The following is a 57,671-nucleotide window of genomic DNA, read 5'->3' as shown; positions in this document are numbered from 1 at the left end:
GGGTCACCGTTGAGCAGGGCGGAGACACCCTGACGGTAGCGCTGTTCCAGCGTTTCGCGGCTGGTGGCGTCAACTTCGAGGTTGCGCAGACGTCCATCCTGAATGCCGTATACCCAGCCGTGCAGGGTGACTTTCTGGCCCCGTTTCCAGGCCGATTGCATCACGGTGGAATGGCCAAGGTTGTAGACTTGCTCAACCACATTCAGTTCGCACAATTTATCGAGACGTTTTTCTGGCGACAGTTCACCCAAGAGGGAGCTGTGTTTGTACCAGATGTCACGGATGTGCAACAACCAGTTATTAATCAAACCCAATTCAGGGTTTTCAACCGCTGCCTGCACACCGCCACAGCCGTAGTGACCGCAGATAATCACGTGTTCGACTTCCAGCACGTCGATAGCATATTGCACAACGGACAGGCAGTTTAAGTCGGTGTGGATAACCAAGTTGGCGACGTTACGGTGAACAAACAGTTCGCCTGGCTCCAGACCGGTCAGGCGCTCGGCAGGGACACGGCTATCGGAACAGCCAATCCACAGGAAACGGGGTTTTTGAGATTGGGAAAGCCGCTCAAAGAAACCAGGATCTTCATCAATCATGGTTTTGGACCAGGCTGCGTTGTTACTGATGAGTCTTTCTATGTCATTCATGGAGGTTAATAGCCTGTAACGAGCTCACTGCGATGGGGTAATATAGGGCAATGCCCCGACTTTTCAAACTGATTCGGCATCTCCACTTACTCATTCCTACAACAGGGTTTTCACAAGAAGGTACGCTCCCTTTATGAATTATGCATTGGAACTGGAAAAGTTAACCAAAACTTACGCCGGTGGTGTACAGGCTTTGCGTGGAATCGATCTGCGCGTCGAAGCTGGCGATTTTTATGCCCTGCTTGGGCCGAATGGTGCGGGTAAATCCACCACCATTGGTATCATCAGTTCACTGGTCAACAAAACTGCCGGCAAAGTGCAGGTGTTTGGCTACGACATTGATAAAGACATCGTTAACGCTAAGCGCCAGCTAGGTCTGGTGCCACAGGAATTCAACTTCAACCCGTTTGAAACCGTCATGCAGGTGGTGGTGAATCAGGCCGGTTATTACGGCGTGCCACGTCCGCTGGCATTGCAACGTGCGGAAAAATATCTAACGCAGCTGGATTTATGGGGCAAGCGGAATGAGCGTTCGCGCATGCTGTCCGGCGGGATGAAGCGTCGTCTGATGATCGCCCGTGCGCTGATGCACGAGCCAAAACTGCTGATCCTCGATGAGCCAACGGCAGGTGTGGATATCGAACTGCGTCGCTCTATGTGGGGCTTCCTGAAAGAGCTGAACGCGCAAGGGACCACCATCATTCTGACCACGCACTATCTGGAAGAAGCGGAAATGCTGTGCCGTAACATCGGCATTATTCAGGGCGGTCAGCTGGTGGAAAATACCAGCATGAAAGAGCTGCTGTCGAAGCTGAAATCCGAAACTTTTATTCTGGATTTAGGCTCAAAAAGTCCGCTGCCGGTGCTCGAAGGCTACCGCAGTCATCTGACAGATACGTCCACGCTGGAAGTGGAAGTTATGCGTGAGCAGGGGCTGAATTCCTTGTTCAGCCAGCTGAGCAAGCAGGGTGTGCAGGTATTGAGTATGCGTAATAAAGCAAACCGTCTGGAAGAGCTGTTTGTCACGCTGGTGAACGGCAGTGAGGAAAAGAAATAATGTCGCAATTGTACTGGGTGGCACTCAAAAGTATCTGGCTGAAAGAGATCAACCGTTTTGGCCGGATCTGGATCCAAACACTGGTTCCGCCGGTCATCACCATGACCTTGTATTTCATCATCTTCGGTAACCTCATCGGTTCGCAAATCGGCAGCATGCATGGTTTTACTTACATGCAGTTCATCGTGCCGGGTCTGATCATGATGGCGGTGATCACTAACTCCTATGCCAACGTGGCCTCGTCGTTCTTCAGCGCTAAATTCCAGCGCAATATTGAAGAGCTGCTGGTCGCGCCGGTGCCAACGCATGTGGTGATCGCCGGTTATGTCGGCGGCGGTGTGGCGCGTGGGATCTGCGTGGGTATCCTGGTGACGGCGATCTCGTTGTTCTTCGTACCGCTGGTGATCCATTCGTGGCTGATCATTGCGCTGACGCTTTTGCTGACGGCGATCCTGTTCTCGCTGGGCGGTTTGCTGAATGCGGTCTTTGCAACAACCTTCGATGATATCAGCCTGATCCCGACCTTCGTTCTGACTCCGCTGACCTATCTGGGCGGCGTGTTTTACTCGCTGTCGCTGCTGCCGCCAATCTGGCAGGCTGTCTCCAAGCTGAACCCGATCGTCTATATGATCAGCGGTTTCCGCTACGGCTTCCTGGGGATTTCTGACGTACCGCTGGTGTTTACCATGAGCGTGCTGGTGGCGTTTATTGCGGTATTTTACTTGCTGGCGTGGTACTTAATCGAGCGCGGCAGAGGACTACGTAGTTAATTTTGCTTTGTGCCTTCCTCTCTCACGAGGGGAAGGCGTTTTATCAGGCCACCTGAACCGGCACGGCTTTCGCGGTGCGTTTCAGCTGGTTTTCACCTTCGAAATAGGCCACTTTCGGTTTGTGCTGGCGGGCCTGTTCATCTGACATCTGCACGTAAGAACAGATGATCAGCAGATCGCCGACACAGGCACAGCGTGCTGCCGCGCCGTTGACCGAAATAATCCGCGAACCGCGTTCTGCCGCGATGGCATAAGTCGAGAAACGCTGACCGTTATCTACGTTATAAATATCAATCGCTTCGTATTCCAGAATGCCTGAAGCATCGAGAAAATCCTGATCGATGGCGCAGGAACCTTCGTAGTGCAAATCTGCCTGAGTGACGTGAACCCGGTGCAGTTTGCCTTGCAGCATTGTACGTACCATTGCGTGTGACCCTTCGTGCGTAAAAAAGTCTGGGGATCCGCCGGTCGGAATGATTAAAATCCTGGATTTCCGGCGGCCAACATAGTTGCCCATTTGACCTGCGCTGTCTACTGCGTCAGATCAACCTCCTGGTTATCAATCAGTCGCGCTTTACCCAGCCATGCCGCCATCAGGATCACCGCAGAGGTGCTGTCGACGGACAATTCCTGCAAGGTTTTCGCATCACGGATAAACAGTTCGTCCGGTGTGAAGCCCGCTTCACGAAGCTGTTGCGCGGTTTCCTGCAACATTTCATCGGTATGGCGCTCGCCCTGGCTCAGACGTTCAGCCAGCGCATTCATGATTTTGTTCAGCTGCGGTGCGAGCTTACGTTCTTCAGCGGTCAGATAACCGTTACGGGAGCTGAGCGCCAGACCGTCTTTGGCTCGCACAATCGGCACGCCGACAATCTCAATGTCGTAGCCCATATCTTCCACCATCGTGCGCAGCAGCGCCAGTTGCTGGAAGTCTTTCTGCCCGAAACAGGCCACCTGCGGCTGCACCAGATTGAACAGTTTGCTGACGATGGTTGAGACGCCACGAAAATGTCCCGGACGGCTCGCACCTTCCAGAATGGTGGAAATCACCGGTACATCGACCTGCGTCTGCGTCGCCAAACCTTTCGGATAGACTTCTGCCGGTGACGGTGCGAACACCAGATCCACGCCGCGCTTATTCAGCTTCTCGCAGTCTTCCTGCAAAGTGCGCGGATAACGCTCAAGGTCATCCGAACGCTCGAACTGCATCGGGTTGACGAAAATACTCACCACGACTACATCGCCACGCGCTTTGGCTTCTTCCACCAGCGTCATGTGGCCTTCATGCAGGTTGCCCATGGTAGGCACCAGCGCGATACGTTGGTTATTCTTACGAAAATCACGGATTTCGCGACGCAGCAGCGCCACGCTGTCAATTATCAACACCAGCCTTCTCCCGCTTATTTAAAGGAATGTTCTTCGCCCGGATACACGCCTTGCGCGACCTGATCGACATACAAACGCACTGCGCCACGAATATCGCCCGCTTCGCTGAGGAAGTCTTTGACGAATTTTGGCGTATGGCCGCCGGTGATGCCGAAGGCGTCATGCATCACCAGAATCTGACCGTCGGTGACATTACCTGCGCCAATGCCGATAACCGGAATGCTCAGTTCTTCTGTCACGCGGCGGGCGAGATCGACCGGCACACATTCCAGCACCAGCAGCTGCGCTCCGGCTTCTTCGAGCATCATTGCATCTTTGATCAGCTGATTGGCAGCGACTTCATCGCGGCCCTGAACTTTATAACCGCCGAAAATATTCACCGACTGCGGCGTCAGCCCCAGATGGCCGCAAACCGGCACGGCGCGCTCGGTCAGCATTCTGACCGTATCACACAGCCAGCTCCCGCCTTCGAGTTTGACCATGTTGCCGCCCGCGCGCATTAGCACAGCGGCGCTTTCAAACGCCTGCTCCGGTGTGGCGTAACTCATAAACGGCAGGTCAGCGAGCAATAACGCGTGAGGCGCGCCACGGCGCACGCAGCGGGTGTGGTAAGCAATCTCTTCGACCGTCACCGGCAGCGTGGAATCCTGGCCCTGAACGACCATGCCCAGCGAGTCGCCGATCAGCATCACGCTGATGCCCTGCTCAGCAAACAGTTGCGCGAAACTGGCGTCATACGCGGTAATGGTCGCAAATTTATGTTTTTCCTGCTTCCATTGGCGAAGCTGGCTCAGCGTTGTTGGTTTCATGAACACGTTCCTTTGAATAATTCATCGGATGAATATGATGCCAGTATTCTACTGTATGAGTAGAAAGTCAGACAGCACGATCACTCTCAGAGACGTTGATCCCGCTCTTAAGAAGTGATTAAGAAGCGTCGGCTATAATGGCAAAAACGGAGGGAACCATGCGAATTCTATTAGTTGAAGACGACAAGATGATTGGCGACGGCATCAAAGCCGGGCTGACAAAATTAGGTTTTACGCTCGACTGGTTTACCGACGGCGTGACCGGCAAAGCGGCGCTCGACAGCGCGCCTTACGATGCGGTGATCCTCGATTTAAGTCTGCCGGGCATGGACGGAATGGATCTGCTGCGCGAATGGCGCAAGGCCGGACGCGACACGCCGGTGCTGATCCTCACCGCCCGTGATGCGCTTGAGCAGCGTGTCGGCGGGCTTCAGGCCGGTGCTGATGATTATCTGTGTAAGCCTTTTGCGCTGGTGGAAGTCGCAGCGCGTTTGCAGGCGCTGATCCGCCGTCGTCATGGCGTGATTACGCCCAAAGTCATGCATGGCGCAGTGGAATTTGATCCCGCAGCCCGCAGTGTGACGCTTAACGGGGAAGCGGTGACGCTGACGCCACGAGAAGTCGCAGTGATGGAATTGCTCCTCAATAACAAAGGCCGGGTACTGGCGAGAACGCTCATCCAGGAAAAACTCTACAGCTGGGACGACGACGTCAGCAGCAACGCGGTGGAAGTGCATATTCACCATCTGCGCAGCAAACTGGGCAAAGGTTTTATCCGCACGGTGCATGGCGTGGGATACACGCTGGGTGATGCACCGTCAGGAGAACCTGAGTGAAGAAGCTGAAAAACCTCAGTCTGCGCCTGCGTCTGATCCTGCTTTTCTCGGTGCTGGCGCTGCTGACCTGGCTGATTGCCAGCGGCGTGGCGTGGCATCAGACCCGCAAACATATCAATGAAGTTTTCGATACCCAGCAAATGCTGTTCGCCAAACGTCTGGCTGCTACGGGGCTGGGCGATCGCCTGAATCTGTCAAAAGACGCCGAATTGCCGGACACCAAAAAAATGGTACGCAAAGGGTCGCGCGGTCATACCGATGACGATGCGCTGACGTTTGCCATTTTTAATGTTCACGGGCAGATGCTGCTCAATGATGGCGAGAACGGCAAGCGCATCCGCTTTGATGGCGATACACAAGGGTTTAACGACGTGGAGTTGAAAGGGGACAGCGATACCTGGCGGATGGTCTGGCTGACGTCGCCGGACGGGCAATACCGCGTGGCGGTCGGGCAGGAATATGATTACCGCAATGACATGGCCTGGAGTCTGGTCAGCGGGCAACTGACTCCGTGGCTGGCCTCGCTGCCGGTATTATTGCTGGCGCTGATTGTGATGGTCACGCTGGAATTACGCCCGCTGCGCCGTGTGGCTCAGGGGCTGCGTCAGCGTTCGCCGGAAGATGCCACGCCGATTGTGACTGACTCGCTGCCCGGTGAAGTGCTGCCGCTGGCCAATGCGCTCAATTCCTTGTTTACCCGTACCGGTGAGATGCTGATACGTGAACGTCGTTTTACCTCGGATGCAGCCCATGAGCTGCGCAGCCCGCTGGCGGCGCTGCGGGTGCAAACCGAAGTGGTACAGCTTTCCGGCGATGATGCCCAAATGCGCGAGCATGCGCTGGAAAATCTGACCACCAGTATTGATCGCGCCACGCGACTGGTGGATCAGCTACTGACGCTTTCAAGGCTGGAGAGTTTCTCCACGCCGGAAGAGCTGGAACGCATCGACTGGACTTCGCTGGTCGCTCAAAGTCTGGCGGAACAGGATTACCGCGCGCACGGCAAAGGTATCGAATTACGATTTGAGGAGCAAGGTACGCCGCCTGAAATGCGCGGTCAGTCGCTGCTGCTTTCGCTGATGGTGCGCAATTTGCTGGATAATGCCATTCGCTATTCTGCCGCCGGAACCTGTGTCACGGTGAGTCTTGATGGGCGCGGCATCACGGTAGAAGATCAGGGGCCGGGCATCAGTGCAGAACATCTGGCGCGGCTTGGCGAGCGTTTTTACCGTCCACCGGGGCAGGAACAAACCGGCAGCGGTCTGGGGATTTCGATCGTACAAAGGATTGCGCAGTTACATCATTTGAAAGTGGTGTACAGGAACAGAGCAGAAGGTGGGCTTGAAGTGCGGGTAAGTCGCTGAGCGACTCACCATTTGGTCAGGCCATTGAGCGGAACGCGTGCGAGCAGACTTTGCAGTGTTTCGCCATCCGGAAACACCAGATCTGGCGCCAGATCGGCCAGTGGATACAGCATAAACTCACGGTTTTTCATGTCGTAATGTGGAACGGTCAGACGCTCGGTGTTGACCACCTGATCACCATAAATCAGCATGTCGAGATCTAACGTCCGGGGACCCCAGCGTTCAGCTTTGCGAACACGTCCCTGATTCTGCTCGATCCCTTGCGTGCAATCGAGCAGCTCTTCCGGCGGCAGCAGCGTATCTAGCGCTACAACAGCGTTCAGATAATCAGGTTGATTTTGTGGGCCCAGCGGTTTACTGCGGTAAAACGGGGATGCAGCCACAAAGCGGGTGCGCGGCAAATGTGCCAGCGCCTCCAGCGCACAATTTACCTGGTCAAGCGGACGGGCAAGATTACTGCCCAGAGCCAGGTAAACGCGGATCATTGACCGCCGTCCTTACGCGGAACCCGTTTACGTGGACGGCGCGGACGCGCACGGCGTGCCGGTGCAGCATCATCACCCAGCGTGCCGAGCATGGTTTTTTGCGAAGCCGGTGTGGCTTCCTGGAACTCGCCCCACCACTGCGCCAGACTTTGCAGTTCGCGGTGCTGTTCGACTTCAGCACGCAGCACCAGCAAATCATAGGCCGCGCGGAATTTAGGATGTTCCATCAGCTTGTGCGCACGTTTACCCTGACGGCGTGACAGACGCAGTTGCAGCGCCCAGATATCACGAACCAGCGTAGTAATACGTTTCGGAATAGCCAGCGTGCGGCACTGTTCATCCAGCACGTCATTCATCGCCAGCGCGAAGGCGTCGTAATACGTCAGACCGCCTTCCTGCGCCAGTTTCTGAGCATGCTCAATCACCGGATACCACAGCATTGCTGCAAACAGGAATGCCGGATTGACGCGTTGATCGTTATGCAAACGGTGGTCAGTATTTTTCAGCACCTGAACCAGAATGTGTTCCATAGGGCTGTCACCTTGCTCAGTAAACTGGCGGGCAATCAGCGGGAACAACGGCTGGAACAGCTGGTATTCGCAAAGCTTTTTGTAGGTCTCGTAGCCGAAACCGGCCTGCAAGAGCTTCAGAGATTCTTCGAACAGACGCGCTGGCGGAATTTCCTGCAACAGCGTGGCCAGACGTGGAATAGGCTCAGCGGTTTCCGGGCTGATCTTCATGTCCAGTTTGGCAGCGAAACGCACGGCGCGCAGCATACGCACCGGGTCTTCGCGGTAACGGGTTTCCGGATCACCAATCAGACGGATGATGCCGTTTTCCAGGTCGCGCAGACCGCCGGCGTAATCGCGAACGGTGAAATCTGCGACGCCGTAATACAAGCTGTTGATAGTGAAGTCGCGGCGCTGGGCGTCGTCTTCGATGGTGCCGAAAATATTATCGCGCAGCAGCATGCCGTTGACAGCCTGCTGGGAAACGTTTTTATCTTCGGTTTCTTCGTGTTGTTCGTGATGGCCACGGAAGGTGGCAACTTCGATGATTTCCGGACCAAACATGACGTGAGCCAATCGGAAACGGCGACCGACCAGACGGCAGTTGCGGAACAGTTTACGAACCTGCTCAGGTGTGGCGTTAGTGGTAATGTCGAAATCTTTCGGTTTTTTATCCAACAGCAAATCGCGCACACCACCGCCGACTAAGAAGGCTTCGAAGCCAGACTTGTTCAGACGGTAAAGAACTTTCAGGGCGTTTTCGCTGATATCACGACGAGAAATATTGTGCTCGTCGCGGGGAATAATGGTGATCGCACGGGTTTCACCGGCGTAATCAAATGACGGACGCGGTTTCTGTACGTGTTCAACAGAAGGGCGCGGAGCGCGCTGGTCATTGCGGTCGCCGCGCTGATCGTTATTACGCTCACCACGGGAATCGCTGCGTTCGCCACGAGGCTGATAAGAGGAAGAGGAGCGGCGGTTGTTATTATTGCGGCGGTCGCCCCGGTTCGCGTTGTCATCCCGACGGCCGCGATTTTCACGGCGTTGCTCGTTGTCACGACGTTCAGGACTTTTTGCCTTCACATTGCCTTCGGCCACAGGAGGCGGATCACGACGGGAATTTTCCTCGCGATTAGATTCTCCATGAAGCGCGGCTTCGTCATGAACAGCCTTTTCTTCACGAACGACTTTATCTTCACGAACTAGCACCTTACGGCAAAAATTGGCTACTCGGGTAAAAATGGTACACCTCGATAGTGACTGAAAAAATTGGCGTGACGCAAAAACAGCGGCTAATCATAGCTCACAGTAGCCGCTTTGAGAATGCCGATGTCACATCTGCGCAGCATTAGCGCCCTGATGCGGGATATCAGCCGTCGTCCAATGTGTTGTCGCCCAGCGTAATAATAAAGGCAAAGTGTAATCCTGCCAGTTTTCCGGCAGCCTTTGGCCTAAAAATTTCAGTGCGTTAATGATAACCGGACGGGGATCGCCTTCCGGCAGCGCGGGCGCGTGATTTTGCTTGGAAAGCTTATCGCCATTTTCATTGAGCGCCAGCGGTAAATGCAGATATCCGGGCTGCGGATAACCTAATTGCCGGTAAAGTGAAATCTGGCGCACGGTCGGCTCAATCAGATCCGCGCCACGCACGATGTGATTTACCCCCTGAAAATGGTCATCCACCACCACCGCCAGATTATAGGCAAAAAGACCATCACGGCGGCGGATAATAAAATCTTCTTCAGCCAGTTTCGTACTGGCCTGCAAATGCCCCTGAAAATCATCATCAAAACCGTACACCGGCAGCGTCTGGCGCAGGCGGATAGCGGCGTTTTCTGCCCCTAAATTTAAATCACGGCAATGGCCGTCATAGGTTCCGCCGGTTTGCGAAATGCGCTGACGCGTGCAGGTGCAGTAATAGCTTTTTTGCTGCTGATACAGCCAGTCCAGCGCGGCGCGATAGGCGTCGTGGCGTTTTGACTGCCAGACGACTTCGCCATCCCATTCCAGACCGTAACGTTCGAGCGTGGCCAGAATACGGTCGGCGGAACCGGGGATTTCACGCGGCGGATCGATATCGTCGATGCGCACTAACCACCGTCCGTTTTGCGAACGGGCGTGAAGATAGCTGCCAAGCGCGGCAATCAGCGAACCAAAATGAAGGTCACCGGAAGGTGAGGGGGCGAAACGGCCTGTATAGTGTTGTTCTTGCGGCATAAAAATGGGGTACTGCGCTTAAAGGGAACGCGGTGCATGACGCACCGCGTGGGACCCGAAACTTAGCCAGCCATCTGCTTTTCGCGGATTTCTGCCAGAGTCTTACAGTCGATACACAAATCAGCGGTCGGACGGGCTTCAAGACGGCGAATGCCAATCTCAACGCCACAGGAATCGCAATATCCGAAATCCTGGTCTTCCACTTTTTTCAGTGTTTTTTCAATCTTTTTAATCAGCTTACGTTCGCGGTCACGGTTACGCAGTTCAAGGCTGAACTCTTCTTCCTGTGTCGCCCGGTCAGCCGGGTCAGGGAAGTTAGCTGCCTCTTCCTGCATGTGTGAAACGGTACGATCTACTTCATCCCTGAGCTGATTGCGCCATGCTTCAAGAATCTTTTTGAAGTGAGCCAGCTGAGCGTCGTTCATGTACTCTTCGCCCGGCTTCTCTTGATACGGCTGCACCCCAGCGATAGCGAGAATGCTCAAGGACGACGTCTTACGGGTTTGGCCTTCTTGCATGATGCTTCTCCTACATAACACGCACTATGTTCATCCGCTTTTTACGCCACAGCAAAACTGCAACCTGCCGGCTTCGAACATTTCGATCCCCAACGGGGGAAAAAATCAGGCCGCTATAAATAACAGAAGGCAACGAAGTTGGCAATTATTCCTCGCAGGTGCTTGACAAGGCTGTGAGGAAAAGCGTATTCGCGACCTGTTTTTTATGCCGCCGACGGCTAATAACAGGGTTATCCGAACTGGGTTTATCCGTTTAGTGATTTCGTAACCAGCGGTAATCGTTCTGTGAGGCGGATACCCTCAGCAGAAAGTGCGGCACCGTAGCACATCACTTCTACACCGTTTTTCTGAACCTGCGTTAGCAATTGGGTGTAACGGGGATCAATATGGTGTGCAGCGGACACGCTTTCAATACCTGAATGTAAAACAGCGAAGAAAAGTACCGCTCGCTGCCCCTGTTCTGCCATCAACTGTAATTCGCGCAAATGCTTTTGACCGCGCAATGTGACTGCATCGGGGAAGTATCCCAACCCCTCCTGCAACAGCGTGACAGATTTCACTTCAATATAGCAGTCAGGTTGATTTTCTGCCTGTAACATCAAGTCTATACGGCTATTTTCGGTGCCGTATTTTACTTCTGAAGTCAGTTTACTGTAACCGGATAATTCCGGTATGCGCTGTTCCATAATTGCTTCACGCACCAGTTGATTGGCCCGCAGTGTATTGACACAGATCCAGTGATTTTGCTGTGTTTCGGTCAGTTCCCAGCTATGTGCATACTTGCGTTTAACGTTATCTGATGTGGAATACCAGACGGTATCGCCCGGCGTGGCGCATCCTGTCATCGCGCCTGTATTGGCGCAGTGCAGGGTCAGTTCCGTGCCTTCGGGCGTAATCACGTCCGCAAGAAAACGTTTGTAACGTTTGATCAAAGTGGCGGGTTGAAGCGCAGGCTCGAAGTGCATGACAGTTTCCGTGTGATGTAGAGTTTTGTGTGAGCAGTAAAGTTAAGTTGCCGGTGCGTCAGCCAGTGGCCAGGTTTGCAGACAGCGATAACGGGTGCGCCCTTTTTCATACAGGGATTCGTACAAACTGAATTCTGTGGCTTCCAGCATCCATTCCGGGGTGGCGGGCGGGATAGCCACAGGACGCGTGGCATTGCGGTATAAAGTCACATGCGGGTGAAACGGCAGGGTGCTTTGATGGCAGCCGTTGCGGGCAGCGTGCGAACGTAACACCGAAGCCAGCTGCAACAAGGCATTCGGCGCGCGCTTTGTGCCAATCCACACCACGCCGGAGCCCGGCCAGTGGCCGATGTCATCCAGTGTCAGGCTGAATTTTTTGGCCTGAATGCGCCCGGCAACGCGGGTCAACGCCTCGGCTTTCAGCTCGCTTATCTCACCGAGAAACGCCAACGTAATATGCAGATTTGCCGCCGCGACGGGGCGACCCGTTTCAGCCGGAAAATGGTCCGCACGCCACTTAATCACCTGCTTCTGCAATTTTGCAGGCAGGGATAAGGCGAAAAACAGGCGGCGTTCGGCAGACATAGTGATTCCTGAGCAGACAAATCACGGCAACATGCCGGATGTGGGGCTAAATGCTACAATGCCCGCCGTTTAAAGTTAACTCTCATGGTGAATTCATTGCCTTCTTTGCCGGTCAGCGCTGTACTTGAACCGCTATTAGCCGCACTGCAACTGGCTCCGCAGGTGCTTTTGCTCGCCCCGACCGGTGCGGGTAAATCGACCTGGCTGCCGTTGCAGTTGCTCAAACAGGCCAATTTGCCGGGCAAAATTCTGCTGCTGGAACCGCGGCGTCTGGCGGCCAAAAACGTCGCCTTCCGTCTGGCGCAACAACTGGGTGAAACGCCGGGTCAGACCGTGGGTTACCGTATGCGCGCTGAAAGTAAAACCAGCCCGGCGACCCGTCTCGAAGTAGTGACCGAAGGCATTCTGACCCGCATGGTGCAGGCGGATCCTGAACTGACTGGCGTGTCGATGGTCATTCTCGATGAATTCCATGAGCGCAGTTTGCAGGCCGATCTGGCGCTGGCGCTGTTACTCGATGTGCAGACTGCACTGCGCGATGATTTAAAAATCCTGATTATGTCGGCGACGCTCGACAATCTTCGCCTGTCATCTTTATTACCTGATGCGCCGGTCATTGAATCCGCTGGCCGCAGTTTTCCGGTCGACAGACAGTATCTTTCCCTTGCGACCCACGAACGGCTCGACGAAGGCGTGGCGCGGGTGGTCAGCCGCCTGATGGGCGAAAATCACGGCTCGATGCTGCTGTTTTTGCCGGGCGTCTCTGAAATCACCCGCGTACAAAATCAGCTGAGCGGCAGGCTGGCGGACGATGTCGATCTCTGCCCTTTATTCGGCGCGCTGTCGCTGGAACAACAGCAAAAAGCCATTCAGCCTTCGCCTGCCGGACGCCGTAAAGTGGTGCTGGCGACCAATATTGCTGAAACCAGTCTGACCATCGAAGGCATCCGCCTGGTGGTCGACAGCGGTCTGGAACGCAGCGCGCAGTTTGATCCGCGCAGCGGCCTGACGCGGCTGGTGACGCAGCGCATCAGTCAGGCGTCTATGACCCAGCGCGCAGGACGTGCGGGACGTCTGGAGCCGGGAATGTGCTGGCATCTGTTCAGCAAAGAGCAGGCCGAACGCGCCAGTGCGCAGGCAGAAGCGGAAATTCTGCAAAGCGATCTGAGCAGTTTCTGGCTGGAGTTGCTGCAATGGGGTTGCCAGGATCCGGCGCAGCTTCAGTGGCTGGACACGCCGCCCGCCGCCGCATTATCTGCCGCCAAAAATCTGTTACAACAGCTCGGCGCCACCGATGCGCAGGGCAAACTCACCGCCGCCGGGCAGCGTATGGCGCAGCTGGGCTGCGAGCCGCGGCTGGCGGCGATGCTGATTGCAGCCGCAACTCAAAGTCCGAATGCACTGGCAACCGCGGCATTACTGGCGGCAATGCTCGAAGAACCGCCACGCGGGGGATTGCCTGATATTGATTACTGGTTCAGCCGCCCGCAGAGCAACTGGCAGCGGCGGGCAAAACAGCTGGCGCAGCGCAGTGGTGCGAAAAACGGTGAGCCGGATGCTTCCCTTGCACCGTGGCTGCTGGCCCGCGCCTTCAGCGACCGTATTGCGCAGCGTCGTGGCGAAGAGGGCCGCTATCTGCTGGCCAACGGACTGGGCGCGTCTTTGCCACAGGATGACGGACTGACCCGTGCGCCGTGGCTGGTTGCGCCACAGTTATTGCAGGGCAACCACAGCCCGGACGCGCGCATTTTGCTGGCTGTCTCGCTGGACATTACGCAACTGCCTTCGCAGCTGCCTGACGTAGTGAAAGAGCAGACCGCCGTGGAGTGGGATGAAGAAAAAGGCACGCTACGCGCGTGGCGACGCTGGCAGATTGGCCGGCTGGTGCTCAAAGCCAATCCGCTGGCTAAGCCGGATGATGATGAACTACAACAGGCGCTGATCGACTGGATCCGCACGCAGGGTTTGCAGGCGCTGAACTGGTCGGTGGCGGCAGAACAACTGCGCACGCGGCTTCTCTGCGCGGCTAAATGGCTGCCGGAAGCCGACTGGCCTGCGGTGGATGACCAGGCTTTACTTGATGGTCTCGAACGCTGGTTGCAGCCTTCTTTACAGGGCGTCCGCTCGTTAAAATCGCTGCAACAGGTTGATTTGCATGACGCCTTATTAAAGCTGCTGGACTGGCAGCAACGACAGCGTCTTGACAGTGCATTACCGACACATTACACCGTGCCGACTGGCAGTCGTCTGCCAATCCGTTATCATGCAGACCAGCCACCGGCACTTTCGGTGCGGATGCAGGAGATGTTTGGCGAGCAGCGCAGCCCGCAACTGGCGGAAGGCCGCGTTGCCGTGGTGCTGGAATTATTGTCACCGGCACAGCGTCCGTTGCAGATAACTGCCGATCTGGCCGCTTTCTGGCAGGGATCGTACCGCGAAGTGCAGAAGGAAATGAAAGGGCGATACCCGAAACATCCGTGGCCGGACAATCCGGCGGAGGCGCTGCCTACGCGCCGGACGAAAAAACACGCGTCCTGATGTCTGTCTGAACCTTTAAAAATTGTGCATGAAAGGGCCGGTTTTTCAGACATTTCCTGTGGGCGAAAACTTAAGCGGGGCACAGAGTAAGCGCCTTGCGGCCTGGATTTCAGGCCATTGAAACTATCTTTATGAAATCAAAAATGAAAATGACTCAGCTAAGCAGAATCATTATGACGAACACAGCAGCACGTTGGGAGATTGACTGATGTCTGGCGATGATCGCGAGCCGATTGGCCGTAAAGGTAAACCTGCCGGGCGTAAGCCTGCGCGGGCTCGTCCCGTTCGCCGTAGCCGCCGGGACGACGACTACGATGATTACGAAGAAGAAATCGATGACGAGTATGAGGATGACGATGAGTACGAAGAAGAACAGGGATCTCGCATGAGCCGTAAAGCACCGCCGCGTAAAGCCAAAAAAGGTGGGAAAAAGAGCCTGAAGCGCCGTATTTTCTGGCTGTTAGTCAAACTGTTCATCGTTTTTCTTATTCTGCTCGGAATTTATGCGTTTTACCTTAACAGGCAAATCCATGACCGCATTGACGGCGGCAAAGTCTGGCAGTTGCCTGCGGCGGTGTACGGTCGTCAGGTGAATCTTGAGCCGGATATGTCGATCAGCAAAGCAGAAATGGTCGGATTGCTGGAAGGCACGCAATATCGAGAAGTGACGCGTATCACCCGTCCGGGCGAGTTTACGGTGCATGCGAATTATATCGATTTGCTGCGCCGTCCGTTTGATTTCCCGGAAGGTAAAGAAGGGCAGGTAAATGCCCGTCTGATGTTTGACGGCAGCAGCCTGTCAGAAATTAAGAATCTGGATAATCAGCATGACTTCGGGCTTTTCCGCCTCGATCCGCGTCTGATCACGATGTTGCAGGCGTCTAACGCCAACGGTGAACAGCGTCTGTTCGTGCCGCGTGCCGGCTTCCCGGATTTGCTGGTCGATACCTTGCTGGCGACAGAAGACCGCCATTTCTATGAACACGACGGCATCAACTTCTATTCGATTGGTCGTGCGGTGCTGGCTAACCTGACTGCCGGTCATGCGGTGCAGGGCGGTTCAACACTGACTCAGCAGCTGGTGAAAAACCTGTTCCTGACCAACGAACGTTCCCTGAGCCGTAAAGCGCGTGAAGCCGTGATGGCTATCCTGCTGGACGCGGATTACAGCAAAGACCGCATTCTCGAGCTGTATCTGAACGAAGTGTATCTCGGCCAGAGCGGTTCTGATCAGATCCGCGGTTTCCCGCTGGCGAGCCTGTATTACTTTGGTCGCCCGGTGAATGAACTGAGTCTGGATCAGCAGGCATTGCTGGTCGGCATGGTGAAAGGTGCGTCGCTGTATAACCCATGGCGTAACCCGCAAATGGCGTTACAGCGCCGTAATCTGGTGCTGCGTTTACTGGTTGATCAAAAAGTTATCGATCAGGAACTGTATGACATGCTGAGCGCGCGTCCGCTTGGCGTGCAGCCGAAAGGCGGCGTGATTTCGCCTCAGCCTGCTTTTATGCAGATGGTACGTCAGGAACTTCAGGCAAAACTGGGCGATAAAGTTCAGGACATGTCCGGGGTGAAAATCTTCACCACGCTGGATCCTATTTCTCAGGATGCGGCGGAAAAAGCGGTGGAAGAAGGCATTCCGTTACTGCGTAAGAAAAGCGGCCTGAATGACATCGAAACTGCGATGGTCATTGTGGATCGTTATACCGGCGAAGTGCGCGCGATGGTCGGTGGCGCGGAAACGCAGTTCGCAGGCTTTAACCGTGCAATGCAGGCACGCCGTCAGGTCGGTTCTCTGGCTAAACCGGCCACCTATCTGACTGCACTTTCTCAGCCGGATAAATACCGTCTGAACACCATTCTGGCCGATCAGCCGCTGACTCTGAAACTGGCGAACGGTCAGACGTGGTCACCGAAAAACGATGACCACCAGTTCCGTGGTCAGGTTCTGCTGGTAGATGCGCTGGCGCGTTCCATGAACGTCCCGACGGTAAATCTGGGTATGGCGGTAGGGCTGGATAACATCACCCAAACGCTGATTAATTTAGGGATCCCGAAAGAATCTCTGAATCAGACGCCTTCAATGTTGCTTGGTGCGATTGCACTGACGCCGATGGAAGTGGCGCAGGAATACCAGACCATTGCCAGCGGCGGTAACAAAGCGCCACTGTCTGCGGTGCGTTCGGTGATTGCGGAAGACGGCACGGTGCTTTATCAGAGCTTCCCGCAGGCGGTTCGTGTGATCCCGTCACAGGCGGCGTATCTGACGCTGTATGCGATGCAACAGGTTGTGCAGGAAGGCACTTCACGCGCGCTGGCGAACAAGTTCCCGAAACTGCATCTGGCAGCGAAAACCGGGACCTCGAACGAACTGCGCGACAGCTGGTTTGCAGGTATCGACGGCAATCAGGTGGCGATCACCTGGGTTGGCCGCGATAACAACGGCCCGTCCAAACTGTGGGGTTCAACCGGTGCGCTGGTACTGTACGGACGCTATCTGGAGAACGGCACACCGCAGCCGCTGGATCTGCAAATGCCGGAAGGCATCAGCACGATGAACATTGATGGCAGCGGTAACTTTGTCTGTGGCAACAACAGCGGCGGAATGCTGGGCGGCGGTGGCGCAACGCGCTCCATTCCGGTCTGGACCGATTCACCGGATGCGATGTGTCAGGCTTCTGTGACCGCAGTTCAGCAACAGCAGCAACAGATCCAGCAGCAACAGCAACAACAACAGCAGCAATCCGGGCAGCAGCAACAGCCACAATCTCAGGATGAGAAGAAAGACAGCAATGGCGTGGCGGGTTGGATCAAGGATATGTTCGGTTCCGGCCAGTAACAAATTGTTGATTTCAGAAACATTAAAGGGTGCGATGAAAATCGTGCCCTTTTTATTTGTTATTCTTAACTCAAATTAACCCGAGCAGGTTCACATTTTCCGCAAACCCGTCACATTGATCCCCGTTTAATTTATAGGCGTTTTTACCCATATTTAACATAGGGATATTTTTTATTCATTCAGCCAATCTATGTGTTAATTAGTGTTGCAGACGGGCAAGCATTGCGCATAATATGCGACGGTCATAATAATAATTATCGTTTACATTCCCATTACCACTCCAGAGATAATGCAATGGCTTCTCAACGCTCGCTTTCAATTTCTGTCCCAAAAGGCGCATTTAAGCGTCGGACGTTAGCTTTAACCATTACCGCAGCACTGGGGTCTTCCGCGTTTTATGCCGGTGCAGCAACTACCGCGCCTGCGAAAGAAGATACGATTAATGTAACGGCTTCATCTGCAAGTGATGCACCACAGGAATCTGCGTGGGGCCCGGCGGCGACTATCGCGGCAAAACATAGCGCAACCGGTACGAAAACCGACACGCCACTCGTGAAAACACCACAATCTGTTTCTGTGGTTACCCGCGAAGAAATGGACATGAAGCAGCCTGTGACCGTGAAAGAAGCTCTGGGTTATACCCCGGGTGTCTTCGCCAGCCGTGGCAGCTCTAACACTATCGACGCCATGGCAATCCGTGGTTTCACTTCTGTTAACACCAACCAGTATCTGGACGGCATCAAACTTCAGGGCGACAATTATTCTGAAGTGTCGATGGATCCGTACATGCTTGAGCGCGTTGAAGTGCTGCGCGGGCCATCATCCGTTCTGTACGGCAAGAGCAACCCCGGCGGCGTGGTCAGCATGGTCAGCAAGCGCCCGACCAATGAACCGCTCAAAGAAGTGCAGTTCAAAATGGGTACAGACAATCTGTATCAGACCGGTTTTGATTTCAGCGATGCTATCGACGATGCCGGCGTGTATTCCTACCGTCTGACCGGCGTGGCACGCAGTCAGGATGCGCAGCAGGAAATGGCGAAAGAGAAACGCTATTCGATTGCGCCGTCTTTCTCTTGGCGTCCTGATGATAAAACAGACTTTACCTTCCTGAGCAATTTCCAGAACGATCCGGATGCAGGTTACTACGGCTGGTTACCTCGTGAAGGTACCGTGGTGCCTTATTACGACGCCAACGGTAAAGCGCATAAACTGCCGACAGATTTCAACGAAGGTGAAGCGGGCAACCGCATGTCCCGCAACCAGAAAATGGTCGGTTACAGCTTCGCGCACCAATTTGATGATACCTGGACGGTGCGCCAGAACCTGCGTTACACCAAACTGGATACCGAATATAAATCTGTTTACGGCTTCGGTTATCTCGGTAACGGCAATATCACCCGCAGCTATGTTCAGTCCAAAGAGAAGCTGGCGAACTTTGATGTTGATACGCAGGCTCAGGCCAAATTTGGTACCGGCGATGTCGATCACACCGTACTGGCAGGCGTCGATTACATGCGTATGCGTAACGACATTGACGCGGACTACGGCAGCGCAAGTAATCTGAATCTGGCCAATCCGCAATACGGTAACGGCAACGTTTCCCTGTACTTCCCGTATAAGATCCTCAATCGGCAGGAACAAACGGGTCTGTACGTGCAGGATCAGGCGGAATGGAATCAGTGGATCCTGACCCTTGGTGGCCGTTACGACTTTGCGAAAAGCTCAACCTTTACGCGTACCACCAACAGCGCATCGCAGATTAATGACGAGCAGTTCACCTGGCGTGGTGGTCTGAACTACCTGTTTGACAATGGTATTTCCCCGTACTTTAGCTACAGCGAATCCTTTGAACCGACCGCAGGTGCCAGCAAAGAAGGCAAACCGTTCGATCCTTCAATGGGTAAACAGTACGAAGCCGGGATCAAATACATCCCGAACGATCGTCCGATCAGCGTGACGGCAGCGGTATACCAGCTCACGAAAGATAAAAACCTGACGGCCAACCCGTCTGATGCCAACTTCAGCGTTCAGTCTGGTGAAATCCGTTCACGCGGTGTCGAACTCGAAGCTAAAGCCGCAGTTAACGCCAACATCAACATCACGGCGTCTTACACCTACACCGATGCGAAATACACGCATGACACCAATTTCGAAGGCAAGCGTCCTGTTGAAGTGCCGGCAAACATGGCGTCCCTGTGGGCTGATTACACCTTCCACGAAACGGCACTTAGCGGCCTGACCATCGGTTCCGGTGTGCGTTATGTCGGTGCCAGTTCCAGTTTCTACACGGCGAACGGCGTGAATGCAGACAAAGAGAATGACGCTTTCAATGTCTCCTCATACACGCTGGTTGATGCCACAGTTAAATACGATTTGGGCCGCTTCGGCCTGCCGGGTTCTTCCGTGGGTGTGAACATCAACAACTTGTTGGATCGCGAATATGTTGCCAGTTGCTACCGCGATTACGCCTGTTACTGGGGTTCAGATCGTCAGGTTGTTGCAACAGCCACATTCCGTTTCTGATACGCGTCACAAGCACTAAACTCCGGGCACGCTGGTCGTGCCCGTTTCCTATTATCAACCAGATGTCGACGTAGAAAATCTTATGCCTGATAACAACGTACATCCTTCTTCCCCGCTGCCGGACAGCATATTCCGCCTGCAAGATCTCAGCTTTACCGTGCCGGGACGTACGTTGCTGGCGCCATTGTCGCTGACTTTCCCGCAAGGAAAAGTGTGCGGGCTGATTGGTCACAATGGTTCGGGGAAATCGACGTTGTTAAAAATGCTGGGACGCCATCAGGCGGCGACATCCGGAACGATTTACCTCAATGAAACGTCGCTGGCGCAGTGGGACAGCAAAGCCTTTGCGCGGCAGGTAGCGTATCTGCCGCAGCAACTTCCGGCGGCTGAAGGCATGACCGTACAAGAACTGGTGGCGATTGGCCGCTACCCGTGGCACGGCGCGCTCGGGCGTTTCAAACATCACGATAAAGAAAAAGTTGAAGAAGCGATTTCGCTGGTGGGTCTCAATCCTTTCGCTCATCGTCTGGTTGACAGCCTGTCCGGTGGCGAGCGTCAGCGTGCCTGGCTGGCAATGATGGTGGCGCAGGACAGCCGCTGCCTGCTGCTTGATGAACCAACTTCTGCGCTCGATATTGCGCACCAGAAAGACGTACTGGCATTGATCCAGCGTCTGAGCCGCGAAAAAGGCTTAACCGTGATTGCGGTTCTGCACGACCTGAATATGGCAGCTCGTTATTGCGACCAGCTGATGGCGCTGCGCGGCGGCGAGATGATTGCTCAGGGCGAACCTGAAAAAATGATGCGCGGTGACGTGCTCGAACAAATTTATGGCATTCCGATGGGCATTTTGCCGCATCCTGCGGGTGGCGCACCGGTGAGTTTCGTATACTGATATGTCTGATATTTCACTATTTTCCGGGATAACGCGCCGTCGCATTTTGCAGATGATGGCGCTTTCCCCGTTGCTGACATCGTTGCCCGCGCTTTCTGCGTCCCGTCCCGATCTCAGCCGAATTATTGCCCTCGAATGGCTTCCCGCTGAACTTCTGATCGCACTCGGCGTAATGCCGCTGGCGATTGCGGATATCCGTAATTACAACATATGGGTAGGGGAACCGCCGCTGGCGCCCGGAGTGATTGACGTTGGTCAGCGCACCGAGCCCAATATGGAGCTTATCCAGCAACTGAAACCGTCGCTGGTTCTGCTGACACAGGGTTACGGCCCTGCGACCGCTCAGCTGGAAACTATCGCGCCGGTGCTGAGTGTCAAAGCTAATGACGGTTCTGCGAAGCCCTTAGATCTGGCGATCCGCTCGTTGCATAAACTGGCAGATACGCTGGGTTTACAAGACCGCGCAGAGCTGCATTTACAGCGCTATCAGGACACCTTAGCCAGAACCCGCGAACAGCTGAAACCGGTGGCACAGCAGCCAATGTTGCTGATTACATTCATCGATCCGCGCCATGTTCTGGTGTTTGGTCAGGGCAGTATGCTGCATGAAGTGATGAACGATGTCGGGCTGACCAACGCCTGGCAGGGCGAAGGCAGTTTCTGGGGCAGCGTTTCCGTCGGTGTTGAACGGCTGGCAAGCATCAAAAATGCCCGCGTGTTGTGTTTCGACCATGACAGCGCCAGCATCATGAAGGCCGTCGTAAAAACGCCGCTGTGGAAATCTATGCCTTTCGTGCGTGCGAATCAGTTCACCGTTATCCCTGCCGTCTGGTACTACGGCGCAACCTTCAGCGCGATGCACTTCTGCAATATTTTAACCAGCACACTGAGGAAACCGGTATGAACCGCCGTTCGCTCAGCGTTTCGCTGACGCTTCTGATTTTTCTGGCGCTGGCTGCGGGCGCGCTCAGTATTTACAACCTGCATCAGCAATTGCCTTACGCACAATGGCGCGGCGCACTGTGGCAGCCGGACATCGACAATGTGCAGCAGATGCTTTTCCATTACAGCTCGCTGCCGCGCATCGCCGTGGCGTTGCTCGCCGGCGCCGGGCTCGGGCTGGTCGGTTTACTGTTCCAGCAGGTGCTGCGTAATCCGCTGGCTGAACCTGCGACGCTCGGCGTTTCGGCTGGCGCGCAACTTGGCCTGACGGTCGCAACGTTGTGGGCACTGCCGGGCGGGATGATCACCCAGCAGTTTGCCGCGATGATCGGCGCGGTAGTGATTGGTGCGCTGGTATTCGGGATTGCGTGGGGCAAACGCATGTCGCCGGTCACGCTGATCCTGGCCGGTCTGGTGCTCGGTTTGTATTGCGGTGCGGTAAACGGTCTGATCGGCATCTTCAATTATCAGAGCCTGCAAAGCCTGTATATGTGGAGCAGCGGTTCGCTGACGCAGCAGGACTGGGATGTCGCCGGTTTCCTGTTGCCGCGCGTGATTATTGTCTGGCTGCTGGCGTTTCTGTTGCAACGTCCGATGACGCTTCTGGGGCTTGACGACGGCGTGGCCAAAAACCTCGGCCTCGGGCTTTCTGCTGCACGTCTGGCGGTGCTGACCCTGGCCATTCTGATGAGTGCACAGCTGGTTAACGCGGTCGGTATCGTCGGCTTTATCGGACTGTTCGCCCCGCTTCTGGCGAAAATGCTCGGAGCGCGACGTTTACCTTCACGGCTAATCATGGCACCGCTGATTGGCGCCTTATTGCTGTGGTTCACCGATCAGGTGATGCAGTACATCACCACATTCTGGATGGAAATTCCGACCGGAGCAGCAACCGCGCTGGTGGGTGCACCGTTGCTGCTGTGGCTGCTGCCGCGTCTTCGCAACAACATGACGCCGCCGCCGATGGATCAGGGCGATAAAGTGCCCGCTGAGCGTCATCATCTGGTGCGCTGGGTCGCGCTGGCGCTGGCGGTACTGTTTATTGGTCTGGTTATCGCGCTGATGGCCGGACGTAACGCGACAGGCTGGAGCTGGTCAACAGGCGCTGATTTACAGGCGCTGCTGCCGTGGCGTTTGCCGCGCGTGCTGGCGGCGCTGGCGGCGGGCATTATGCTGGCGTCTTCCGGCGTGCTTATCCAGAAACTCACCGGTAACGCGATGGCGAGTCCGGAAGTGCTGGGCATAAGCTCGGGCGCGGCGACCGGCGTGGTCGTGATGATGTTTATCGTGCCGGGGGATGCCTTTGCGTGGCTGCTACCGGCGGGGAGTCTTGGTGCGGCGCTGACGTTGCTGGTGATTATGATGGCATCGGGGCTGCGCAGTTTTTCCGCCGAACGTATGCTGCTGACTGGTATCGCGCTGAGTACCGCATTCACCACGCTGATGTCACTGCTGCTGGCGAGCGGTGATCCGCGTATGGGCGGTTTGCTGACCTGGCTTTCCGGCTCCACATATTCTGTTTCCGCAGAAGCGGCGTGGCGGACGTTGATTATTGCGGCCGTGCTGATGGTGATTGTGCCATTCTGTCGTCGCTGGATTAATATTTTGCCGCTGGGCAGCGTGACGGCTAAATCGGTAGGTATTGCACTGACACCAACACGCATGGCGATTTTATTGCTGGCAGCAGTGATGACGGCTGCCGCGACGCTGACCATCGGGCCGCTGAGCTTTGTCGGGCTGATGGCACCGCATATGGCACGCATGATGGGCTTTCGTCGTGCGGTTCCGCAGTGGATGGTCGCCAGTATTCTCGGCGGTTTGCTGATGGTATTTGCCGACTGGTGCGGGCGAATGATTATCTTCCCGAGCCAGATCCCGGCTGGTTTGCTCGCCACATTTATCGGCGCGCCGTACTTTATCTATCTGCTGAGAAAGCAGGCGAAATAGAAACGAGGGCAAAAGCCAAAACAAGCAGCCGACCAGGTGATTTTGGCTTTTGCTCCTCCCCTTCGGAGGGGAGGAGCAAATATTTTTAAAGCTTAGCGAAACAGCGGCGGGCAGCGTCGATGGTGCGCTGGATGTCTTCCTGGGTATGAGCCAGAGACATAAAGCCTGCTTCGAACGCGGAAGGGGCCAGATAAACGCCTTCTTCGAGCATCAGATGGAAGAACTTCTTAAAGCGCTCAACGTCGCACTTCATCACATCCTGATAGCAGGTCACGGTTTCGGCATCGGTGAAGAACAGGCCGAACATTCCGCCGACATGGTTCACCACGAACGGAATATTTTCTTCCTGCGCCGCATCCAGTAAGCCTTCGGCCAGCTGTGTGGTGCGCTCGGTCAGGGTCTGATGCACGCCCGGTTGTGCTACCTGAGTCAGACAGGCGATACCTGCTGCCATCGCAATCGGGTTGCCGGAAAGCGTACCCGCCTGATAAACCGGGCCGGTCGGTGCCAGCGCTTCCATCACGTCGCGACGACCACCAAATGCGCCCACCGGCATACCGCCGCCGATGATTTTACCCAGGCAGGTCAGATCAGGCATCACATCGTAATACTCCTGAGCACCGCCCAGCGCGACGCGAAAACCCGTCATCACTTCGTCGATAATCAGCAGTGCGCCAAACTCGTCACAAATTTTACGCAGACCCGGCAGGAATTCCGGCAGTGGCGGGATACAATTCATGTTGCCCGCGACCGGCTCAACGATGATACAGGCAATATCATCAGGGAATTGTTCGAACGCAGCACGTACTGAATCGAGATCGTTATAGGTGCAGGTCAGCGTGTGTTTGGCGAAGTCAGCCGGAACACCCGGAGAGTTTGGCTGGCCGAGAGTCAGCGCACCGGAACCGGCTTTCACCAGCAGGCAGTCGGCGTGGCCGTGATAGCAGCCTTCGAATTTGACGATTTTATCGCGATGCGTGAAACCGCGCGCCAGACGAATGGCGCTCATGGTCGCTTCGGTACCGGAGTTCACCATGCGCACCATGTCCATGCTTGGCACCAGACCGGTGACCAGTTCGGCCATTTTGACTTCCATTTCGGTCGGTGCGCCGAAGCTCAGACCGCGTTCTGCGGCTTCAATCACCGCGCTGCGAATTTCAGCATTGTTATGGCCCAGCACCATCGGGCCCCATGAACCGACATAGTCGATATAGGCTTTGCCATCGGCATCAAACAGGAAAGCGCCATCAGCACGCGCGATGAATAATGGCACGCCGCCAACGCCGGAGAAGGCACGTACCGGCGAGTTAACACCGCCCGGGATTAGCGCTTGCGCCTGCGCGAACAGACTTTCTGACTTACTCATTATTCAACTCCTGAAATTGCTGGGTTCTGGGTAGAGAAATTTTTGATGCGCCCATTCTAGTGAACTGGGCGGCGTTATAAAACCGTAAACCGTGCTGCTTTTTGTTGCAGATCCTGTCAGGCAGGCAATTTGTATGATTAAATCCATCAATCTTCTACAACCATGCCTGTATTTCCCTTTCCGATATGAATGAACCTGAGACTGAGAATTTAGAGAGCGTGCACGTCCGCGGACCCCGCAAACGCAGCGAGGCGCTGCGCCTTTTGCTGCGCCGGGATAAAACACCGGTAACGATTTTGATCATGGCCGCGCTGGTGGGTACCGTCGCCGGTTTGCTTGGCGTGGCTTTTGAGAAAGCGGTGAATCTGGTGATGGCACTGCGTCTTTCGAGCCTCGGGATTTTCAGTGATTACTGGATCCTGCTGTGGCCGCTGACCTTTGTTATCTCGGCCGTGATGGCCATGTTTGGCTATTATCTGGTACGCAAATTCGCGCCGGAAGCGGGCGGTTCGGGGATCCCGGAAATCGAAGGGGCGCTGGAAGAGATGCGTCCTGTCCGATGGTGGCGGGTGATCCCGGTGAAATTTTTTGGCGGTCTGGGCACGCTTGGCGCGGGCATGGTGCTGGGCAGGGAAGGACCGACCGTACAGATGGGCGCCAATGTCGGGAAGATGATGTACGATATTTTCCGGCTTCGCAGTGCAGAAGCGCGCCATTCGCTGCTGGCGACCGGTGCGGCTGCCGGGCTTTCTGCAGCCTTTAACGCCCCGCTGGCAGGCATTTTGTTTATCCTTGAAGAAATGCGTCTGCAATTTCGCTACAGCCTGATCTCGATAAAAGCGGTGTTTATCGGCGTAATTATGTCGAGCATCGTTTTCCGTATTTTTAACGGCGACGGCGCAGTGATTGAAGTGGGCAAGCTTGCCAGCGCCCCGCTGAATACGCTGTGGTTGTATCTGGTGCTGGGGATGGTTTTTGGCGTGGTCGGCGTAACGTTTAACGCCCTGATTTTCCGCACGCAGGACATGTTTGCCCGCGTTCATGGCGGTAATCTGCGTAACATTCTTATTATCGGCGGGATGCTGGGGGGCTTTTGTGGTCTGCTCGGATTGATTCATCAGGAAGCCACCGGTGGCGGCTTTGCACTTATCCCACTGGCGGCGGCAGGGAAATACAGCCTGCTGATGTTGCTGGCGATCTTTCTTGTCCGCGTCGTCACCACACTTTTGTGCTTTGCTTCCGGCGCGCCTGGGGGAATTTTCGCCCCGATGCTGGCGCTCGGCACGCTGCTGGGCACGGCATTTGGTACCGCCGCGCTGACGTGGTTCCCTCAGTATGGGATCCAGCCTGCCACTTTTGCGATAGCCGGAATGGGGGCGCTGTTTGCCGCCAGTGTCCGCGCTCCGCTCACTGGTATTGTGCTGGTGCTGGAAATGACCGATAACTATCAGCTTATTTTACCGATGATCATTACCTGCCTTGGCGCGACCCTGTTGGCACAGTTTTTGGGCGGCAAACCCTTGTATTCCGCGATCCTGACCCGCACCTTGCAGAGGCAGGAACGTGAAAATGCAGAGAAAGCGCAGGCAGAACCCGACGCAGAAGGCACCAATAAGCAGGACAGCGCAACAAAAAATGCCCATACTTGAACCATAATTTCAGGTATTAGATAATGAGTACATTATTCAGACAGTCAATCCGGCGGCCTGAACAAATGCGGATTGGGAGTGAGAGATTATGAGCGAAGCATTGATGAATGACACAGCCGCGTTGCCGTTACAGTTTACTGAGGCCGCGGCACGTAAGGTTCAGAACCTTATTTCGGATGAAGAAAATCCAAACCTGAAGCTGCGTGTTTATATCACCGGTGGCGGTTGCAGCGGATTCCAGTACGGTTTTACCTTCGACGATAAAATAAACGACGGTGATATGACCATCGAGAAAGCCGGTGTGGCGCTGGTCGTTGACCCGATGAGCCTGCAATATCTGGTCGGTGGTTCCGTGGATTACACTGAAGGTCTGGAAGGTTCGCGCTTTGTCGTGACCAACCCTAACGCAAAAACTACGTGTGGTTGCGGTTCTTCATTTAGTATTTAATCACCCGTCTTAAAGAAAAAGCCCGTTTGCTGATGCACACGGGCTTTTTTATGCCTAAAACAGCGAAGATAGCTGGGCAGTCAGGTAAGTAAGCATTCACAAGGGGGTTACCATTCAACGGTCACCAGCTTTGAATCTATGCTTATCCCAGGCACGGCGGTGAGCATCATTTCGCTGATGTGCGGTTGCATCATCGTCCGGCTGGCGCAGGTGACGGACGTGCCGCTGTGCGCTGCATCAACTTTGCAACTTGGCAAAATGGTCAGGCTGACGTTGATGTTGCCACTGACCATGCCAGCGACGGCAAATAGCGGGCTCACAGCGAGTAACACGCTGAGTAATAAAGCTTTCATTAAATTTTATCCTGCTGGTGTAATAAAAATTCAGCCCAAGCTGAAAAAGTTATCGGTAAAGTTTTCGAAGCCTTTAATCCGGAATTCTTATGATCCGGATTGAAATCACGCTTTTCTCTGACGTTTCTTTTTTACCCACACGCCAGTCGTTTTATATTTCGTTGCATAACAACGAGGTATAACAAAGAGATAATGCAAAAGCGGGGAAGTACTTTGCAGCGAAGATTTTACGCCAGGGATATTACCAGATGACAGCATTCAGTTATTGATTTTGGTTAATAAAAGTACAATTCAGAAAAGTGCCACAGAGAGGGAAAGACTCACGGTTGTTGATGTTAGTAAGTATTCACCTTTGAGGCAATGCTGCCAGCTGAGGACAGAGTTGTTGTGCCGCCAGCAAAATACGCGGCCCCGCACGGCTGAACCAGTCCGGATCCAGCGCGATGACCTGCGCTGTGAGCAGCGAATGCCAGTAATCTTCAATGACCTGTTTTTGCGATTTTCCGCCTGAGATAACAATAACCTGTGGATGACGGGTTAAAACCTGTTCCCGGCTGACCTGAGGCCACGGGACACGGCTGTCGGCAAAAATGTTTTTTGCTCCGCAGGCTTCCAGCACTTCGCTTTGTATCGTGGCGGCGGCGGCCGTAAATAATGGCTGTGTGCCGAACTGAATAAACGCCGGAACCGGCGTCTGGCGGTGATATTTGAGCTTAAGCGCCTGCCATTGCTGACGAAATGATTTGGCGGCATTGTGCGCGCTGGCGGGCGAAGGGCTGTAAGGGGCGAGTTGTTCCAGCGCCTGAGCCACCTGATCTGCGTTTTGCGGATCAAGATAAATCACTTTGATGCCCAGAGACATCAGCTGATCCAGCGGACGCTGAGGATTTCCGCCACGCCACGCGAGCACCAGATCGGGTTTCAGCGTCACGATACGTTCGACGTTAATCCCCTGCCAGTTCGCCACCTGTTCAAGCTTGCTGGCCTGCGGCGGATAATCGGAGTAAGCACTAACTCCGACTAAACGATCGCCGAGACCGGCCGCGTACGCCAGTTCTGTCAGATTGGGTGCCAGACTGACAACCCGTTGCGCCGGTGCGGCTGTGGCCGTCAGAGGCAACCACAGGCAGCTGAGCATGAGACAAAACCGGCGGACTATCACTCTTCTGAAGCTGCCAGTGCTTTCAGCATCGCATCAACCATCAGGGTTGATTGCTGTGCGGCAACGACCAGGAATTCTTCAAAGCTCAGGTGAGATTCACCGTCTGCCACGTCCGAAATGGCGCGAACGACAACGAACGGCGTTTCAAACAGATGGCAAACGTGACCGATGGCCGCCGCTTCCATTTCTACAGCCGCGACGCTCGGGAAGGTTGCGCGGATACGGGCCAGCGGCGCAGCACCATTAATAAAGGCATCGCCGCTGCACACCAGACCACGGACGGCGTTTAAATTCAGTTCACGGATGCAGTTTTCTGCCAGAGTAATCAGTTCCGGATCGGCAATGAAAGCGGCAGGACAGCCGGCCATCTGGCCGGGTTCATAACCAAAGGCGGTGACGTCAGCGTCGTGATAACGCACTTCATCGGAAACAACGATATCGCCCACTTTCAGCGTTTTCGCCAGCCCGCCCGCGGAACCGGTGTTGATCACCACATCAGGATGGCAATGTTCCAGCAACAGGGTGGTGCCCATCGCCGCAGACACTTTACCGATGCCTGATTTCAGCAGCGCCACGTCCACGCCGTGCAGCTGACCGGTATAGATTTCGCAGCCTGCGCGTTCGATAGTTTGACGGTTGATGATTTTGTCGCGCAGCAGGGTCACTTCCTGCTCCATTGCACCGATAATGCCTACTTTCATATGAATACTCGCAGATGTGGTTGGATTGAGCCGCAGCTTGTGCGGAATTGACGGTTTAATCACGAAAACAATGTGCGATAGTCTATCATGGCTAAAGGTAAGAGATAATGCGTTTGGGATGCAGGATTATCAGGCTGCAAGCGTATCGGTTTGATGCGTGAGTCACTGAAAAGGCGGGAAATCATGTCCGGGATCGATTTTAAAGCGAAATTCAATTTTCAGCGTCCTTTCAGCGCCCCGATTGAGGCGCGTGATGCGTACGACGTGGTTCGCCAGTTTGAAAGCGACCGGGGGCGCATTATTAACTCCGCCGCCATCCGCCGTTTGCAGCAAAAAACGCAGGTTTTTCCACTTGAGAAAAATGCTGCTGTCCGCAGCCGCCTGACACATTCCCTTGAAGTTCAGCAGGTTGGCCGTCATATCGCCAAAGAAATTCTGCACCGTCTGCGCCGACAGGGGAAGCTCGAAGCGTATGGCCTTGACGAAGTTACCGATCCTTTCGAAAGCGTGGTCGAAATGGCCTGCCTGATGCACGATATCGGCAATCCGCCGTTCGGGCATTTTGGTGAATCGGCTATTAATAACTGGTTTGCCAAAAGGTTGGATACCGCCAGCTGTGGCGAAACACCGCAGGAAACCGATTCCTGTCTGGTGGCAAGTTTGCGCCTGGCTGCAGGTGAGGTTGAACTGAACCGCCTGCGCAGCAAAATCCGCTATGACCTGTGCAATTTTGAAGGCAACGCGCAGGCCATCCGGCTGGTATTTACCCTGCTGAAACTTAATCTGACTTACAGTCAGACCGCCTGCATTTTGAAATATACACGCCCGGCCTATTCGATGACCAAACTGCCTTCGCATGATTACCTGATGAAAAAACCGGGTTTTTATCTGGCAGAAGAGCCTTTTATTAAAGACCTGCGCAGCGAACTGAGTCTGGGCGAGTTCAACCGTTTTCCGCTCACCTACATTATGGAAGCGGCTGATGATATTTCTTACTGTATTGCGGATCTCGAGGATGCAGTCGAGAAGAATATTTTCAGCGTCGGTCAGCTCTATAATTACCTGTGCCGCGAATGGGGCGAGATAGAGAAAAACGACTTCTTCGATAAAGTGGTTCGTACTGCTTACGAGAAGATGGATAAAGCCAAAACATTTCGTAATCCGGTCGATTACTTCTTTATGGAATTGCGCGTTCAGACCGTTAAGCAACTGGTACCGCACGCTGCCCGCCGTTTCATTGATAATATAGAAGATATTTATCAGGGCACTTTTAATCATGCTCTGCTCGAAGATGACAGTCAGGCTAACCGTTTGTTAGAAATTTATAAAAACGTGGCCTTTAAACAGGTATTCAATCATCACGAAGTCGAAGAGCTGGAATTACAGGGCTATCGGGTGATCAGCGGATTACTCGATATTTACAGCCCGCTTCTTGATATGCCGCTTTCTGATTTTTCTTTGCTGGTTCAGGAGGATACGCACCGGAAATATCCGATTGAAACCCGCCTGTTGCATAAGATTTCTGCCAAACACCGCCTGGCCTACAACAATGCGATCACGGCTCTCGAAGGATTACCGTCAGGGGAACATGCGGCGCAGGAGTTTTATTACCGGGCGAGAATGATTCAGGACTATATCAGCGGGATGACTGACCTTTATGCGTATGACGAATACAGAAGGCTCATGGCGGCTGAGTAATTTGTTTAAAAAGATAAATTGAACTCTCTTTAATTTTCTTTACGGAACTGTCTGAAAAAACGCCATTTGTAAATACTGACAATATTTTTTTACCATTGTCAGATCGACCATGATGAACTTCACGCTATTAATACCATCTCAGTATCACGACTACCAAGCAATGCGACTATTTTGGTTGCCACAATAATTTTAAGAGATCCTGAAAAATGAAAAAATCGAGTTTATTCCTCAGCGCATTAGCGTTAAGCATCGGGATGGCAATGGCCCCGGTTTCTTCTGCACTGGCTGCTGAAACAGCGTCTTCATCTGCAAGCACCACACAGCTACCAAGTCTGGCGCCGATGCTTGAAAAAGTCATGCCATCCGTGGTGAGTGTGAACGTTGAAGGCAGCGCGCCGGTGAAAACACCGCGTATGGGCCAGCAGTTCCAGCAATTCTTTGGCCAGAACTCCCCGCTGTGCCAGGACGGTTCTCCGTTCCAGGGTTCACCTGTTTGTCAGGGGGGCGGTCAGGGGCCAGATGGTCAGCCTGCGCCTGAGCAGAAAGAAGATTTCCGCGCGCTGGGTTCCGGCGTCATTATTGATGCTGACAAAGGGTATGTCGTTACCAACAACCATGTGGTTGATAACGCAAGTAAAATCAGCGTGCAACTGAACGATGGCCGTAAATTCGACGCGAAAGTGATCGGTAAAGATCCACGTTCAGATATCGCGGTTATTCAGCTGCAAAATGCGAAAAACCTGACGGCAATTAAAATGGCCGACTCCGAACAGCTGCGCGTCGGTGATTACACCGTGGCAATTGGTAACCCTTATGGTCTGGGCGAAACCGTGACTTCCGGTATCGTTTCTGCGCTGGGTCGTTCTGGCCTGAATATCGAAAACTACGAAAACTTCATCCAGACCGATGCGGCAATCAACCGGGGTAACTCCGGTGGTGCGCTGGTGAACCTGAATGGCGAGCTGATTGGTCTGAATACAGCGATCCTGGCACCGGACGGTGGCAACATCGGTATCGGTTTTGCGATCCCAAGTAACATGGTGAAAAACCTGTCAAAACAGATGATCGAGTTCGGTCAGGTGAAACGTGGCGAGCTGGGCATCATGGGTACTGAGCTGAACTCTGAACTGGCGAAAGCCATGAAAGTGGACGCACAGCGCGGCGCATTCATCAGCCAGGTCATGCCGAAATCTGCAGCAGAGAAAGCGGGCATCAAAGCCGGTGACGTGATCCTGAGCATGAACGGCAAGCCAATCAGTAGCTTCGCTTCGTTCCGTGCGGATATCGGTACTATGCCAATCGGTACCAAAGTCACGCTGGGCCTGTTGCGCGAAGGCAAACCAGTGAACGTGGACGTCACGATTGAGCAAAGTACGCAAACGCCTAAAGTCGAATCCGGCAATATTTACACCGGCATCGAAGGCGCTGAACTGAGCAACGGTGCAGCCGGCGATCAGAAAGGTGTGAAAGTGGATGAAGTTAAAGCCGGTTCTACCGCGGCGCGCATCGGCCTGAAAAAAGGTGACGTGATCCTGGGCGTGAACCAGCAGAAAGTCACAAACCTGGGTGAGCTGCGTAAAATTCTCGACACCAAACCAAACGTTCTGGCGCTGGACATTCAGCGTGGCGACACCTCGATTTACCTGCTGGCACAGTAATCCTTCAGCACGACTCCTCTGTAAGGCACGCTCCGGCGTGCCTTTTTTATGCCTGCGTTATATGACAGTGCTTTCAACCACTGTTTAATGCCAGTTGTGCATTTGCTTAAAAATGTGACTCTCCCCGCAACTTCAACAGGTGCTTCTGCTCTTTGGGCATTTGCATAATGTATGGCAGCAAACCGCTGGGTATGCTCTTCGGACAACAAAACAATAAGCCAAGGCAGGGGATCCATGTCGGCGTATCATCTCGATGCAAAGCTGGCGCAACAGATTGTTGCCCGCACCATGCAAATTATTGATAGCAATGTGAATGTCATGGATGGACGCGGAAGAATTATCGGCAGTGGCGACGATCAACGTCTTGGGGAATTGCACGAAGGGGCTTTGCTGGCAATTTCACAGGAACGTATTGTCGATATCGACGAAGGCGTAGCAAGGCATTTGCACGGTGTGCGTCCGGGGATCAATCTGCCGCTGCGTATTGATGGCCAGATTGTTGGCGTGATCGGTCTGACCGGTAATCCGGCTCAGTTGCGACAATATGGTGAACTGGTCTGCATGACCGCCGAAATGATGCTTGAACAGGCGCGTTTGCTGCATATGCTGGCGCAGGACAGCCGTCTGCGTGAAGAGTTAGTACTCAATCTTATCCGCGTGGACGAACTTTCTCCGGCGCTGATGGAATGGGCGCAGCGTCTGGGCATAGATCTGAATCGACCGCGCGTGGCGGCGGTGGTCGAAGTCGACAGCGGTCAGCTCGGCGTTGATTCCGCGATGGCAGAGCTGCAACAGCTGCAAACGTTGCTGACCACGCCGGAGCGCGACAATCTGATCGCTATTGTTTCTCTCACCGAAATGGTGGTCCTGAAACCGGCGCTGAACAGTTACGACCGCTGGGATGCGGACGGCCACCGTCAGCGTATCGATCACCTGCTTTCCCGCATGACAGAAACCGGCCGTCTGCGTGTGCGCATTTCGCTGGGCAACTTTTTCACCGGCCCCGGCAGCATTGCCCGTTCCTACCGAACCGCGCGTACTACCATGACCGTCGGTAAACAGCGGATGCCGGAACAGCGTTGTTACTTCTATCAGGATTTGATCCTGCCCGTCCTGCTCGACAGTCTGCGCGGCGGCTGGCAGGCCGACGAACTGGTGCGCCCGCTGGCGAGGCTAAAAGCCACCGACGGCAACGGATTACTGCGCCGCACGCTGGCTTCCTGGTTCCATAATAATGTGCAGCCGACCGCGACCTCAAAGGCGCTATATATCCACCGCAATACTCTGGAATATCGCCTGAACCGTATCTCGGAATTAACCGGTCTGGATCTGGGTAATTTCGACGACCGCTTATTACTTTATGTGGCATTGCAGCTGGATAATGATCAGCTGTAATTAATTGCCCTGCCTGAAATTATTATTTCTATTAATTTCAGGCAGGGCATATTTTTCGCGATTTTTACTGCGTGATACCGGTCACAGCTGTTTTACTTTTTGTGAAACAACTCCCATCCGGCTGGGCATTTGCAACAAGATAAATGCAAAGCGCTGTTTATGCTTGTCGCTTTGCCTAATGAGTTGGTCAACGGATTATCCCTATACTGGCTGCGCTCCATTTCTCTGAACCCTACAGTTCTGTGAATGGAATGACTTTTATCTCTGTTTAGAGGCGTTGTCATTAATTGTGGAGAACACCATGGAAACTACCGTTTCAGCAGCCAGTGCCGTAAAAAAAAGAACTAACGCGCGCTACTGGATAGTGGTGATGTTATTTATTGTCACCTCATTTAATTACGGCGACCGTGCCACACTCTCTATTGCCGGTTCGGCAATGGCCAAAGATATCGGGCTGGATTCTGTCGGGATGGGATATATTTTCTCGGCATTTTCATGGGCCTATGTCATTGGGCAAATACCCGGTGGCTGGTTGCTGGATAAATTCGGTTCCAAAAAAGTTTATTTCTACAGTATTTTTATCTGGTCTTTATTTACCCTGCTGCAAGGCTTCGTCGACGTCTTCAGCGGCTTCGGCATTGTGGTTTCTCTCTTCGCATTACGTTTTCTGGTCGGGCTGGCAGAAGCACCTTCTTTTCCTGGTAACAGCAGGATTGTCGCCGCCTGGTTCCCGGCTCAGGAACGCGGGACCGCCGTCTCTATTTTTAACTCCGCACAGTATTTCGCGACCGTGATTTTCGCGCCGATCATGGGCTGGCTGACTCAGACTGTAGGCTGGTCGCATGTCTTCTTCTTCATGGGAGGTCTCGGGATCATCCTGAGTTTTATCTGGCTGAAAGTGATCCACGATCCGAAAGATCATCCGGGCGTAAATCAGGCTGAGCTCGACTACATGGAAGCCGGTGGCGCGCTGATCAATATGGATCAGAAGACCACCAAAAAAGCGCCAGTCAAAGGCGAAAAACTTTTTCAGATTAAACAGTTAATGAAATCCCGCATGATGATTGGCATCTACATAGGCCAGTACTGCATCAATGCTCTGACCTACTTCTTCATCACCTGGTTCCCGGTATATCTGGTGCAGGCGCGCGGCATGTCAATTCTCAAAGCCGGGATGGTGGCCTCCGTGCCTGCGATTTGCGGATTCCTCGGCGGCGTGCTGGGCGGGATTATTTCCGACTGGCTGATGCGCAGAACCGGCAACCTCACGTTGTCGCGTAAAGCCCCGATTGTGGTCGGCATGCTGCTGTCGATGTCTATGATCTTCTGTAACTACGTTGATACCGAATGGATGGTGGTGGGCATTATGGCTTTCGCTTTCTTCGGCAAAGGGCTGGGAGCTCTGGGCTGGGCAGTGATGGCAGACACCGCACCGAAAGAAATCAGCGGTTTGAGCGGCGGGCTTTTCAACATGTTCGGTAACGTCTCCGGCATCATTACGCCAATCGCCATCGGCTACATTATCGGCAGCACCGGATCATTCAACGGCGCGCTGATTTACGTCGGAGTCCACGCGCTACTGGCGGTCGTCAGCTACGTGTTTATCGTCGGAAAAATCGAACGTATTCAGTTACGTGCCTTCTGATCTAAAGGAAAATCATGATGAATACACAATCCTCACCAGTGATCACTGATATGCAGGTTATCCCGGTCGCAGGGCATGACAGCATGCTGATGAATATCGGCGGCGCGCACGGCGCTTATTTTACCCGCAACATCGTCATTCTGACCGACAGCGCCGGGAATACCGGGGTGGGTGAAGCGCCGGGCGGAGAGGTGATTTACAACACGCTGGTGGAAGCTATTCCCCAGGTGAAAGGTCAGGAAGTGGCGCGCATGAACCGGCTGGTGCATCAGATCCACGTCGGTAATCAGTCGTCTGATTTTGATTCTTTCGGCAAAGGTGCGTGGACCTTTGAACTGCGCGTCAACGCCGTCGCGGCACTGGAAGCGGCACTCTTAGACCTGATGGGCAAATTCCTCGGCGTACCGGTGTGCGAGCTCCTCGGACCGGGCAAACAGCGCGATGAAGTGACGGTGCTGGGATATCTGTTCTACGTTGGCGACCGGCAGAAAACTGACCTTCCGTACCAGGAAGGTGCGCGCGGCGTTCACGACTGGTATCACCTGCGTCATCAGGAAGCGATGAACAGTGAGGCGGTGGTGCGACTGGCGGAAGCGGCGCAGGACCGCTACGGTTTTAAAGATTTCAAACTCAAAGGCGGCGTGCTGCCGGGCGAGAAGGAGATCGACGCGGTCAAAGCGCTGGCAAAACGTTTCCCGGACGCGCGTATTACCGTCGATCCGAACGGTGCGTGGCTGCTCAATGAAGCGATCGACCTGTGCAATGACCTTCATGGGATCCTCAGTTATGCCGAAGATCCGTGCGGCGCAGAACAGGGTTTTTCCGGCCGTGAAGTCATGGCGGAATTCCGTCGTGCGACGGGTCTGCCGGTGGCGACCAACATGATTGCCACCAACTGGCGTGAGATGCAGCATGCGGTGATGTTGCAGTCGGTGGATATTCCGCTGGCCGATCCACACTTCTGGACCATGCACGGCGCGGTGCGCGTGGCACAACTTTGTGACGAATGGGGCCTGACGTGGGGCTGCCATTCGAATAACCATTTTGATATTTCGCTGGCGATGTTTACCCACGTTGGCGCGGCGGTGCCGGGTAAACCGACGGCCATTGATACGCACTGGATCTGGCAGGAAGGCAACCAGCGCCTGACCAAAGAGCCGCTGCAAATTGTGAACGGAAAAATCAAAGTCCCTGAAAAACCGGGGCTGGGCGTGGAGATCGATATGGATCAAATCCGCCGCGCCCATGAGTTGCACAAGAAACTGCCCTCCGGTGCGCGCAATGATGCCATCGCCATGCAGTATCTGATCCCCGGCTGGACATTCGATCGTAAGCGTCCGGCAATGGGTCGCTGATTACGGAATCTGAATCAATAAGGAGTGAGTATGAGTGCATCATCTACACCAAAAATTGTTTCCATGCAGGTGATCCCGGTTGCCGGACACGACAGCATGTTGCTCAATCTCAGCGGTGCGCACGCGCCGTTTTTCACCCGTAATATTCTGATCCTCAGGGACAGCAGCGGTAATACCGGTGTCGGCGAAGTGCCGGGCGGTGAGAAGATCCGCCAGACGCTGGAGGATTCGTCGTTGCTGGTGATCGGCAAAACGCTGGGTGAATACAAGAATGTGATGACCGCCGTGCGCGAAAAATTCGCCGACCGCGATGCTTCCGGGCGCGGATTACAGACGTTTGATTTGCGCACCACCATCCATGTAGTGACCGCCATTGAAGCGGCGATGCTTGACCTGCTCGGCAAACATCTGGGCGTGACCGTCGCCTCATTGCTGGGTGACGGACAGCAGCGCGATGAAGTCGAAATGCTTGGGTATCTTTTTTATGTCGGCGACCGCAACAAGACGTCGCTGGGCTATCAGAGCCAGCCGGGCGACAGCTGCGACTGGTACCGTCTGCGACATGAAGAAGCGCTGACACCGGCGGCGGTGGTGCGTCTGGCGGAAGCGGCGTATGAGAAATATGGCTTCAATGATTTTAAACTCAAAGGTGGCGTGCTGGCGGGCAGTGAAGAAGCTGAAGCCGTAACGGCGCTGGCGCAGCGATTCCCGCAGGCGCGGATCACGCTCGATCCCAACGGTGCCTGGTCGCTGAATGAAGCGATCGTACTGGGTAAACAATTACGCGGTGTACTGGCGTATGCCGAAGATCCGTGCGGTGCGGAGCAGGGCTTCTCCGGGCGTGAAGTGATGGCGGAGTTCCGTCAGGCAACCGGTTTGCCGACAGCGACAAATATGATCGCCACCGACTGGCGTCAGATGGGGCATACCATCCAGCTGAAATCGGTGGATATTCCGTTGGCGGATCCGCATTTCTGGACCATGCAGGGTTCAGTGCGTGTGGCGCAGATGTGCCACGAATGGGGCCTGACGTGGGGCTCGCACTCCAATAACCACTTCGATATTTCGCTGGCGATGTTTACTCAGGTAGCCGCTGCGGCGCCGGGCAAAATCACCGCTATAGATACGCACTGGATCTGGCAGGAAGGCAATCAGCGCCTGACCAAAGAACCGTTGCAGATAAAAGGCGGCAAAGTACGCGTGCCGGAACAGCCGGGGCTGGGTGTTGAGCTGGATATGGATCAGGTGATGAAAGCCCACGAACTGTATAAAGGCATGGGCCTCGGTGCGCGAGACGATGCGCAGGGTATGCAGTTCCTGGTGCCGGACTGGAAGTTTGATCCGAAAAGACCGTGTCTGGTGCGTTAAACAATCTGCACATATAAAAAAGCCTCTCTCTTGAGAGGCTTTTAACGTTGTGGCAGGAAACTTAGCCCCGTGCGTGCGCAGCCGCTTTCTCGATCAGCTCATCCGACGGGCGTTCGCCGGTGTACAACACAAACTGTTCGACAGCTTGTAATGCGGCGACTTCCTCGCCGGTGATGATTTTTTTGCCCTGTTCGCGGCCATAGCGGATAAGCGGTGTCCCGCCCGGTGCTACGACCACGTCAAACACGGTGCTGGCGCGGTCAATCACCTGCTTGTCAAACGCCAGCGACTCGGCTTCTGCTGCACCCGGCATTCCGATTGGCGTGACGTTCACCACCATATCCACCGGTAAATCACCCAGTTCGGCTTTCCATTCATAGCCATATTCTTCAGCCAGCGCGCGACCATTGGCTTCATTGCGTGCAATGATGTAACCCTTTTTGAATCCGGCGTCACGAATGGCCGCGACTACCGCTTTACCCATACCGCCGCTGCCACGCAGGGCGAAGACGGAATCACGTGGCACCTGATGGCTGTCGAGCAATTTGGCGACGGCAATATAGTCGGTGTTGTAGGCGCGCAGGAAGCCGTCGTCATTGACGATGGTATTCACCGACTGAATGGCGGTGGCGGAAGGATCCAGTTCATCGAGGAAAGGAATGCAGGCTTCCTTGAACGGCATCGACACGGCGCAGCCCCGGATGCCCAGAGCGCGGACGCCTTTCACCGCGGCTTCGATATCATTGGTAGAGAATGCTTTGTAGACAAAATTCAGGTCTAACGCCTGATAGAGGTAATTATGAAAACGCGTGCCGAAATTTCCCGGACGACCGGAAAGGGACATACACAACTGCGTGTCTTTATTGATTTCCCGACTCATTTCGTTCTCCTTTCAGATGCTCTTTATGACCTTGCGGCCTCTAATCCAACCTTAGCTGAAACGATACAACCCTACAATATTCCTGTTCACGGCGCGGCTGAAAAGTGGCGGGCTTAGCCGTAGCGGATCACGTTAAAACCTTCTTCCGGTTCAGGTGCGACAAAGTGACGGGATATCAGATCAAACTGCTCATCTGTGACACTAAACTGATGCGTTCCGGCCTGATTGCGTTCCCGTAGCCGGGCTTTACACACTTCCTCCGGCACGTTCAGATAATGCAGACGGTGGTCCGCGCCCGATCCCGCGATAAGACTCATCATCCACTGGCGGTTCGCTACCGTATTAGCCGGAAAATCCAGCACCACCGAGACACCTGCCCTGAGCAGAGAAATGGCGTGTGGCGCAATGGCTTGCCTGAGTCTGGCGGAGCAGCGGACATAATCCGCCACGCTATGCATCTCATCCTGATAAAGATGAGCAAGCCACTGGTCCTCATTAAGAACTATGGTGCCGGGCTCGCTGGCCAGTTGAGCGGACAGGGTAGATTTCCCCGAGGCTATTTTTCCGCATAAAATATGCAGAACCGCCGGACGTGCTTGCATGACATTTTCGGGGCTGGCTGTGGCATTCATTTTACCTCTCCTGTTCAGGCCGCGTATGAGTCGTTAAAACATCGCATTAATTTCTGAATAAGGCGCGGCTTTTTCCAGCATCGGCGTCATTTCATCTTGTTGCAGAAACCCGCTGACTAACTGCGCTTTTTGCGCCCAAGCCGGCGCACGGGCCCGGCAGCGAAGGCGTTACTCGATTTTCTGGCCACGCGCTGGCAGCAAAAAATGACTGTCAGGCTACATCCGTTATACTTAAAAGATACGCATGAGCGGAGGCGGCTATGAATTTGGATCTTTTCGATCACCCGGATTTTCATCCGAACTGGCGCGAGGATTTGTGTCCCGGTGCCGTGGTTCTGCGCGGTGCGGCGCTGGGAAAGGATGTGGCGCTGCTGGCGGAAATCGACCGCATTGCCGGACTGGTACCTTTTCAGTACCGGGCGACGCCCGGCGGTTACGCAATGTCGGTGGCCATGACCAACTGCGGGGATGTTGGTTGGGTGACAGATAAAAGCGGATACCGTTATCAGGCGACGTCGCCGGAAAATCATCAGCAATGGCCGCCGATGCCGGAACTGTTTCGTACGGTTGCAGTGAAAGCGGCGGAACAGGCGGGATTCCCCGGATTTGAGCCGGATGCTTGCCTGATTAACCGTTATCAGCCCGGTGCCAAAATGAGCCTGCATCAGGACAAAGACGAGCACGATTTCGGCCAGCCGATCGTCTCTGTCTCGCTAGGTTTACCGGCGGTTTTTCAGTTTGGCGGCATGGAGCGCAGCGATAAAACGCAGCGCGTGCAGCTGACACATGGCGATATTGTGGTGTGGGGCGGCCCGTCGCGGCTGCATTATCACGGCGTATTGCCGCTGAAAGCGGGCGAACATCCGCTGACCGGATCCTACAGATTTAATCTGACGTTCCGAAAAGCAACATAAACTGAGGGCATCAGGCTGTAAAGCACAGGACTTTATCCTCATTCTGCTTTACACTGCCGCCCTGCAAAAACTGACATGTTGAATAGATAATTACTTAGGCGGTAAGCGATGAACGGCGTAATCACAACCTGGTTTGAAGATAAAGGTTTCGGTTTTATCAAAGATGAAAACGGCGATAACCGTTATTTCCACGTGATTAAAGTTGCAAACCCTGAGCTGATTAAGAAAGACGCAGCAGTCACTTTTGAGCCGACCACCAATAACAAAGGCCTTTCCGCCTTTGCGGTGAAAGTCGAGCCAGAGAGCAAATACATCTTCATTGCCGGTGAGCGTATCAAAATCAGCAGTATCAAATCCTTCCTGGCCTTTAACGAAGAAGTGCCGGGCGAAGCGAAGATCGACAAAGAAAACGCCGTGCTGTCCGTGGGCCTGCTGATGAACCGCATCCGCCCGCAGGAAGAAGAGAAAAAAGCTACGACGCGTACCATGAAAAAGCTGTTGATCACCACCTTCCAGAACAGTACTTATGTGTTCACCGAAGATGAAATTGATGTGGATGCAACCATCAAAACGCTGAAAGCGCTGTAAAATTTTCTGCTCCAAAACCGGTGCGCATTCGCTGCGCCGGTTCTGTTTTCTCCTCGTTAATACGTCACAGTAACCGTCACCGTATCGCTGTAGTTTCCGGCGGGCTGATTGCTTTGCGACAAATTAACTGACGCGGTATACGGGAATGATTGTGATGTTCCGGTACCGGTGGCGCTGCTGTTGGTGGCTGCCGTCCAGACCGTGCTGTCACCTTTAAATATCTGATATTGCAGATAACTGGTGGTGCTGCCGACGGTGGAGGCCATCTGCCGGTAAACGCCAGTCACCGGCACGCTGCTGGTAAGGTTGACGGAATAACTGGCATTGAGCGTACAACGTACGCTGATGGTATTGGCGACCACCGTCGTCAGGCCGGATGGCAGGGCGGCGCTGCCAAAACCGACATTTGGCGCGCTGTCGATATAACAAAAGTTGGTGACGTTAAGCGTCAGGTTAACAGTGCCGCTGACGTTGCCGGTATCAGCGATACACAATAAAGTTCCGATGGCCACCGAGCAGATGTTCCACGTCCAGGCGATTGGCACGGTATCTGTGTAGGTGCCGGCCGCCAGATTGGACAGCGTTTTGGGCATCACATACAGCGGCAATGTGCCGTTCGGTCCGGAAAACAGCCCGAGTAACCCCAGTGCGGTCGTGCTGTTCCAGCTAATCACATCACCCTGGTTATACACCGTGCCGCAGCCGCTGTCCTTACACAGGTTGTAGGGCAGAAACTGGCCGGTCGCCGCGCTGTAAAGACGGGGCTGCGTGCCGCTCGGATGCAGTGTGGCGCCAATGGTGGCAGTAATGACGTTGGTGCCGCCGATACTCAGCAACGGACCGGTGCAGCTTAATCCGCTGCCGCCCGCGGTCACCAGCGGAGATGTGCTGACCGCAAAGGAGTTTTGGGTGCCCAGCGTGATGGTCGAGGCCGCCGTGGTACAACCGGCAAAAGCCTGCGAAGACGCGCCCGTTAACAGCATCAGTACTAATGCGTGACGTATCCACTGTCTGAATATTCTCATGACTGATCTCCTGGCATAGCGTTCGCTGCGCTGGCCGCTGTTTTACCCGTTGTATTATTCGTTGTACTACCCGTTTTACTATCAGGGCAGGACAGCGGGCCGACCTGCTCAATGCTGTGACGGTCAGGGTTCAGTGTGAAGCTGACCCGGCAGACCGAATGATCTTCCTGCTGGATATTCAGCACGTTGTTTTCCTTCAGATGCGAGAAATATACCAGGCCGTCGTAACCGGTCACGGTGGTTTGTTGCGTATTTTGCTCGGTGACCAGCGTGCCCAGCTTAAGCGGTTGTCCGGCGGCGTCATGGAGTGTGATATTGGCTGACAGCACTTTCTCAACGTTAAATTTCACCACCACGCCGCTGCCTTGTTTCACGGCGATGCGGTCATTAACGTTATTGGCGACCACATCAGCGGGCAGTGGCAGGGTGTCGATTTCCACTTTGGCCGGATAATATGAGCTGACGGTCGGGATCAGCAGGTGTCCGTTCTTATCGGTTTTGCCCATTTTCTGATTCTCGAAAAGCACCGGAACGTCGGCGTAATGATCGGTATCAACCACAATAAAGGCGTCATTGATCTTGTCGGAGAGGAACCAGTCATTGGCCATAAACACAACTGAACCGCTGAGATCAGCCCAGTTGGTGTAATCGCCCTGATTGCCGTAGAAGCCGCCCTGAATCGTGGCGTAGCGGGATTTCCAGGTGGCATCAGCCTGCTGATACGGGTCATTACCGCCGCTATAGGCCAGATTCCAGCCCAGGCCGCCGTCGGTAGGTGTGGCTTTGCTGGCGCCGATTTGCTCCTGATAATTGCCCGCGCTGTCACGCTGCACACCGGCATTCATATTGATATTGGTGCCAATCGGAATGATGAACTGCAGCTGCGCGCTGTATCCGTTATCGCCCAACGTTTTATTGAGCGATAAAAACATGCTGCTTTGTCCCCACAGCGAGCGGCTGTAGGAGAAATTCACCAGCCGCGTATGCGAATTGTCATAGGCTTCGACGTCGTAATAGCCGATGCCCATCGTGCCGTTGGAAGGCCCGAACGGCGAGGTGCTGAACGTCACCTGATCGGCTTGACGGCTTAACCGCGTGTCACTGGTGTATGAGGTGATGTCCTGATAGCCCACCGTGCGTTTTGAGCGCAGTGCCGAGAGGCTGAAAATCGTCGAATAATAGGAATACCCCAGCGTGTACTGGCTGCCGTCTTTTTTATCAGTGATATTCTCACCCAGCGGATTGTCTATTTCTCCGCTGGAATTCGGGATACCCGGCGTCTGTCCGTTGTTGTAATTATCCTGCGTCACTATCTGATTATCGCTGCTGACCGGCGGGTGATCGGCCTTACTCTGGCTACCGGAAACGCTCAGCGTCCCCCATGTTCCCACCGCGACATCCGCCCCTAATCCTCCCAGCGCCAGACCCTGCACAATTTCGGTATGGCCTGACAGTGTCAGGTAATCGCTCAGTCCGTAACGGTAAATTCCACTGAAGGCGGCATCTGAATAATCGCCGTTTGTGACGCCATAATTGTTGCGCACCGCCCCGAGTGAGAAGTCGAAATCGCTGAGGTTTTTGCGCAGTAAAGTGTTGGAAACATAAAACGGTACGCTGGTGGAAACCTGCCGTCCGACCGCATCAGTGGTGACAATCGTCGCTTCACCGGCACCGTTGATATACGGCACGTTGGTCAGCGTAAACGGCCCGGAATTCAGGTTATTACTGCTGGCCTTGTAGCCATTAAGGAACAGGTCAACGGTACTCGGTACCGCCGCGGTGCCGCTGTACTGCAACAGCGGATAGGTCACAAGATCGGGGCGGACGGCAAAGTTGCGGCTGATACGCAAACCGGCCATGCGTGCCGAATTACTCCAGGTCAGAGAATCGCTGACGAAATCCCCGACCTGATAGCTGATAAGGTTCTTCTCGTCAGTGAATCGCCAGAACGTGTCGTAACGCAGATAGCCATCCTGCGCGGTGCTGCCGCCATTTTCGTTATTGCCTGAACTGTCGACGTTATAGCGGTAAGTACCGGTATTGGTGAAAAGCCCGAGGCTGCTGAATAAACGTTGTTCCATCCAGGTGGCGATAGATTTCGAACCGCCGGGCGGGTCGGTGTAGTACGAATCATAGTTAAACAGCAGGCCGGTGCTGCTTTGTGACGGCGTGTAATTCATCAGCGGATCGCCGCTGACATTCTGGTTCGGCAGCCAGGCATCCGGCACCGTTAACACCAGCTGCTGCGTGGCCGAATCGTATTTCGCTTTCACATCCGGCAGTTCACCGACGTTAATCAGCCCCTGCTGGCCGTTAATGTGGATGTGATTTTTTGCCAGTACACCGGCTTCCACAAAATACGCGTTGTTGCGATACGTCACCGGCACGACCTGATTATCCGTCTGGCCGTTGACCACAATCGACAGATAAAACATGGCGTCCGTCACCACCGGTGCCGCTCGCGGGGCATCAGGCAGTGAAGAGTATTCCTGCGCCTGCGCGCCAAAGGCGCTCAGATACAACAGGCACAGGCTTCCCCGGAAAATCAGCACACGCTGACAACCTGCTCCGGGAAGATGTCTTTTTGGCATCCGTTGCGGCTCCTGCTGTTATTCGCCGCGTGGAATAACAATCGGTTTGGTGTTATCCGCAATCTGCGCATTGAGCTGCGCGCCCGGCGTCACGCCTGCCGGCACCGGCCAGCGCATCTGCTGACCCGGCAAAACATACCCCATAAAGCCGCCGACCATGGTTTTGACGCCCTGCTTCTGGTTGTCAGCCGCTGACCAGAATACGTTGCTCAGACGCGCATGGACGATGCCGGTATTGCGCACCTGCAAATACGTTTTTCCGCCTTCAGAGACCGAACGCCAGGTAAGGATCGGGCGGGTCGCCGTTGATGCGTCGCGCTTCATATCCGGGCGATCGTTGGTCCATAAGCTGCCGCCATCCATAAACAGCGGCAGAAGATAACGCATCTGCAATTGCAGCCCGACCACCGCTTTGTCTTTGCCTTCACCGGCGCTGTTCAGCGGGGAAGGGATCTCATCGATAATAATGCGGTAAGCCTGTTCGGTATTGGCCGGTACGGGTGTATTTCTGATGAGCCTGATCAGCTGGCGCTGGCCCGGCGGAACGGTAGCGAAAGGCGGACTGGCGACCACGTTGGTCTGATCCGCGTATTTCTCGTTAAAATTCTCCTGCTTCCAGGCCAGCACACGCACCTGTAAAGACACCGGATCCGCGCCGCGGTTTTCCAGCCACAAAGCCGATCCGTTCTGATCGGATTCGATAATCTGATAGACCGGCCACACCAGCACCGAACTGGCGGCCTGAATCGCCATGCTGGAAAACAACGCTACAGTCAGGGCGGTGGTAGCAATCATGCGTGAGAACATCGTCGTCATAGCTCATATCCTGATGATTCAATAAGTGAGAGTCACGGTTACCGTGTCGGTGTAAGTGCCCGCAGTGGGTGACGTCGTGAAAGAAAACAACCGGCCATAGACCGGATAAGTTTGAGTTGTTGAGGGAAAGCTGCTGATGGTCATCGCCTGTGCACCGGTTCCCCAAACCACGGTGCGTGCGGCGTTCTGATATAGCTGATAGCCCAGCGTCGCGGTGGCACCGCTGTTGGCCATATATCGCTGGGTGGCGGAGCCGCCATGTATGCCATAATCCATGCCAATCGCCACCGTGGTGCCCGGTGTACAGGTCACCACGACCGAGCCTGCGCCCGACGTGCTGACCACATCGACATTGGTGGGAGCGGAAGGAAACGAACCGAAGTTGATCGTGCCCAGATTGGTGGTCGGGCTGGAAAGCGAGCTGCCGAAAACGCAGCCATTGGTGAGGGAGGCCGTCACCGTAAACGTCGCGGTGGCCGTGGCAGCGCGCGCTGAGCCGCACATGAAAAGCGGCATCATTATCAGCGACAGCACCATGAGCAGCACCTGCGGCACCAGCAAACGGCCAGGCATAAAAACCTCTACCAGGATACGGTGACATTCACCGTATCCTGATAAACACCGGCGGCAGGCGTAGTCTGTGCCGGAACGCGGCCATAGACTGTGCTCCACTGATCTGCGCCGTTGCCGGTTCCGCTCACGCCGGTCACGTTATCCCAGACAGTGGTGCGTGCCGCCGTGGTGTAAAGGTTGTATTGCAGGGTCAGCGCGCCGTTGGTGGTATTGACCATCCTGCGGGCGGTGACCACGCCGCTGCTGCCACCATCCATCACGATTTTATACGTCAGCCCGTTCACGCAATTCACGCGAATCGACCCCGCCAGCTGCGCACTGGTGGCGTTAATGGCGCTGGTCAGCGACGCATAATTGCCAAAATTCAGCGTACCGAAGCTGGTGCTCCCGGACGTCGTGGTTCCCGCATTGCAGGCGGGCAGCAACGTGGCGCTGATGCCTATCGTTGCCGCCTGACTGAATGGAATGCGTAACTGCATCGACACCAGCAAGATAGCTGGCAGTAGCAGCAGTACCTTGATGTCCATGATCTTTCCTTCCTTGAAACAAAAGCCAGTCAGAGGCGAAACGTCTCTGATGGAAAACAGCCTTACCAGGAAAGAGTGGCAACAACGGTATCGTTATACGTCCCCGCAGCCGGCGTGGTGCTGGTCTGGTCAGCAGGCAGTACACGACCATAAATTGGGATATTTTGTGCAGTGGTGCCCGTCGTCAGAGTGATCGGCGTATTGATGGCGATTTCTGTGGTACGCGCAGTGTCAGAATAGAGGCGGTAAGGAATGCTGTTGCCGCTGGATGTCATGGTTCGTAATCCGCCGGTTGCTGCCAGCCCGCCATTAAGCGAAAGCGTCGGTGTCAGCCCGGTGCTACAGGTGATGGTGACCGCACCCGTGCCGTTGGCACCAAATACTGTCCCGTTGATGACGCTGGTCAGGTCAGCGTAATTACCAAAATTCAGGGTCCCCCACTGGTTGGTGCCCCCGGTTGATGTACCATTACCGACAGTACAACCGGTACTGATGGTCAGCTGAACGCCCACTTGCCCTGTTAAGGTTCCGGCGGCCTGCGCGCCTGCGGCTAACGTCAGCGTTGCAGCAGCAAGAACAGCCAGTAATAATGAATTTTTATCGCCCATGATGACTCCCAATAACAACGTATACAGCTGCGTATTCATGCAACACCGTTGCATGTGGAAATCCTCTGGTGGTCAGTAATCAATACAAAAGGACTGCAAGAAAATCGGATAATAAACAGCGTTCAGGCCGGGACTTATGTTTTTCAGTTACTACTGAAGACATCCCTGACCTTAACCACATGATGAAAAACGCCGTTATGGTTAAATATAAGTTAATAAATTTACCTTAAGCGGATCTTTTTGGCATTTACGCCAATAAGGATAAAAATTCTATTAACGGAAAATTATCGGAGTTTTACTCTGTAAATTTGCGTTTAATTTTATTTATGATTGCCTTATAGCAGCGGAACGATGAGATTAATTAACCATTTTTTGTGTGGCCTTAAACCTTTCTGATATCAGCATTTTTTACCGGAGACCGGAATGTTTACTGAGTCCGTGATTAACGATATGAACCGGCTGGCGCATTTTCTGGCCTTCGATCAGACCTCAGGAAAAGGGCCGGAGGGTGAACCTTCCCTGATGATCCTGCTGGGTAACGCGATTTTGCCGACCGCCGAAGCGGCGTTTCAGGCGCTGGCGCAGGGGCGGATTTCCCGTTTGCTGATTGCCGGAGGGATCGGCCATTCCACCGAGTTGCTGTATCAGGCGGTACAGACGCATCCGCGTTACCGTCATATCCATACATCGGGTCGCAGTGAAGCTGAAGTGCTGAACGATATCGGCGTTCAGTGCTGCGCGGCACCGCAAAAGCAGATTTTGCTGGAAACCGCGTCAACTAACTGCGGTGACAATGCCTTACAGGCGCGCCGGGTGCTGGATCTGGTCGATGAGAACTATAACCACATCACGCTGGTGCAGGATCCGCTGATGCAGCTGCGCACTGACGCCAGTTTCCGTCACGTCTGGCGCGATCGCCCTGAAGTGACGTTCCTCAACTGGCCGGTGCTGGTACCTCAGCTGGAACGTGAGGGCGAAGGGCTGCGCTTTGCCGGAGAAGGGCATCACAGCCTGTGGGCTTTGCCGCGGTTTGTGTCGTTGTTGCTCGGCGAGATCCCACGTCTGCGTAATGCGCCGGGCGGTTATGGCCCGCGAGGAGCGGGCTTTATTGCCGAAGTGGAGATCCCCGCAGAAATTGAAGAGATCTACGCGCGGTTGCGTCCGGTACTGGAAGCCGGTTACGGCGACAGATCCTTCTGACACACGGCGGGCGCCGCTTCAGGTTCATCCTGATGATTGCCCCGCAGTGCCAGCAGCACCACGAGTGCGGAAACCAGTGTAATTGCCATCAGACACAGCAACAGCGGGTGCAGTGACGCGGCATAGAGTTGCTGAAGCTGCGACGTGCTGGCCTGCCCAATAAGCTGCTGCGCCACGGCGAGATTACCGGTTGCCAGCCGCTGAGCGGCCTGACTGATGTCACCCGCTGTAAAATTCGCCGCCAGTGCGCTGTGTGTTAATGCCGACAGAATGGCACCGACGATCGCCAGCGAAATGCCTTCTCCGGCCACGCGCGTGGTGCTGAAAATCCCGGTCGCCATGCCCGCTCGCTCTTTGGGAACCACGCTCACCGACAATCCATCCATCAGCCCCCAGGGCAGGCCTGTCCCGATGCCAATCATCACCATCGGTGCGATCATGGCAGCCATATCCTGCGCCAGCACCGCCTGACTCAGCCAGCCCAAACCGGCGGCGGCAATCACTAAACCCGAGGTACATAACACGCCTGCTGAAATCCAGCGCGTCAGCCATGCCGCCAGCAAAGGAACCACCAGCATCGGTACTGAAAGCGCCATCATCATCAGTCCGGCACGTTCTTCGCTAAGATTTTCTACGCCGATAAACAGCATCGGTAAAATCACCAGCAGCACCACAAAACAGAATCCGGTCGCCAGCGGCAGCGCCTGCACGCCGATAAAACGGATATAGCGGAACAGCGATAAATCGAGCATCGGGTTTTTTACCCGCCGTTCTGCCAGGACAAAAATCGCCAGCAGAACAGCTGCAGCAGCCAGTAGCGAAAGTACCTGCGGACTTTGCAGACCGGATTGCGGAATTTCCATCAGTGCCCAGGTCAGCAGCGCCAGCATGGCGGTAAAGGTGAGAGTGCCCGGCCAGTCAATGCCCGTCGCCTGCGGATTGCGGGTTTCGCGCATCCGGGCAGCACCCGTGACCAGCGAAAGTACGGCAATCACCGTGGCGGAGAAAAACACCGAGCGCCAGCCGAAATTCGCGATCAGCACACCTGCGAGGAACGGGCCGAAAGCCAGCCCGACACCAAAACTGCTGCCCATCAGGCTGAACGCCTTAGTGCGCGCTGCGCCGTCGAATTCCTGTGCCAGAGCCGCTGCGCCACCGGCCAGTGCGCCAGCGGCGGCGATGCCCTGTGCGGCGCGCAGCAGATCAATCCACAGTAAACTGCTGCTGAAAGCCTGCAAGAGAGACAGCAGGGCAAACAGCGAGACGCCGCTGATAAACACTTTTTTACGCCCCAGTTCATCTGCCAGCGCACCGGCGGCCATCAGAAAGCAGCCAAACGTCAGCATGAAAGAATTGGTTATCCAGCTCAGCGCCTGCGCGCTGCCGCCGAGCTCACGTGCAATGGCAGGCGTTGCTACTGCACCGCTGACAAAGTTGAGCGGCAAAATGACCGCTGCCAGGCACACGGTAAATAAAACCCGCAGGCTGCCCGCTGACTGTGTTGTTGTTGAGTTCATGGCTTCTTCCGACAGTTGACGATAATCATGATGATAAAATGTCAGTAATGTTGCGGAAACAGGCCGTAAGTCCGATGATTAAGGACTAAAACGCTCGAATAAACGGGAATCGATAAATGGAAAACCTCAACGGCTTACTGGCGTTCGTCCGTGCGGCGCAGAGTCAGAGTTTTGCCGCAGCCGCGGAACGGATGGGCATTTCTGCCTCGGCGGTCGGTAAAAGCGTGGCGCGGCTGGAAGAAAAACTGAGTGTAAGGCTGTTCAACCGCAGCACCCGGCGTATCAGCCTGACCGACGAAGGCCAGCTGTTTTTCGAACGCTGCCAGAACATTGTGATGCAACTGGAAGACGCCGAGCAGGAACTGGTGCGGATTTCCGCCGTGCCGCGTGGAAAATTGCGCATCACCGCGCCGGCTATCGGTTACCGCATGTTGTTGCCGCACCTGCCGGAATTCCGCCAGCGTTATCCGGACGTGGAGCTGGATCTGGATTTCAGCGACCGGATGGTGAATGTCATTGATGAAGGTTTTGATATCGCTATTCGCAGCGGCGAGCTGAGCAGTTCGCAGATGATGTCGCGCCGCCTCGGGCCGTTCCGCTTTGCGATTGTGGGAGCTCCGCACTATTTTGCTGAGCATCCGGAACCGCTTACGCCGGACAGCCTTTATGAGCACGCCTGTCTGCGCTACCGTTTTCCGGGCAACGGACAGTGGCAGGAATGGGAGATGACAGGCACGACGCCGCCGGAGCTGCCGCTGGCGCTGAGCAGCAACAATCTGGAATCAATTTTACAGGCGACGTTGCAGGGATTAGGGCTGGCGTATGTGCCGGAGTTTATCGTGCGTGATTATCTGGCGTCCGGCGAGCTGATTTCGGTGTTGTCAACGTATCTGAAAGAAGGCGGCAAATTCTCGGTAGTGTGGCCGAGCAGCCGCCATATGCTGCCAAAAGTGCGGGTGTTTATTGATTTTCTGACCGAAAAACAGGTGCTGGGGTAATCCATTTAAACTTATCGTTTATCCAGCCATTTGCCCATTTCACCCAGCCCTTCATCGAGATTTTCGCGACCAAAACCAATGCGCAGAAAATCTTCAGACACGGTGTTCAGTTCTGACGCGTAGGCGACGGAAGGAATAACCATCACACCGGCTTCTTCCACCAGCTGCGTGGCAAACGCTTCTGCGCCTTCTGCGCCGGTATAACGCGGAAATGCCAGCACACCGGCTTTTGGCACTGAGAGCCGGAACAGGTGCGGGTATTTCGCCAGAAATGCGGTGAGCGACGCCAGCTGCCGGCGCGAACGTTCCATCACCCGCTCGAGAATTGGCGCACTGGCGTTCAGCGCCACCGCAGTGAGAAACTCTCCCGGCATTGAGTTGCAGATAGACAGATATTGCTTCATGCGCTCAAGTTCCAGCATCCACGCTTTATCCTGACATGCCACCCAGCCGATGCGCAGCCCCGGTAACCCGTAAGCTTTTGACGTCACGTTCAGGGAGATCCCGCGCTCATAAATATCAGCCAGCTGCGGCAGACGATCGGCCGGATCGAATTCGGTCAGACGGTAAACTTCATCGGAGAAGATCCAGATCCCGCGCTCGCGGCACAGGTCGATCAGTTCATTGAGTTGCTGACGGCTGATCAGTGCCCCTGTCGGATTATGCGGGAAGTTAATCACCAGCACTTTGGTATTGGCACGCAGCGCAGCGCGGACTTTACCGGTATCCAGCGCCCAGTCGTTATCTTCCTCAAGTGCCACGCCGGTGACGTCGCACAGCGATAACGGCACGCTTTCCAGCGACTGATAATTGGGGGTGATCACCACCGCGTGATCGCCGGATTTGAGCAGCATCTGGAAGCTGGCGTAAATCGCTTCGTCGGCACCGGCAAAACTGATGACGTCCTGCGCAGTCACATTTTTGTAGGTCGAGGCGATGGCGTCGAGCAACTCGGGCGTTCCGCGCAGCGGCGGATAATCCAGAATGGTCTGCATGAACGGCGCACGATGCTGTTTTCCCGCAAGCTCAAACAAGGTATCGATGCTCATCGATTCCGGATAAGACGACGACAGCGGAAAACGGACGGCGTGCTCGAGGCGCGAAAGATAGCTGATTAAACGAAAATCTTCAGGAAAAGACATGGCGTACCCGTTGATGAAAAATCACAAAAGTGATTGAAAACTATAGCATTATCGGCGCTGCCCTTGTGCAAAACGACGCTCAAGTCGGCTTTGCAACAGCTCCAGTACAATCGACATAATCCAGTATATCGCCGCTGCGGTCGCCAGCATTTCCATATAACGATAAGTGCTGCGCCCGTACGATTGCGCCAGAAAATTCAGTTCCCACAGCCCCATCAGCGAGACCAGTGAGGAATCTTTCAGCATCGATATAAACATCGACCCCGCTGGCGGAATAATAATGCGCAGCGCCTGTGGTGCCGTCACGTGAACGGCCACCGTCCAGCGCGACACGCCCAGCGCCAGCGCAGCTTCCTGCTGACCACGGGGTACCGAAAGCACGCCACTGCGGATAGTTTCCGCCAGATACGCGCCGTAATTCATCGAAAGCGCAATGATGCCGGAGCTGAGCGCGCCGAGCACAATACCCACCTGCGGCAGCGCCAGATAGATAATCAGCACCTGTACCAGCAACGGCGTCCCGCGAAACAGCGAGGCGTAAAACGTTGCACAGCCAAAGGCCACCGCGTTCTCCGACATCCGCCCGAGCGCGGTAATAAGCCCAATTAGCAGACAGAAAAACATCGAGCAGGCGGTGATCATAATGGTCAGCGCCGCGCCCTGAATAAAGCCGTCCGGTGAAAGACGCAGGCCCAGCAGGAAGGGGAGTTTCTGGCCTATCAGACTCCAGTCCAGCCCCATCTTGCTGAATGCGCCGAGCAGCAGGCTGAGTAAAATCAGCCACGTCAGCCCGGTTTTAAATTTAAACGCGTGTGCGTGGTGCCAGCGCTCCGGGGTTTCCACCTTCGGCTGGCTGTCCAGGATTTGCGGCATCACGGTACCTCGTGAGTAATATCTTCACCCAGCCAGTGCTGGGAGATTTTCGCCAGCGTGCCGTCGTCACGCAGCGATTTAATGGTGTCAGCCACTTTCTTATCCCACTCTGCGTCGCCTTTGTCGGTCGCGACCCAGTTCGGTTCTGCGTAAAGCTCAGTGACAATTTTAAACACCGGCGCACGTTTGATACGGGCGTTAGCCGTGGCTAAATCAGATACGACACCGTCGAGGCGAACGCCGGGCCCGAGCGCCAGATTCTGGAATGCCACTTCTTCGTCACTTGGAATAACCTGAACATTGTCGAACGGGAAGACAATTGGCTTACTGCCGGGGATCACCAGCGTTTTTTGCAGGTAAGTTTCATAGGATGAACCGATACCGACACCAATCTTCTTGTTGCTCAGATCGGCTGCTGATTTAATGCGGTCATCTTTCTTATTCACCACCAGCACCGCCGGTGAGCTGTAATACGCGGTCGGGAAATCCAGCACTTTGGCGCGCTCGGTATTTGGCGTCATCGAACAGATACAGGTATCCCAGCGCCCCTGCCATTTACCGCCGACAATCGTTTCCCAGCCTGGCGCGATGATTTCAAGTTTTACGCCCATGCGCTGCGCCACGGCTTTTGCCACATCCACGTCAAAACCGGCCAGCTGGTTATTGTCATCAATAAAACCAAATGGCGGATAGTCGTTGACAATGGCATTGCGCAGCACGCCAGTTTTGGTCACGCGGTCGAGTGTCGCACCGGCAAAAGAGGCAGCAGAAAACAGTGTGGCGGCAAGGAGTGTCACAGCAACAAACGGAGTGCGCATAAATGGAGTTCCTTAAACGTAACCAGATTGGGAAAATATTGTAAAAACCTACACTAAGTTTTAGACGTATAGAAGTCTAAATTCAGCGTTTTCCCACTTATTTTCCAGTTACAGTGAACTCTGCGGAAAATCCCACGAATAACAGTGCATTGCTTCAATCTTTAGCTTAGCAAGCCCGCCCCGACGTTAATCGAAAAGCCTAAAATCGCCAGATTAAAGACAAAGGAAATGACCGACTGCAACAGGGCAATCTGGCGCATATCGGTGGTACCGGTGGCGACGTCGGCAGTTTGTGAGGCGACGGCGATGGTGAAGGAGAAATAAAGAAAATCCCAATAACCGGGTTCAGCGGGTTTTTCCGGGAAGATCATCGGCGTCACGTCTTTCGACCGCCGCAGATAATGGTGGTGGGCGTAATGCATGGCGAAGGACGTTGGCAAAAGTGCCCACGAGGCAATCAGCGTGGTCGCGGTCAGCAGAATGTGCAGAGTTTTTGCGGCTCCCGTCAGTTCTTTGAGTGAGCCGAGTTCCAACAGGATCGCCAGAATACTGACCAGACAGGTCAGCGTGACCAGCGTCAGCACCAGTGTGGCACTCTCATCCTGAGTTTTGGCGATATGCGGAATATCTTTTGCTTCGGTACGCAACATGCGAAACCACAGAAAAAACAAGTACATCCACGCCAGCACATTCCAGCCGGTCATCAGACGCTGCAAAATTCCCAGATGGGCGGGAAGCGCAAAAAAGCAAATCAGACCGGCAATTATCGAGATCAGTAAACGGCCACGCACGTGCAAATAATGGCGCAAAGATAAACTCATGATGTCAGGCACCTGGCAAAAAGACGGATACGTTAACTGTAGTCGCTGGGGGCAATATCACGCGTTCAGACTTATGCGCAATTTCTTCCAATACCCGTTAGCAGCAGAGTGATTTAGTAGGTTTACACCATTGCGCTTAAGGGTCTGAAACTATGTTTACTACGTCATTTTGGCCAGCTGCTGCGGCATACCAGGTTTCAATGATGGATCTGGATGCCCCGGACCATTTAAATCCTAAAGCTCTGCAAACCATCCACTATTGCCTGCGACTGACGGAAGCCATTAATCAGCTGGAAGCCGCCTGTGAAAGTCGTTTGCTGGATGCGCTGCGTGAAGAGATGTCGATTCAGTGTTTTCGTCTGGCACCGATGTTTGACTGTCCGGATACCCGCCGCGGCCTGTTTTTACGTGCGGAAATCCTGGCGGATGACAGCTGCGGGAAAACGGTTTTGCCGCAGATAGCCGGTCTGAATGAACAGCAACTGGTGCTGGGGATCGGGAGTACATCGACGTGGGTCGGTAAATCGAAACAAAGTTTTTATTCCTCATGGTTTGGCGAACCCGCGCCGGTATTGCAGGAAATTTCAGATGTGATGGACAGCCTGTTTCCGGAAAGCCTGCTGTATCTGCAAAAGGAAATCGCTGCGGATTTACTGGCGATGCCGGGCTGTGCATACAAAATTATCAATTTGTTTGGCATTGCGGGTGAGGCCAATACCTATCCGAAACACTTCGCATATTTCTTCCCGGAAGACGAGGGGCTTAAGTATTCGCCGGTGAAACGCACCGTAGTTTTTGCCAACACCTACCTGCAATTGTTCGAACTGTTTTCGCGTACCGAAGCGGTAAAAATGGGCTGGGCGGAAGACATGCTGCCGGACAGCCACGTATGCCAGCGTTATCTGATTGCCTGGTTCCGCGGGCATGATCTGGGGCATTCGCTGGTGCGTAATGAAAACGTCTTCCCGAAACTCAGCAAGATTGACCGCTGGGGTTCAATGATGGTGCAGGAAGCACTGGCGGATCAGTTCGGTCTGCTGATGTGCCTGACCCCGCAGGTGGCTGAAGGTTTACAGCTCGACCGCACGGTGCTGGCGCGTATTTATTTCCTCGAAATGCTGCGCTATCTGCGCCGTGGTCCGTCAACTTACCCCGATGCCGGTGCGGCCTGGATCCAGTTTAATTACCTGCGTGAGCATGGTTGTATCGAGCTGAAAGCGGCGACCATTGATTTCCATCCGGAGCTGTTCTTCACCCAGATGGCGGGCCTGACCCGACTGATGAGCGAAGAGCTGCTCGGCGGTGATACTGAGCGCGCGCTGGCCTTTATGCAGCAACATTGTCCGCATACCAATCCTGAAGATGTTGAGGTTCTGATGGCCCGTTTAGGCACGACCAATGACATGATCGAATACAACCAGTTAATCAAGAGAGTCCCGCTATGATGCCGTTTTCAAATGGATTTTTGCTCAGCCTGTCACTGTGCCTGGACATCGGGATTGCCAATATCGCCATGATGACGCTGGCGATGCAACGCGGCTATTTTCATGGGTTCTGGCTGGGTATCGGCACCTGCATCGGCGATTTAATTTACGCCGTGCTGGCGCTGGCCGGGATGACGATTTTGCTGCAATACCAGAGCGTGCGCTGGGTATTGTGGGTCGGCGGCTCGCTGATGCTGATGTGGTTTACCTACAAAATGATCCGCGCCGCGCTGGCTCCGGCGGAAGACCTGAATTCGGGGGACAGCGTTCAGCAACGATCGGTGCTGCGTAATTTCGGACGTGGCATCGTTCTGGCGATGTCCTCTCCGACGGCAATTCTGTGGTTTGCCGCCGTCGGCGGGGCGTTGATTTCCCGTATGGGACGTGGCGGTACGGCAGATGCGTCGTGGTTTCTGAGTGGTTTTTTCATCGCCGGCGTATTCTGGACGGTGGTGATCTGCTCGGTCGGCAGTCTGGGCGGAAAAATGCTCGGTACCAAAATGCTCAGATATTCTTACATGGCCTCAGCGGTGATTTTCTCTTACTTTGCGCTGTATGTAGTGATCACCGGTTATCGCGAATTTATCGTGTAACCGCATGACTCAGTTGCTGCGAGGCGTTGAGCGACAGCGAATAAAGATGGGGAGTGATCCCCATCATCTTGCGGAACGTATTAATGAAGTGGCTTTGATCGTAAAAACCCAGGCGGATCGCCACGTCGAGCGCATTGTCGTTTTTACGCAGCTGATTGCGGGCTTCCAGTAACCGTAACTGCATATGATATTGCAGCGGCGGCATGCCGATGTGCTGGCGGAACAGGCGGACAAAATGGAACTTACTCAGCCCGCTGACCTGAGCCAGCGTATCGAGATGGATTTTTCGTGTCAGATGGTCGCGCATAAAATCGATCGCGAGCTGGACAGGGCGCAGCGACTGTTCCTGTTCTCTGGCCGGTTCTTCCAGCAACGCGCCGAGCAACCACAGTAAATTTTGTTCCTGATCGTCGTCATTGAGCGTGCGTTTGTAAT

The 57,671-nt window shown here is 54.5% G+C and carries 52 protein-coding genes (2 of these 52 running past the window's edge); 24 read left to right on the top strand and 28 right to left on the bottom strand.

All coding sequences use genetic code 11. The features are described from left to right. Positions 1-650, bottom strand: the 5' portion of a protein-coding gene (can, locus tag J1784_RS25695; protein ID WP_056774718.1) for a carbonate dehydratase. 7 nt of this gene lie to the left of the window's left edge; the window shows 650 of its 657 coding nt (coding positions 1-650); the start codon lies at positions 648-650; the stop codon falls past the left edge of the window. A gap of 133 nt (positions 651-783) precedes the next feature. Between can and J1784_RS25690 the strand changes: the two genes are divergently transcribed. Both J1784_RS25690 and J1784_RS25685 read left to right on the top strand, forming a co-directional pair. Continuing rightward, a complete protein-coding gene (locus tag J1784_RS25690) occupies positions 784-1,707 on the top strand; it encodes an ABC transporter ATP-binding protein (RefSeq protein WP_217151526.1) in 924 nt (307 codons plus the stop codon). Continuing rightward, complete coding sequence (locus J1784_RS25685) at positions 1,707-2,477, top strand: ABC transporter permease (protein ID WP_120134965.1); 771 nt, start codon at positions 1,707-1,709, stop codon at positions 2,475-2,477. Before J1784_RS25690 ends, J1784_RS25685 begins: the two co-directional genes overlap by 1 nt. A gap of 43 nt (positions 2,478-2,520) precedes the next feature. On the opposite strand, the gene panD is transcribed toward J1784_RS25685, so the two are convergent. From panD to panB, 3 genes are all read right to left on the bottom strand, one after another. Continuing rightward, a complete protein-coding gene (gene panD / locus J1784_RS25680; RefSeq protein WP_013576951.1) occupies positions 2,521-2,901 on the bottom strand; it encodes an aspartate 1-decarboxylase in 381 nt (126 codons plus the stop codon). A 107-nt stretch (positions 2,902-3,008) separates the two neighbouring features. Continuing rightward, positions 3,009-3,863, bottom strand: a complete 855-nt coding sequence (gene panC, locus J1784_RS25675; RefSeq protein ID WP_217151525.1) for a pantoate--beta-alanine ligase — start codon at positions 3,861-3,863, stop codon at positions 3,009-3,011. Positions 3,864-3,877: 14 nt separating this feature from the next. Then, positions 3,878-4,672: a 3-methyl-2-oxobutanoate hydroxymethyltransferase gene (gene panB, locus J1784_RS25670; protein WP_217151524.1), complete on the bottom strand. Its 795-nt coding sequence runs from the start codon at positions 4,670-4,672 to the stop codon at positions 3,878-3,880. A gap of 158 nt (positions 4,673-4,830) precedes the next feature. Here panB and qseB point away from each other — a divergent pair, with 158 nt between their 5' ends. Both qseB and qseC read left to right on the top strand, forming a co-directional pair. Further along, entirely contained in the window at positions 4,831-5,508 is a 678-nt protein-coding gene (qseB, locus tag J1784_RS25665) for a quorum sensing response regulator transcription factor QseB (protein ID WP_217151523.1), read from the top strand. 5 nt (positions 5,509-5,513) lie between these two features. Next, positions 5,514-6,872, top strand: coding sequence for a quorum sensing histidine kinase QseC (gene qseC, locus J1784_RS25660; RefSeq protein ID WP_217151644.1), 1,359 nt, complete (start codon positions 5,514-5,516; stop codon positions 6,870-6,872). Positions 6,873-6,877: 5 nt separating this feature from the next. Here the strand turns inward: qseC and folK are convergent, their stop codons facing one another. From folK to thpR, 6 genes are all read right to left on the bottom strand, one after another. Continuing rightward, positions 6,878-7,357, bottom strand: a complete 480-nt coding sequence (gene folK / locus J1784_RS25655) for a 2-amino-4-hydroxy-6-hydroxymethyldihydropteridine diphosphokinase (protein ID WP_217151522.1) — start codon at positions 7,355-7,357, stop codon at positions 6,878-6,880. Next, positions 7,354-8,679 (bottom strand): polynucleotide adenylyltransferase PcnB, encoded by a 1,326-nt coding sequence (gene pcnB / locus J1784_RS25650; RefSeq protein ID WP_217151643.1) that lies wholly within the window; start codon positions 8,677-8,679, stop codon positions 7,354-7,356. Before pcnB ends, folK begins: the two co-directional genes overlap by 4 nt. A gap of 522 nt (positions 8,680-9,201) precedes the next feature. Continuing rightward, complete coding sequence (gene gluQRS / locus J1784_RS25645) at positions 9,202-10,086, bottom strand: tRNA glutamyl-Q(34) synthetase GluQRS (RefSeq protein ID WP_217151521.1); 885 nt, start codon at positions 10,084-10,086, stop codon at positions 9,202-9,204. Positions 10,087-10,148: 62 nt separating this feature from the next. Beyond that, positions 10,149-10,604 (bottom strand): RNA polymerase-binding protein DksA, encoded by a 456-nt coding sequence (gene dksA / locus J1784_RS25640; RefSeq protein ID WP_112287808.1) that lies wholly within the window; start codon positions 10,602-10,604, stop codon positions 10,149-10,151. A 245-nt stretch (positions 10,605-10,849) separates the two neighbouring features. Further along, positions 10,850-11,569 (bottom strand): DNA/RNA nuclease SfsA, encoded by a 720-nt coding sequence (sfsA, locus tag J1784_RS25635; protein ID WP_217151520.1) that lies wholly within the window; start codon positions 11,567-11,569, stop codon positions 10,850-10,852. 42 nt (positions 11,570-11,611) lie between these two features. Continuing rightward, entirely contained in the window at positions 11,612-12,154 is a 543-nt protein-coding gene (thpR, locus tag J1784_RS25630) for an RNA 2',3'-cyclic phosphodiesterase (protein WP_217151519.1), read from the bottom strand. 96 nt (positions 12,155-12,250) lie between these two features. Between thpR and hrpB the strand changes: the two genes are divergently transcribed. The 6 genes from hrpB to fhuB all read left to right on the top strand — a co-directional run bounded on the left by hrpB (position 12,251) and on the right by fhuB (position 23,838). Next, positions 12,251-14,692, top strand: coding sequence for an ATP-dependent helicase HrpB (gene hrpB / locus J1784_RS25625; protein WP_217151642.1), 2,442 nt, complete (start codon positions 12,251-12,253; stop codon positions 14,690-14,692). Positions 14,693-14,900: 208 nt separating this feature from the next. Continuing rightward, on the top strand, positions 14,901-17,531 hold the full coding sequence (gene mrcB, locus J1784_RS25620) for a bifunctional glycosyl transferase/transpeptidase (protein WP_217151518.1): 2,631 nt from the start codon (positions 14,901-14,903) through the stop codon (positions 17,529-17,531). 294 nt (positions 17,532-17,825) lie between these two features. Beyond that, positions 17,826-20,054 (top strand): ferrichrome porin FhuA, encoded by a 2,229-nt coding sequence (gene fhuA, locus J1784_RS25615; RefSeq protein ID WP_217151517.1) that lies wholly within the window; start codon positions 17,826-17,828, stop codon positions 20,052-20,054. 82 nt (positions 20,055-20,136) lie between these two features. Beyond that, the gene (gene fhuC / locus J1784_RS25610; protein WP_217151516.1) at positions 20,137-20,949 is read left to right on the top strand and encodes a Fe3+-hydroxamate ABC transporter ATP-binding protein FhuC; all 813 of its coding nucleotides are present in this window, start codon (positions 20,137-20,139) and stop codon (positions 20,947-20,949) included. Position 20,950: 1 nt separating this feature from the next. Continuing rightward, entirely contained in the window at positions 20,951-21,853 is a 903-nt protein-coding gene (fhuD, locus tag J1784_RS25605; protein ID WP_217151515.1) for a Fe(3+)-hydroxamate ABC transporter substrate-binding protein FhuD, read from the top strand. Beyond that, positions 21,850-23,838 (top strand): Fe(3+)-hydroxamate ABC transporter permease FhuB, encoded by a 1,989-nt coding sequence (gene fhuB / locus J1784_RS25600; RefSeq protein WP_217151514.1) that lies wholly within the window; start codon positions 21,850-21,852, stop codon positions 23,836-23,838. The genes fhuD and fhuB overlap by 4 nt, the downstream gene beginning before the upstream one ends. A gap of 85 nt (positions 23,839-23,923) precedes the next feature. Here the strand turns inward: fhuB and hemL are convergent, their stop codons facing one another. Then, positions 23,924-25,204, bottom strand: a complete 1,281-nt coding sequence (gene hemL / locus J1784_RS25595; RefSeq protein ID WP_217151513.1) for a glutamate-1-semialdehyde 2,1-aminomutase — start codon at positions 25,202-25,204, stop codon at positions 23,924-23,926. Positions 25,205-25,389: 185 nt separating this feature from the next. Here hemL and clcA point away from each other — a divergent pair, with 185 nt between their 5' ends. Both clcA and erpA read left to right on the top strand, forming a co-directional pair. Beyond that, on the top strand, positions 25,390-26,853 hold the full coding sequence (clcA, locus tag J1784_RS25590) for a H(+)/Cl(-) exchange transporter ClcA (RefSeq protein ID WP_217151512.1): 1,464 nt from the start codon (positions 25,390-25,392) through the stop codon (positions 26,851-26,853). A gap of 103 nt (positions 26,854-26,956) precedes the next feature. After that, a complete protein-coding gene (erpA, locus tag J1784_RS25585; protein WP_147243261.1) occupies positions 26,957-27,301 on the top strand; it encodes an iron-sulfur cluster insertion protein ErpA in 345 nt (114 codons plus the stop codon). A gap of 107 nt (positions 27,302-27,408) precedes the next feature. Here the strand turns inward: erpA and J1784_RS25580 are convergent, their stop codons facing one another. From J1784_RS25580 to mtnN, 3 genes are all read right to left on the bottom strand, one after another. Beyond that, positions 27,409-27,654, bottom strand: coding sequence for a hypothetical protein (locus tag J1784_RS25580; protein WP_217151511.1), 246 nt, complete (start codon positions 27,652-27,654; stop codon positions 27,409-27,411). A gap of 346 nt (positions 27,655-28,000) precedes the next feature. Beyond that, positions 28,001-28,792, bottom strand: a complete 792-nt coding sequence (gene btuF / locus J1784_RS25575) for a vitamin B12 ABC transporter substrate-binding protein BtuF (RefSeq protein ID WP_217151510.1) — start codon at positions 28,790-28,792, stop codon at positions 28,001-28,003. Positions 28,793-28,812: 20 nt separating this feature from the next. Further along, a complete protein-coding gene (gene mtnN / locus J1784_RS25570) occupies positions 28,813-29,517 on the bottom strand; it encodes a 5'-methylthioadenosine/S-adenosylhomocysteine nucleosidase (protein ID WP_217151509.1) in 705 nt (234 codons plus the stop codon). Between the two features lie 183 nt (positions 29,518-29,700). Between mtnN and dgt the strand changes: the two genes are divergently transcribed. The 6 genes from dgt to gudD all read left to right on the top strand — a co-directional run bounded on the left by dgt (position 29,701) and on the right by gudD (position 38,636). Further along, positions 29,701-31,215, top strand: coding sequence for a dGTPase (dgt, locus tag J1784_RS25565; RefSeq protein ID WP_217151508.1), 1,515 nt, complete (start codon positions 29,701-29,703; stop codon positions 31,213-31,215). Positions 31,216-31,421: 206 nt separating this feature from the next. Then, positions 31,422-32,873: a serine endoprotease DegP gene (gene degP, locus J1784_RS25560; protein WP_217151507.1), complete on the top strand. Its 1,452-nt coding sequence runs from the start codon at positions 31,422-31,424 to the stop codon at positions 32,871-32,873. Positions 32,874-33,107: 234 nt separating this feature from the next. Beyond that, positions 33,108-34,268, top strand: a complete 1,161-nt coding sequence (locus tag J1784_RS25555) for a CdaR family transcriptional regulator (RefSeq protein ID WP_217151506.1) — start codon at positions 33,108-33,110, stop codon at positions 34,266-34,268. Positions 34,269-34,569: 301 nt separating this feature from the next. Then, positions 34,570-35,913, top strand: a complete 1,344-nt coding sequence (locus J1784_RS25550; protein WP_217151505.1) for an MFS transporter — start codon at positions 34,570-34,572, stop codon at positions 35,911-35,913. Between the two features lie 14 nt (positions 35,914-35,927). Continuing rightward, a complete protein-coding gene (locus J1784_RS25545) occupies positions 35,928-37,268 on the top strand; it encodes a glucarate dehydratase family protein (protein ID WP_217151504.1) in 1,341 nt (446 codons plus the stop codon). Positions 37,269-37,298: 30 nt separating this feature from the next. Further along, positions 37,299-38,636 (top strand): glucarate dehydratase, encoded by a 1,338-nt coding sequence (gudD, locus tag J1784_RS25540; protein ID WP_217151503.1) that lies wholly within the window; start codon positions 37,299-37,301, stop codon positions 38,634-38,636. A gap of 61 nt (positions 38,637-38,697) precedes the next feature. Here gudD and J1784_RS25535 read toward each other — a convergent pair whose 3' ends face one another. Together J1784_RS25535 and J1784_RS25530 are read right to left on the bottom strand one after the other, a co-directional pair. After that, the gene (locus tag J1784_RS25535) at positions 38,698-39,516 is read right to left on the bottom strand and encodes a shikimate 5-dehydrogenase (RefSeq protein WP_217151502.1); all 819 of its coding nucleotides are present in this window, start codon (positions 39,514-39,516) and stop codon (positions 38,698-38,700) included. 113 nt (positions 39,517-39,629) lie between these two features. Further along, positions 39,630-40,148, bottom strand: a complete 519-nt coding sequence (locus tag J1784_RS25530; protein WP_238485704.1) for a P-loop nucleotide/nucleoside kinase family protein — start codon at positions 40,146-40,148, stop codon at positions 39,630-39,632. A 260-nt stretch (positions 40,149-40,408) separates the two neighbouring features. Here J1784_RS25530 and alkB point away from each other — a divergent pair, with 260 nt between their 5' ends. Further along, positions 40,409-41,062: a DNA oxidative demethylase AlkB gene (alkB, locus tag J1784_RS25525; RefSeq protein WP_217151501.1), complete on the top strand. Its 654-nt coding sequence runs from the start codon at positions 40,409-40,411 to the stop codon at positions 41,060-41,062. 108 nt (positions 41,063-41,170) lie between these two features. Then, entirely contained in the window at positions 41,171-41,650 is a 480-nt protein-coding gene (locus tag J1784_RS25520) for a cold-shock protein (RefSeq protein WP_217151500.1), read from the top strand. A 56-nt stretch (positions 41,651-41,706) separates the two neighbouring features. Here the strand turns inward: J1784_RS25520 and J1784_RS25515 are convergent, their stop codons facing one another. From J1784_RS25515 to J1784_RS25490, 6 genes are all read right to left on the bottom strand, one after another. Continuing rightward, complete coding sequence (locus tag J1784_RS25515) at positions 41,707-42,675, bottom strand: Csu type fimbrial protein (RefSeq protein WP_217151499.1); 969 nt, start codon at positions 42,673-42,675, stop codon at positions 41,707-41,709. Beyond that, entirely contained in the window at positions 42,672-45,266 is a 2,595-nt protein-coding gene (locus J1784_RS25510) for a fimbria/pilus outer membrane usher protein (RefSeq protein ID WP_238485703.1), read from the bottom strand. Before J1784_RS25510 ends, J1784_RS25515 begins: the two co-directional genes overlap by 4 nt. A gap of 18 nt (positions 45,267-45,284) precedes the next feature. Next, entirely contained in the window at positions 45,285-46,082 is a 798-nt protein-coding gene (locus J1784_RS25505; protein ID WP_217151498.1) for a fimbrial biogenesis chaperone, read from the bottom strand. Positions 46,083-46,100: 18 nt separating this feature from the next. Beyond that, positions 46,101-46,655, bottom strand: a complete 555-nt coding sequence (locus J1784_RS25500) for a Csu type fimbrial protein (RefSeq protein ID WP_217151497.1) — start codon at positions 46,653-46,655, stop codon at positions 46,101-46,103. 8 nt (positions 46,656-46,663) lie between these two features. After that, the gene (locus tag J1784_RS25495) at positions 46,664-47,182 is read right to left on the bottom strand and encodes a Csu type fimbrial protein (RefSeq protein WP_217151496.1); all 519 of its coding nucleotides are present in this window, start codon (positions 47,180-47,182) and stop codon (positions 46,664-46,666) included. A gap of 62 nt (positions 47,183-47,244) precedes the next feature. Further along, complete coding sequence (locus tag J1784_RS25490) at positions 47,245-47,790, bottom strand: Csu type fimbrial protein (protein WP_120506600.1); 546 nt, start codon at positions 47,788-47,790, stop codon at positions 47,245-47,247. 423 nt (positions 47,791-48,213) lie between these two features. Between J1784_RS25490 and J1784_RS25485 the strand changes: the two genes are divergently transcribed. After that, positions 48,214-48,990, top strand: coding sequence for a YdcF family protein (locus J1784_RS25485; RefSeq protein WP_217151495.1), 777 nt, complete (start codon positions 48,214-48,216; stop codon positions 48,988-48,990). Here J1784_RS25485 and J1784_RS25480 read toward each other — a convergent pair. Beyond that, a complete protein-coding gene (locus J1784_RS25480; protein ID WP_217151494.1) occupies positions 48,969-50,507 on the bottom strand; it encodes an MFS transporter in 1,539 nt (512 codons plus the stop codon). The genes J1784_RS25485 and J1784_RS25480 overlap by 22 nt on opposite strands. Before the next feature lie 116 nt (positions 50,508-50,623). Between J1784_RS25480 and J1784_RS25475 the strand changes: the two genes are divergently transcribed. Next, complete coding sequence (locus tag J1784_RS25475; RefSeq protein ID WP_217151493.1) at positions 50,624-51,505, top strand: LysR substrate-binding domain-containing protein; 882 nt, start codon at positions 50,624-50,626, stop codon at positions 51,503-51,505. Between the two features lie 11 nt (positions 51,506-51,516). Here J1784_RS25475 and J1784_RS25470 read toward each other — a convergent pair whose 3' ends face one another. The 4 genes from J1784_RS25470 to J1784_RS25455 all read right to left on the bottom strand — a co-directional run bounded on the left by J1784_RS25470 (position 51,517) and on the right by J1784_RS25455 (position 55,159). Next, the gene (locus tag J1784_RS25470; protein ID WP_217151492.1) at positions 51,517-52,647 is read right to left on the bottom strand and encodes an aminotransferase class I/II-fold pyridoxal phosphate-dependent enzyme; all 1,131 of its coding nucleotides are present in this window, start codon (positions 52,645-52,647) and stop codon (positions 51,517-51,519) included. Positions 52,648-52,695: 48 nt separating this feature from the next. Continuing rightward, on the bottom strand, positions 52,696-53,520 hold the full coding sequence (locus J1784_RS25465) for an amino acid ABC transporter permease (protein ID WP_217151491.1): 825 nt from the start codon (positions 53,518-53,520) through the stop codon (positions 52,696-52,698). After that, the gene (locus tag J1784_RS25460) at positions 53,520-54,338 is read right to left on the bottom strand and encodes a transporter substrate-binding domain-containing protein (protein ID WP_217151490.1); all 819 of its coding nucleotides are present in this window, start codon (positions 54,336-54,338) and stop codon (positions 53,520-53,522) included. Before J1784_RS25460 ends, J1784_RS25465 begins: the two co-directional genes overlap by 1 nt. 161 nt (positions 54,339-54,499) lie before the next feature. Next, a complete protein-coding gene (locus J1784_RS25455; protein WP_217151489.1) occupies positions 54,500-55,159 on the bottom strand; it encodes a DUF1345 domain-containing protein in 660 nt (219 codons plus the stop codon). A gap of 152 nt (positions 55,160-55,311) precedes the next feature. Here J1784_RS25455 and J1784_RS25450 point away from each other — a divergent pair, with 152 nt between their 5' ends. Both J1784_RS25450 and J1784_RS25445 read left to right on the top strand, forming a co-directional pair. After that, positions 55,312-56,604, top strand: a complete 1,293-nt coding sequence (locus J1784_RS25450) for a hypothetical protein (protein ID WP_217151488.1) — start codon at positions 55,312-55,314, stop codon at positions 56,602-56,604. Next, positions 56,601-57,236 carry a LysE family translocator gene (locus tag J1784_RS25445; protein ID WP_217151487.1) on the top strand — a complete coding sequence of 212 codons (636 nt, stop codon included), beginning with the start codon at positions 56,601-56,603 and terminating at the stop codon, positions 57,234-57,236. Before J1784_RS25450 ends, J1784_RS25445 begins: the two co-directional genes overlap by 4 nt. Here the strand turns inward: J1784_RS25445 and J1784_RS25440 are convergent. Then, a protein-coding gene (locus J1784_RS25440; RefSeq protein ID WP_217151486.1) for a helix-turn-helix transcriptional regulator crosses the window boundary here: on the bottom strand, positions 57,226-57,671 show its 3' portion. Its footprint extends 370 nt past the window's final position; 446 of the gene's 816 nt are visible here — the last part of the coding sequence; the start codon falls outside the window, past its right edge — the gene reads right to left on this strand; its stop codon occupies positions 57,226-57,228. The genes J1784_RS25445 and J1784_RS25440 overlap by 11 nt on opposite strands.

The sequence above is a fragment of the Rahnella ecdela genome (assembly GCF_019049625.1).
Taxonomy (GTDB): Bacteria; Pseudomonadota; Gammaproteobacteria; order Enterobacterales; family Enterobacteriaceae; genus Rahnella; species Rahnella ecdela.
The sequence above is the reverse complement of the archived record's forward strand: the minus strand, read 5'-3'. Positions and strand labels throughout refer to the sequence as shown.

What these genes read in the sequence shown, in the direction of transcription:
- J1784_RS25685 (WP_120134965.1), top strand. Translation starts at nt 1,707, where the DNA reads ATGTCGCAATTGTACTGGGTGGCACTCAAAAGTATCTGGCTGAAAGAG.
- J1784_RS25510 (WP_238485703.1), bottom strand. Translation starts at nt 45,266, where the DNA reads ATGCCAAAAAGACATCTTCCCGGAGCAGGTTGTCAGCGTGTGCTGATT.
- J1784_RS25485 (WP_217151495.1), top strand. Translation starts at nt 48,214, where the DNA reads ATGTTTACTGAGTCCGTGATTAACGATATGAACCGGCTGGCGCATTTT.
- hemL (WP_217151513.1), bottom strand. Translation starts at nt 25,204, where the DNA reads ATGAGTAAGTCAGAAAGTCTGTTCGCGCAGGCGCAAGCGCTAATCCCG.
- mrcB (WP_217151518.1), top strand. Translation starts at nt 14,901, where the DNA reads ATGTCTGGCGATGATCGCGAGCCGATTGGCCGTAAAGGTAAACCTGCC.
- erpA (WP_147243261.1), top strand. Translation starts at nt 26,957, where the DNA reads ATGAATGACACAGCCGCGTTGCCGTTACAGTTTACTGAGGCCGCGGCA.
- J1784_RS25480 (WP_217151494.1), bottom strand. Translation starts at nt 50,507, where the DNA reads ATGAACTCAACAACAACACAGTCAGCGGGCAGCCTGCGGGTTTTATTT.
- J1784_RS25450 (WP_217151488.1), top strand. Translation starts at nt 55,312, where the DNA reads ATGTTTACTACGTCATTTTGGCCAGCTGCTGCGGCATACCAGGTTTCA.
- J1784_RS25545 (WP_217151504.1), top strand. Translation starts at nt 35,928, where the DNA reads ATGATGAATACACAATCCTCACCAGTGATCACTGATATGCAGGTTATC.
- J1784_RS25520 (WP_217151500.1), top strand. Translation starts at nt 41,171, where the DNA reads ATGAACGGCGTAATCACAACCTGGTTTGAAGATAAAGGTTTCGGTTTT.
- J1784_RS25495 (WP_217151496.1), bottom strand. Translation starts at nt 47,182, where the DNA reads ATGGACATCAAGGTACTGCTGCTACTGCCAGCTATCTTGCTGGTGTCG.
- fhuC (WP_217151516.1), top strand. Translation starts at nt 20,137, where the DNA reads ATGCCTGATAACAACGTACATCCTTCTTCCCCGCTGCCGGACAGCATA.
- J1784_RS25580 (WP_217151511.1), bottom strand. Translation starts at nt 27,654, where the DNA reads ATGAAAGCTTTATTACTCAGCGTGTTACTCGCTGTGAGCCCGCTATTT.
- J1784_RS25550 (WP_217151505.1), top strand. Translation starts at nt 34,570, where the DNA reads ATGGAAACTACCGTTTCAGCAGCCAGTGCCGTAAAAAAAAGAACTAAC.
- clcA (WP_217151512.1), top strand. Translation starts at nt 25,390, where the DNA reads ATGAATGAACCTGAGACTGAGAATTTAGAGAGCGTGCACGTCCGCGGA.
- qseB (WP_217151523.1), top strand. Translation starts at nt 4,831, where the DNA reads ATGCGAATTCTATTAGTTGAAGACGACAAGATGATTGGCGACGGCATC.
- J1784_RS25475 (WP_217151493.1), top strand. Translation starts at nt 50,624, where the DNA reads ATGGAAAACCTCAACGGCTTACTGGCGTTCGTCCGTGCGGCGCAGAGT.
- fhuD (WP_217151515.1), top strand. Translation starts at nt 20,951, where the DNA reads ATGTCTGATATTTCACTATTTTCCGGGATAACGCGCCGTCGCATTTTG.
- J1784_RS25445 (WP_217151487.1), top strand. Translation starts at nt 56,601, where the DNA reads ATGATGCCGTTTTCAAATGGATTTTTGCTCAGCCTGTCACTGTGCCTG.
- fhuB (WP_217151514.1), top strand. Translation starts at nt 21,850, where the DNA reads ATGAACCGCCGTTCGCTCAGCGTTTCGCTGACGCTTCTGATTTTTCTG.
- thpR (WP_217151519.1), bottom strand. Translation starts at nt 12,154, where the DNA reads ATGTCTGCCGAACGCCGCCTGTTTTTCGCCTTATCCCTGCCTGCAAAA.
- J1784_RS25465 (WP_217151491.1), bottom strand. Translation starts at nt 53,520, where the DNA reads ATGCCGCAAATCCTGGACAGCCAGCCGAAGGTGGAAACCCCGGAGCGC.
- panD (WP_013576951.1), bottom strand. Translation starts at nt 2,901, where the DNA reads ATGGTACGTACAATGCTGCAAGGCAAACTGCACCGGGTTCACGTCACT.
- sfsA (WP_217151520.1), bottom strand. Translation starts at nt 11,569, where the DNA reads ATGCACTTCGAGCCTGCGCTTCAACCCGCCACTTTGATCAAACGTTAC.
- panB (WP_217151524.1), bottom strand. Translation starts at nt 4,672, where the DNA reads ATGAAACCAACAACGCTGAGCCAGCTTCGCCAATGGAAGCAGGAAAAA.
- J1784_RS25530 (WP_238485704.1), bottom strand. Translation starts at nt 40,148, where the DNA reads ATGAATGCCACAGCCAGCCCCGAAAATGTCATGCAAGCACGTCCGGCG.
- fhuA (WP_217151517.1), top strand. Translation starts at nt 17,826, where the DNA reads ATGGCTTCTCAACGCTCGCTTTCAATTTCTGTCCCAAAAGGCGCATTT.
- gudD (WP_217151503.1), top strand. Translation starts at nt 37,299, where the DNA reads ATGAGTGCATCATCTACACCAAAAATTGTTTCCATGCAGGTGATCCCG.
- J1784_RS25470 (WP_217151492.1), bottom strand. Translation starts at nt 52,647, where the DNA reads ATGTCTTTTCCTGAAGATTTTCGTTTAATCAGCTATCTTTCGCGCCTC.
- J1784_RS25460 (WP_217151490.1), bottom strand. Translation starts at nt 54,338, where the DNA reads ATGCGCACTCCGTTTGTTGCTGTGACACTCCTTGCCGCCACACTGTTT.
- degP (WP_217151507.1), top strand. Translation starts at nt 31,422, where the DNA reads ATGAAAAAATCGAGTTTATTCCTCAGCGCATTAGCGTTAAGCATCGGG.
- J1784_RS25535 (WP_217151502.1), bottom strand. Translation starts at nt 39,516, where the DNA reads ATGAGTCGGGAAATCAATAAAGACACGCAGTTGTGTATGTCCCTTTCC.
- btuF (WP_217151510.1), bottom strand. Translation starts at nt 28,792, where the DNA reads ATGCTCAGCTGCCTGTGGTTGCCTCTGACGGCCACAGCCGCACCGGCG.
- J1784_RS25555 (WP_217151506.1), top strand. Translation starts at nt 33,108, where the DNA reads ATGTCGGCGTATCATCTCGATGCAAAGCTGGCGCAACAGATTGTTGCC.
- dksA (WP_112287808.1), bottom strand. Translation starts at nt 10,604, where the DNA reads ATGCAAGAAGGCCAAACCCGTAAGACGTCGTCCTTGAGCATTCTCGCT.
- folK (WP_217151522.1), bottom strand. Translation starts at nt 7,357, where the DNA reads ATGATCCGCGTTTACCTGGCTCTGGGCAGTAATCTTGCCCGTCCGCTT.
- dgt (WP_217151508.1), top strand. Translation starts at nt 29,701, where the DNA reads ATGTCCGGGATCGATTTTAAAGCGAAATTCAATTTTCAGCGTCCTTTC.
- J1784_RS25490 (WP_120506600.1), bottom strand. Translation starts at nt 47,790, where the DNA reads ATGGGCGATAAAAATTCATTATTACTGGCTGTTCTTGCTGCTGCAACG.
- J1784_RS25515 (WP_217151499.1), bottom strand. Translation starts at nt 42,675, where the DNA reads ATGAGAATATTCAGACAGTGGATACGTCACGCATTAGTACTGATGCTG.
- J1784_RS25455 (WP_217151489.1), bottom strand. Translation starts at nt 55,159, where the DNA reads ATGAGTTTATCTTTGCGCCATTATTTGCACGTGCGTGGCCGTTTACTG.
- J1784_RS25505 (WP_217151498.1), bottom strand. Translation starts at nt 46,082, where the DNA reads ATGACGACGATGTTCTCACGCATGATTGCTACCACCGCCCTGACTGTA.
- alkB (WP_217151501.1), top strand. Translation starts at nt 40,409, where the DNA reads ATGAATTTGGATCTTTTCGATCACCCGGATTTTCATCCGAACTGGCGC.
- J1784_RS25690 (WP_217151526.1), top strand. Translation starts at nt 784, where the DNA reads ATGAATTATGCATTGGAACTGGAAAAGTTAACCAAAACTTACGCCGGT.
- gluQRS (WP_217151521.1), bottom strand. Translation starts at nt 10,086, where the DNA reads ATGCCGCAAGAACAACACTATACAGGCCGTTTCGCCCCCTCACCTTCC.
- J1784_RS25500 (WP_217151497.1), bottom strand. Translation starts at nt 46,655, where the DNA reads ATGCCTGGCCGTTTGCTGGTGCCGCAGGTGCTGCTCATGGTGCTGTCG.
- mtnN (WP_217151509.1), bottom strand. Translation starts at nt 29,517, where the DNA reads ATGAAAGTAGGCATTATCGGTGCAATGGAGCAGGAAGTGACCCTGCTG.